The 55,549-nt window shown below is 37.1% G+C and carries 72 protein-coding genes and 2 pseudogenes (1 of these 74 cut by a window edge); 63 read left to right on the forward strand and 11 right to left on the reverse strand.

Annotation, left to right across the window (positions count from 1 at the left end):
* Window positions 1-126: 126 nt before the first annotated feature.
* The gene (locus tag ACFXN8_RS06195) at window positions 127-306 is read right to left on the reverse strand and encodes a hypothetical protein (RefSeq protein ID WP_386843648.1); all 180 of its coding nucleotides are present in this window, start codon (window positions 304-306) and stop codon (window positions 127-129) included.
* A 140-nt stretch (window positions 307-446) separates the two neighbouring features.
* On the opposite strand from ACFXN8_RS06195, the gene ACFXN8_RS06200 reads away from it, so the two are divergent.
* Window positions 447-938: a hypothetical protein gene (locus tag ACFXN8_RS06200; protein WP_386843650.1), complete on the forward strand. Its 492-nt coding sequence runs from the start codon at window positions 447-449 to the stop codon at window positions 936-938.
* A 416-nt stretch (window positions 939-1,354) separates the two neighbouring features.
* Here the strand turns inward: ACFXN8_RS06200 and ACFXN8_RS06205 are convergent, their stop codons facing one another.
* Window positions 1,355-2,224, reverse strand: coding sequence for a PhzF family phenazine biosynthesis protein (locus tag ACFXN8_RS06205; protein ID WP_386843652.1), 870 nt, complete (start codon window positions 2,222-2,224; stop codon window positions 1,355-1,357).
* Window positions 2,225-2,254: 30 nt separating this feature from the next.
* Entirely contained in the window at window positions 2,255-3,301 is a 1,047-nt protein-coding gene (locus ACFXN8_RS06210) for an ornithine cyclodeaminase family protein (RefSeq protein WP_386843654.1), read from the reverse strand.
* 140 nt (window positions 3,302-3,441) lie between these two features.
* Here ACFXN8_RS06210 and ACFXN8_RS06215 point away from each other — a divergent pair, with 140 nt between their 5' ends.
* From ACFXN8_RS06215 to ACFXN8_RS06225, 3 genes and pseudogenes are all read left to right on the forward strand, one after another.
* Complete coding sequence (locus tag ACFXN8_RS06215; protein WP_386843656.1) at window positions 3,442-4,944, forward strand: aminotransferase-like domain-containing protein; 1,503 nt, start codon at window positions 3,442-3,444, stop codon at window positions 4,942-4,944.
* A gap of 268 nt (window positions 4,945-5,212) precedes the next feature.
* Window positions 5,213-5,733 (forward strand): annotated as a pseudogene (locus ACFXN8_RS06220) (MBL fold metallo-hydrolase); the annotation flags it as partial.
* A 110-nt stretch (window positions 5,734-5,843) separates the two neighbouring features.
* On the forward strand, window positions 5,844-6,050 hold the full coding sequence (locus ACFXN8_RS06225) for a hypothetical protein (protein ID WP_386843658.1): 207 nt from the start codon (window positions 5,844-5,846) through the stop codon (window positions 6,048-6,050).
* A gap of 141 nt (window positions 6,051-6,191) precedes the next feature.
* Here the strand turns inward: ACFXN8_RS06225 and ACFXN8_RS06230 are convergent, their stop codons facing one another.
* The gene (locus tag ACFXN8_RS06230) at window positions 6,192-6,659 is read right to left on the reverse strand and encodes a GNAT family N-acetyltransferase (protein ID WP_386843660.1); all 468 of its coding nucleotides are present in this window, start codon (window positions 6,657-6,659) and stop codon (window positions 6,192-6,194) included.
* Between the two features lie 177 nt (window positions 6,660-6,836).
* On the opposite strand from ACFXN8_RS06230, the gene ACFXN8_RS06235 reads away from it, so the two are divergent.
* The 3 genes from ACFXN8_RS06235 (at window position 6,837) to ACFXN8_RS06245 (ending at window position 7,892) form a co-directional block, all read left to right on the forward strand.
* Entirely contained in the window at window positions 6,837-7,016 is a 180-nt protein-coding gene (locus ACFXN8_RS06235; RefSeq protein WP_376074470.1) for a hypothetical protein, read from the forward strand.
* Window positions 7,017-7,402: 386 nt separating this feature from the next.
* Window positions 7,403-7,780: a GNAT family N-acetyltransferase gene (locus ACFXN8_RS06240; RefSeq protein ID WP_386843662.1), complete on the forward strand. Its 378-nt coding sequence runs from the start codon at window positions 7,403-7,405 to the stop codon at window positions 7,778-7,780.
* Complete coding sequence (locus tag ACFXN8_RS06245; RefSeq protein ID WP_386843664.1) at window positions 7,770-7,892, forward strand: hypothetical protein; 123 nt, start codon at window positions 7,770-7,772, stop codon at window positions 7,890-7,892. The genes ACFXN8_RS06240 and ACFXN8_RS06245 overlap by 11 nt, the downstream gene beginning before the upstream one ends.
* Window positions 7,893-7,915: 23 nt before the next feature.
* On the opposite strand, the gene ACFXN8_RS06250 is transcribed toward ACFXN8_RS06245, so the two are convergent.
* On the reverse strand, window positions 7,916-8,536 hold the full coding sequence (locus ACFXN8_RS06250) for a LysE family translocator (protein WP_386843666.1): 621 nt from the start codon (window positions 8,534-8,536) through the stop codon (window positions 7,916-7,918).
* A gap of 409 nt (window positions 8,537-8,945) precedes the next feature.
* On the opposite strand from ACFXN8_RS06250, the gene fabZ reads away from it, so the two are divergent.
* The 10 genes from fabZ to ACFXN8_RS06300 all read left to right on the forward strand — a co-directional run bounded on the left by fabZ (window position 8,946) and on the right by ACFXN8_RS06300 (window position 17,979).
* Window positions 8,946-9,371, forward strand: a complete 426-nt coding sequence (gene fabZ / locus ACFXN8_RS06255) for a 3-hydroxyacyl-ACP dehydratase FabZ (protein ID WP_376074467.1) — start codon at window positions 8,946-8,948, stop codon at window positions 9,369-9,371.
* A gap of 437 nt (window positions 9,372-9,808) precedes the next feature.
* A complete protein-coding gene (locus ACFXN8_RS06260; RefSeq protein ID WP_386843669.1) occupies window positions 9,809-10,570 on the forward strand; it encodes a glycosyltransferase in 762 nt (253 codons plus the stop codon).
* Between the two features lie 466 nt (window positions 10,571-11,036).
* Entirely contained in the window at window positions 11,037-11,510 is a 474-nt protein-coding gene (locus tag ACFXN8_RS06265; protein ID WP_376074465.1) for a hydroxymyristoyl-ACP dehydratase, read from the forward strand.
* Window positions 11,511-11,521: 11 nt separating this feature from the next.
* Window positions 11,522-11,995: a DinB family protein gene (locus tag ACFXN8_RS06270; RefSeq protein ID WP_386843671.1), complete on the forward strand. Its 474-nt coding sequence runs from the start codon at window positions 11,522-11,524 to the stop codon at window positions 11,993-11,995.
* A gap of 176 nt (window positions 11,996-12,171) precedes the next feature.
* Window positions 12,172-12,912 (forward strand): polysaccharide deacetylase family protein, encoded by a 741-nt coding sequence (locus ACFXN8_RS06275; protein ID WP_376074463.1) that lies wholly within the window; start codon window positions 12,172-12,174, stop codon window positions 12,910-12,912.
* Between the two features lie 372 nt (window positions 12,913-13,284).
* Window positions 13,285-13,680 (forward strand): GNAT family N-acetyltransferase, encoded by a 396-nt coding sequence (locus tag ACFXN8_RS06280; RefSeq protein ID WP_386843674.1) that lies wholly within the window; start codon window positions 13,285-13,287, stop codon window positions 13,678-13,680.
* Window positions 13,677-14,051 carry a hypothetical protein gene (locus ACFXN8_RS06285; protein ID WP_386843676.1) on the forward strand — a complete coding sequence of 125 codons (375 nt, stop codon included), beginning with the start codon at window positions 13,677-13,679 and terminating at the stop codon, window positions 14,049-14,051. The genes ACFXN8_RS06280 and ACFXN8_RS06285 overlap by 4 nt, the downstream gene beginning before the upstream one ends.
* 379 nt (window positions 14,052-14,430) lie before the next feature.
* Entirely contained in the window at window positions 14,431-15,933 is a 1,503-nt protein-coding gene (locus ACFXN8_RS06290; RefSeq protein WP_386843678.1) for a lmo1851 family serine protease, read from the forward strand.
* A gap of 82 nt (window positions 15,934-16,015) precedes the next feature.
* Window positions 16,016-16,918 carry a CobW family GTP-binding protein gene (locus ACFXN8_RS06295; protein WP_386843897.1) on the forward strand — a complete coding sequence of 301 codons (903 nt, stop codon included), beginning with the start codon at window positions 16,016-16,018 and terminating at the stop codon, window positions 16,916-16,918.
* 350 nt (window positions 16,919-17,268) lie between these two features.
* Entirely contained in the window at window positions 17,269-17,979 is a 711-nt protein-coding gene (locus ACFXN8_RS06300; RefSeq protein ID WP_386843680.1) for a CAP domain-containing protein, read from the forward strand.
* A gap of 691 nt (window positions 17,980-18,670) precedes the next feature.
* Here the strand turns inward: ACFXN8_RS06300 and ACFXN8_RS06305 are convergent.
* From ACFXN8_RS06305 to ACFXN8_RS06315, 3 genes and pseudogenes are all read right to left on the reverse strand, one after another.
* A pseudogene (locus tag ACFXN8_RS06305) lies at window positions 18,671-19,201 on the reverse strand (MATE family efflux transporter); the annotation flags it as partial.
* A gap of 32 nt (window positions 19,202-19,233) precedes the next feature.
* Complete coding sequence (locus ACFXN8_RS06310) at window positions 19,234-21,090, reverse strand: recombinase family protein (protein ID WP_386843682.1); 1,857 nt, start codon at window positions 21,088-21,090, stop codon at window positions 19,234-19,236.
* 140 nt (window positions 21,091-21,230) lie between these two features.
* A complete protein-coding gene (locus tag ACFXN8_RS06315) occupies window positions 21,231-21,791 on the reverse strand; it encodes a helix-turn-helix domain-containing protein (RefSeq protein WP_386843684.1) in 561 nt (186 codons plus the stop codon).
* A 264-nt stretch (window positions 21,792-22,055) separates the two neighbouring features.
* Here ACFXN8_RS06315 and ACFXN8_RS06320 point away from each other — a divergent pair, with 264 nt between their 5' ends.
* From ACFXN8_RS06320 to ACFXN8_RS06415, 20 genes are all read left to right on the forward strand, one after another.
* The gene (locus tag ACFXN8_RS06320; RefSeq protein ID WP_386843686.1) at window positions 22,056-22,244 is read left to right on the forward strand and encodes a hypothetical protein; all 189 of its coding nucleotides are present in this window, start codon (window positions 22,056-22,058) and stop codon (window positions 22,242-22,244) included.
* Window positions 22,245-22,809: 565 nt separating this feature from the next.
* Window positions 22,810-23,073, forward strand: coding sequence for an AbrB/MazE/SpoVT family DNA-binding domain-containing protein (locus ACFXN8_RS06325; RefSeq protein WP_386843688.1), 264 nt, complete (start codon window positions 22,810-22,812; stop codon window positions 23,071-23,073).
* A 6-nt stretch (window positions 23,074-23,079) separates the two neighbouring features.
* Window positions 23,080-23,235: a DUF6906 family protein gene (locus ACFXN8_RS06330; RefSeq protein ID WP_386843690.1), complete on the forward strand. Its 156-nt coding sequence runs from the start codon at window positions 23,080-23,082 to the stop codon at window positions 23,233-23,235.
* Window positions 23,236-23,257: 22 nt separating this feature from the next.
* Window positions 23,258-23,671 (forward strand): hypothetical protein, encoded by a 414-nt coding sequence (locus ACFXN8_RS06335; protein WP_386843692.1) that lies wholly within the window; start codon window positions 23,258-23,260, stop codon window positions 23,669-23,671.
* 10 nt (window positions 23,672-23,681) lie between these two features.
* A complete protein-coding gene (locus ACFXN8_RS06340) occupies window positions 23,682-24,110 on the forward strand; it encodes a YqaI family protein (protein ID WP_386843694.1) in 429 nt (142 codons plus the stop codon).
* Between the two features lie 40 nt (window positions 24,111-24,150).
* Window positions 24,151-24,717, forward strand: a complete 567-nt coding sequence (locus ACFXN8_RS06345) for a hypothetical protein (RefSeq protein ID WP_386843696.1) — start codon at window positions 24,151-24,153, stop codon at window positions 24,715-24,717.
* Window positions 24,717-25,967, forward strand: a complete 1,251-nt coding sequence (locus ACFXN8_RS06350; RefSeq protein WP_386843698.1) for a DUF2800 domain-containing protein — start codon at window positions 24,717-24,719, stop codon at window positions 25,965-25,967. The genes ACFXN8_RS06345 and ACFXN8_RS06350 overlap by 1 nt, the downstream gene beginning before the upstream one ends.
* Window positions 25,968-26,026: 59 nt before the next feature.
* Window positions 26,027-26,272 carry a LexA family protein gene (locus ACFXN8_RS06355; protein ID WP_386843700.1) on the forward strand — a complete coding sequence of 82 codons (246 nt, stop codon included), beginning with the start codon at window positions 26,027-26,029 and terminating at the stop codon, window positions 26,270-26,272.
* 14 nt (window positions 26,273-26,286) lie between these two features.
* Window positions 26,287-26,517 carry a hypothetical protein gene (locus ACFXN8_RS06360; RefSeq protein ID WP_386843702.1) on the forward strand — a complete coding sequence of 77 codons (231 nt, stop codon included), beginning with the start codon at window positions 26,287-26,289 and terminating at the stop codon, window positions 26,515-26,517.
* A gap of 27 nt (window positions 26,518-26,544) precedes the next feature.
* Window positions 26,545-27,114: a DUF2815 family protein gene (locus ACFXN8_RS06365; RefSeq protein WP_386843704.1), complete on the forward strand. Its 570-nt coding sequence runs from the start codon at window positions 26,545-26,547 to the stop codon at window positions 27,112-27,114.
* Between the two features lie 6 nt (window positions 27,115-27,120).
* Complete coding sequence (locus tag ACFXN8_RS06370; RefSeq protein ID WP_386843706.1) at window positions 27,121-27,387, forward strand: hypothetical protein; 267 nt, start codon at window positions 27,121-27,123, stop codon at window positions 27,385-27,387.
* A 136-nt stretch (window positions 27,388-27,523) separates the two neighbouring features.
* On the forward strand, window positions 27,524-28,042 hold the full coding sequence (locus tag ACFXN8_RS06375) for a hypothetical protein (RefSeq protein ID WP_386843708.1): 519 nt from the start codon (window positions 27,524-27,526) through the stop codon (window positions 28,040-28,042).
* Complete coding sequence (locus tag ACFXN8_RS06380; RefSeq protein WP_386843710.1) at window positions 28,026-28,298, forward strand: hypothetical protein; 273 nt, start codon at window positions 28,026-28,028, stop codon at window positions 28,296-28,298. Before ACFXN8_RS06375 ends, ACFXN8_RS06380 begins: the two co-directional genes overlap by 17 nt.
* Before the next feature lie 33 nt (window positions 28,299-28,331).
* Window positions 28,332-28,688: a hypothetical protein gene (locus ACFXN8_RS06385; RefSeq protein WP_386843712.1), complete on the forward strand. Its 357-nt coding sequence runs from the start codon at window positions 28,332-28,334 to the stop codon at window positions 28,686-28,688.
* Window positions 28,681-28,926, forward strand: coding sequence for a hypothetical protein (locus ACFXN8_RS06390; protein WP_386843714.1), 246 nt, complete (start codon window positions 28,681-28,683; stop codon window positions 28,924-28,926). Before ACFXN8_RS06385 ends, ACFXN8_RS06390 begins: the two co-directional genes overlap by 8 nt.
* Window positions 28,910-29,113: a hypothetical protein gene (locus ACFXN8_RS06395; RefSeq protein ID WP_386843716.1), complete on the forward strand. Its 204-nt coding sequence runs from the start codon at window positions 28,910-28,912 to the stop codon at window positions 29,111-29,113. Before ACFXN8_RS06390 ends, ACFXN8_RS06395 begins: the two co-directional genes overlap by 17 nt.
* Window positions 29,114-29,120: 7 nt before the next feature.
* Window positions 29,121-31,124, forward strand: coding sequence for a DNA polymerase (locus ACFXN8_RS06400; RefSeq protein ID WP_386843899.1), 2,004 nt, complete (start codon window positions 29,121-29,123; stop codon window positions 31,122-31,124).
* Between the two features lie 11 nt (window positions 31,125-31,135).
* Window positions 31,136-31,390, forward strand: coding sequence for a hypothetical protein (locus ACFXN8_RS06405; RefSeq protein WP_386843718.1), 255 nt, complete (start codon window positions 31,136-31,138; stop codon window positions 31,388-31,390).
* The gene (locus tag ACFXN8_RS06410) at window positions 31,368-31,889 is read left to right on the forward strand and encodes a hypothetical protein (RefSeq protein WP_386843720.1); all 522 of its coding nucleotides are present in this window, start codon (window positions 31,368-31,370) and stop codon (window positions 31,887-31,889) included. Before ACFXN8_RS06405 ends, ACFXN8_RS06410 begins: the two co-directional genes overlap by 23 nt.
* The gene (locus ACFXN8_RS06415) at window positions 31,871-32,476 is read left to right on the forward strand and encodes a hypothetical protein (protein ID WP_386843722.1); all 606 of its coding nucleotides are present in this window, start codon (window positions 31,871-31,873) and stop codon (window positions 32,474-32,476) included. The genes ACFXN8_RS06410 and ACFXN8_RS06415 overlap by 19 nt, the downstream gene beginning before the upstream one ends.
* A 137-nt stretch (window positions 32,477-32,613) precedes the next feature.
* Here the strand turns inward: ACFXN8_RS06415 and ACFXN8_RS06420 are convergent, their stop codons facing one another.
* Window positions 32,614-32,955 (reverse strand): hypothetical protein, encoded by a 342-nt coding sequence (locus ACFXN8_RS06420; protein ID WP_386843724.1) that lies wholly within the window; start codon window positions 32,953-32,955, stop codon window positions 32,614-32,616.
* A gap of 110 nt (window positions 32,956-33,065) precedes the next feature.
* Between ACFXN8_RS06420 and ACFXN8_RS06425 the strand changes: the two genes are divergently transcribed.
* From ACFXN8_RS06425 to ACFXN8_RS06465, 9 genes are all read left to right on the forward strand, one after another.
* Window positions 33,066-33,242 carry a hypothetical protein gene (locus ACFXN8_RS06425; protein ID WP_386843726.1) on the forward strand — a complete coding sequence of 59 codons (177 nt, stop codon included), beginning with the start codon at window positions 33,066-33,068 and terminating at the stop codon, window positions 33,240-33,242.
* Window positions 33,243-33,457: 215 nt separating this feature from the next.
* Entirely contained in the window at window positions 33,458-33,715 is a 258-nt protein-coding gene (locus ACFXN8_RS06430) for a DUF3797 domain-containing protein (protein ID WP_386843728.1), read from the forward strand.
* Entirely contained in the window at window positions 33,712-34,317 is a 606-nt protein-coding gene (locus ACFXN8_RS06435) for a DUF5052 family protein (RefSeq protein ID WP_386843730.1), read from the forward strand. Before ACFXN8_RS06430 ends, ACFXN8_RS06435 begins: the two co-directional genes overlap by 4 nt.
* Before the next feature lie 15 nt (window positions 34,318-34,332).
* Complete coding sequence (locus tag ACFXN8_RS06440; RefSeq protein WP_386843732.1) at window positions 34,333-34,854, forward strand: transcriptional regulator; 522 nt, start codon at window positions 34,333-34,335, stop codon at window positions 34,852-34,854.
* A gap of 15 nt (window positions 34,855-34,869) precedes the next feature.
* Window positions 34,870-35,010 (forward strand): hypothetical protein, encoded by a 141-nt coding sequence (locus ACFXN8_RS06445; protein ID WP_386843736.1) that lies wholly within the window; start codon window positions 34,870-34,872, stop codon window positions 35,008-35,010.
* A 104-nt stretch (window positions 35,011-35,114) separates the two neighbouring features.
* A complete protein-coding gene (locus tag ACFXN8_RS06450) occupies window positions 35,115-35,399 on the forward strand; it encodes a hypothetical protein (protein WP_386843738.1) in 285 nt (94 codons plus the stop codon).
* On the forward strand, window positions 35,399-36,433 hold the full coding sequence (locus ACFXN8_RS06455) for a dUTP diphosphatase (RefSeq protein WP_386843740.1): 1,035 nt from the start codon (window positions 35,399-35,401) through the stop codon (window positions 36,431-36,433). Before ACFXN8_RS06450 ends, ACFXN8_RS06455 begins: the two co-directional genes overlap by 1 nt.
* 51 nt (window positions 36,434-36,484) lie before the next feature.
* On the forward strand, window positions 36,485-36,865 hold the full coding sequence (locus ACFXN8_RS06460) for a hypothetical protein (RefSeq protein ID WP_386843742.1): 381 nt from the start codon (window positions 36,485-36,487) through the stop codon (window positions 36,863-36,865).
* The gene (locus ACFXN8_RS06465) at window positions 36,850-37,230 is read left to right on the forward strand and encodes a hypothetical protein (RefSeq protein WP_386843744.1); all 381 of its coding nucleotides are present in this window, start codon (window positions 36,850-36,852) and stop codon (window positions 37,228-37,230) included. The genes ACFXN8_RS06460 and ACFXN8_RS06465 overlap by 16 nt, the downstream gene beginning before the upstream one ends.
* 269 nt (window positions 37,231-37,499) lie before the next feature.
* On the opposite strand, the gene ACFXN8_RS06470 is transcribed toward ACFXN8_RS06465, so the two are convergent.
* A complete protein-coding gene (locus ACFXN8_RS06470) occupies window positions 37,500-38,315 on the reverse strand; it encodes a DUF4393 domain-containing protein (protein ID WP_386843746.1) in 816 nt (271 codons plus the stop codon).
* 564 nt (window positions 38,316-38,879) lie between these two features.
* Complete coding sequence (locus ACFXN8_RS06475) at window positions 38,880-39,692, reverse strand: hypothetical protein (protein WP_386843748.1); 813 nt, start codon at window positions 39,690-39,692, stop codon at window positions 38,880-38,882.
* A 92-nt stretch (window positions 39,693-39,784) separates the two neighbouring features.
* Between ACFXN8_RS06475 and ACFXN8_RS06480 the strand changes: the two genes are divergently transcribed.
* The 17 genes from ACFXN8_RS06480 to ACFXN8_RS06560 form a co-directional block, all read left to right on the forward strand.
* Window positions 39,785-42,298 (forward strand): virulence-associated E family protein, encoded by a 2,514-nt coding sequence (locus ACFXN8_RS06480; RefSeq protein WP_386843750.1) that lies wholly within the window; start codon window positions 39,785-39,787, stop codon window positions 42,296-42,298.
* Window positions 42,299-42,654: 356 nt separating this feature from the next.
* Window positions 42,655-42,939, forward strand: a complete 285-nt coding sequence (locus tag ACFXN8_RS06485) for a PDDEXK family nuclease (RefSeq protein ID WP_386843752.1) — start codon at window positions 42,655-42,657, stop codon at window positions 42,937-42,939.
* On the forward strand, window positions 42,936-44,303 hold the full coding sequence (locus tag ACFXN8_RS06490; RefSeq protein WP_386843754.1) for a DEAD/DEAH box helicase: 1,368 nt from the start codon (window positions 42,936-42,938) through the stop codon (window positions 44,301-44,303). The genes ACFXN8_RS06485 and ACFXN8_RS06490 overlap by 4 nt, the downstream gene beginning before the upstream one ends.
* Window positions 44,296-44,754 carry a sigma factor-like helix-turn-helix DNA-binding protein gene (locus tag ACFXN8_RS06495; RefSeq protein ID WP_386843756.1) on the forward strand — a complete coding sequence of 153 codons (459 nt, stop codon included), beginning with the start codon at window positions 44,296-44,298 and terminating at the stop codon, window positions 44,752-44,754. The genes ACFXN8_RS06490 and ACFXN8_RS06495 overlap by 8 nt, the downstream gene beginning before the upstream one ends.
* Before the next feature lie 179 nt (window positions 44,755-44,933).
* Complete coding sequence (gene terS, locus ACFXN8_RS06500) at window positions 44,934-45,671, forward strand: phage terminase small subunit (RefSeq protein WP_386843758.1); 738 nt, start codon at window positions 44,934-44,936, stop codon at window positions 45,669-45,671.
* 214 nt (window positions 45,672-45,885) lie between these two features.
* A complete protein-coding gene (locus tag ACFXN8_RS06505; protein WP_386843760.1) occupies window positions 45,886-47,160 on the forward strand; it encodes a PBSX family phage terminase large subunit in 1,275 nt (424 codons plus the stop codon).
* Between the two features lie 12 nt (window positions 47,161-47,172).
* Entirely contained in the window at window positions 47,173-47,652 is a 480-nt protein-coding gene (locus ACFXN8_RS06510) for a phage portal protein (protein WP_386843762.1), read from the forward strand.
* Window positions 47,639-48,160, forward strand: a complete 522-nt coding sequence (locus tag ACFXN8_RS06515) for a phage major capsid protein (RefSeq protein WP_386843764.1) — start codon at window positions 47,639-47,641, stop codon at window positions 48,158-48,160. Before ACFXN8_RS06510 ends, ACFXN8_RS06515 begins: the two co-directional genes overlap by 14 nt.
* A gap of 13 nt (window positions 48,161-48,173) precedes the next feature.
* Complete coding sequence (locus ACFXN8_RS06520) at window positions 48,174-48,332, forward strand: DUF7302 family protein (RefSeq protein WP_386843766.1); 159 nt, start codon at window positions 48,174-48,176, stop codon at window positions 48,330-48,332.
* A gap of 8 nt (window positions 48,333-48,340) precedes the next feature.
* Window positions 48,341-48,667, forward strand: coding sequence for a head-tail connector protein (locus ACFXN8_RS06525; RefSeq protein ID WP_386843768.1), 327 nt, complete (start codon window positions 48,341-48,343; stop codon window positions 48,665-48,667).
* Window positions 48,654-48,977 carry a phage head closure protein gene (locus tag ACFXN8_RS06530; protein WP_386843770.1) on the forward strand — a complete coding sequence of 108 codons (324 nt, stop codon included), beginning with the start codon at window positions 48,654-48,656 and terminating at the stop codon, window positions 48,975-48,977. The genes ACFXN8_RS06525 and ACFXN8_RS06530 overlap by 14 nt, the downstream gene beginning before the upstream one ends.
* On the forward strand, window positions 48,977-49,393 hold the full coding sequence (locus ACFXN8_RS06535) for an HK97-gp10 family putative phage morphogenesis protein (RefSeq protein WP_386843772.1): 417 nt from the start codon (window positions 48,977-48,979) through the stop codon (window positions 49,391-49,393). Before ACFXN8_RS06530 ends, ACFXN8_RS06535 begins: the two co-directional genes overlap by 1 nt.
* A complete protein-coding gene (locus ACFXN8_RS06540; protein WP_386843774.1) occupies window positions 49,390-49,833 on the forward strand; it encodes a DUF3168 domain-containing protein in 444 nt (147 codons plus the stop codon). The genes ACFXN8_RS06535 and ACFXN8_RS06540 overlap by 4 nt, the downstream gene beginning before the upstream one ends.
* Before the next feature lie 43 nt (window positions 49,834-49,876).
* Window positions 49,877-50,647, forward strand: a complete 771-nt coding sequence (locus ACFXN8_RS06545) for a phage major tail protein, TP901-1 family (RefSeq protein ID WP_386843776.1) — start codon at window positions 49,877-49,879, stop codon at window positions 50,645-50,647.
* Between the two features lie 61 nt (window positions 50,648-50,708).
* The gene (locus tag ACFXN8_RS06550) at window positions 50,709-51,185 is read left to right on the forward strand and encodes a tail assembly chaperone (protein ID WP_386843778.1); all 477 of its coding nucleotides are present in this window, start codon (window positions 50,709-50,711) and stop codon (window positions 51,183-51,185) included.
* A gap of 35 nt (window positions 51,186-51,220) precedes the next feature.
* Window positions 51,221-51,532 (forward strand): hypothetical protein, encoded by a 312-nt coding sequence (locus ACFXN8_RS06555; RefSeq protein ID WP_386843780.1) that lies wholly within the window; start codon window positions 51,221-51,223, stop codon window positions 51,530-51,532.
* 5 nt (window positions 51,533-51,537) lie between these two features.
* On the forward strand, window positions 51,538-55,549 hold the 5' portion of the coding sequence (locus ACFXN8_RS06560) for a hypothetical protein (RefSeq protein ID WP_386843782.1). 566 nt of this gene lie beyond the right edge of the window; the window shows 4,012 of its 4,578 coding nt (coding positions 1-4,012); its start codon is at window positions 51,538-51,540; its stop codon lies off the right edge, out of view.

The raw sequence follows: 55,549 nt of genomic DNA on the forward strand, positions 1-55,549 counted from the left end.
ACCGCTCTAATTCGGTCATCTTATCTAGATGATTCTAAAAATAAATCAACATTTGCTTTTCTGCAACCTTTCTTAGTTCCACAATAAAGAACAGATAACCCTAATTAGTTATCTGTCTTCTTCAAATTATTTTTTAAACGGATCTTCTGATTCATATAGAAAACCTTTCTCAAGATTTTCTTTTGTTTCAGCATTAACGGTTTTCTCTTTTGCTTCTGCTTGTTCACTAGCCGGAGCTTCGTCATGTGAAGAACAGGCAGTTAGTAAGAACGCAGCCATTGCGCCCATAAATAAGAATTTTTTCATTGCTATAACCTCCGCTATTGTTTAGTTACGTTTAGAGTGCGCAATTACACTTAGAATATAACGGAAATGACAATGATAAATTTTGTTTTTGTAACAAAAAATGAAAAATAATCATTAAACAATAAAAAGGGGATATAAGTGTGAAAAGAATTTTAAGTTTTATCACAATTTGTGGATTGGTATTAGTAGGTTGCTCACATAAAGAATCAAACAGCAAAATTCAACAGGATGATAGTTCGATACTTGTTGGGGAAGTTTTAGCCAAGGAAAATAAGTGGAAAGAAAGCGAGTATTTCACATCAGAAAATTTAAGCTTGATTGGTCAACCACAATTATTAGGATTTACGCATAGTAAAGAAGGGAAATTATTTGCTAGTAAACCTGGAAAATACGGCTGGCACTTTTGGGGAGAAAGCGTAAAAACAGGAGAATTCCTTAGTGTAAAGGGTACTCACCAATTAACGCATAATGAAATTGAATTGGTTACAGATGCTAAGTTACTTGGACCGAACAGTGGGGCAGATATCCATGCTCCGACTAATATGACTTTCCCAAAAAGCGGTATGTGGAAGCTGGATGCCTATATTGCTGGGAAGTTATTCGGTAGTATTTATGTAAAAGTGGAGAATTAAATCTTCAACAATTGAAAAATACCAGGCAATCTTCGAAAAGAGCCTGGTATTCTTCTTATTTACTAATGACAATAGACAGTTTTACTAGATGAAGAAATAGAATTAGATACTTATATAACTAGAAGTGGTGATGAAGCAATTATTAGTCCATTTCTTGATCCTACACTTGATACACAATATCCCCCTACGGATGGACCAATTAAACAAAAACTAAAGGACATTGGAGATAATCCTAAAAAAAAGAATCAATTAGTTTACGAATTCAGTTTTATGCTTAAAAATATAATTGGCTATAATAATAGCCAACATATTACCAAGGATATTTAATTAAGAAAAAAACAGCCATACTAGATGTAACATAACACCTAATCCGGCTATCTTATTATGTCAATTTATTAGAAATTTATATTCTACAATTATATTTCAACCTCTGTTTCAGACAAATTCAATGCTTTTCCGCCCACCTTTACCTCAATAATTTCTTTCGCTTGAGTGGTTAACGCTATAACTATTTCTGAAGGTTTTTTCATAGAGTAACCTTGCTCAACAGATATATTAATAACATGTTCAGGTTTGATTTTACCATATTTATATAGATAACATGAAAGGGCACCATTGGATGTACCAGTTGCAGATTCTTCTGGAATTCCATATAAAGGTGCCAAATTTCTACAGTGAGCATTTGAACCCTTTAGTGATTCAAGGGTAAAAATATGATAACCAATGGTATTATATTTACTGCTGATATTTGTTACTTTTTCAAAATCTGGCTTTATAGAATTTAATATATCTAAGTTTCTAATCGGTACAAGTATATCCCTAAGGCCAGTAGATACAATTTGCACTGGTAGATCCCCCAACATTTCATCTATAGTAATATTTAAGGAATCTGCAATTTCCTCCTTGTCTATTAATTCATAATAGCTTGGAGCATTTTGATCCATCATAATTGATAGGTCTTCCATTACTTCTACATTTAAAATTCCAGCCTTTGTTTCTTGAGAATATTTTCCTGGTTTAATATATCCTTGGCTTGAAAGTGTATAGAACGCTGCTATCGTTGCATGGCCACAAAGATCAACCTCTTCATTAGGTGTAAAGAATCTAACCTTGAAGTCAGCAAGGTCTGACTTCATGACAAAAGCAGTCTCACTAAAACCGATGATACCTGCTATTTTTTTCATGTCCTCATCTGATAGATAATCAGCGCTAAGTACCACTCCGGCAGGGTTCCCTCCCTCAATGGATTTTGCAAATGAATTTAATGTATAAACTTTTAACTTCATAATATGATCCCTCCAAATTGTATATCGATTTTATATTTGCACGATTGTCCCAACATTCATTTCTTCTGCTTTTGATACAATATATTTTGAAACTGCAAGATCCTGCAATGCTATGCCAGTACTATCAAAAATCGTAATTTCTTCATCACTTGTACGTCCTTTCGCATTTCCAAGTATGAATTGTCCGATTTCAGTCAAATTGTTTTTGCCTAATATACCAGCCCTTATAGCACTTTGTGTTTCTCCGACTGTCGATGCTTGTGTAATATCATCTACATATACAGAAGCTACCTCAAAGATCTTTTCATCTATTTCCTGTTTTCCAGTCATGTCTGCCCCCACACAGCTGAAATGTATGCCTGGCTTAATCCACTCCTTAAAAATCAGTGGTTTTCGCGAAGGCGTTATCGTAATTACTGCATCGGTTTCTTCCAAAGCTTTCACTGGATTTTCTACAGCTACAAACTGAACTGACTCAATTCTTTGTTTCCAGCTCTTATTATAAGTATCGTTGATATCATTTATGATTTTATCTAGTTCCGTCTTTATTGAATACTGGAATTTTGATGCATTTTCATATTTTACGGGGTCATATATATATACCTTGTTGATTGTCTGAACTTGAGATAGAGTGGCTGCTATTTGAAAAATCGCCTGAACTCCTGTACCTACAATCATTAGTGTTTTTGAATCTTGTTTTGACAAGTGTTTCACGCCTATTGAACCTGCTGCTCCAGTACGCATTCCTGTCAAATAACTTGCATTGATCATTGCCTTAGGAAACCCATTCTTCAAATCAAATAACATAGTCAGCCCAGTTATAGCTGGAAGCCCTTGATTTTTATTATCACCAAACCATGAAACGAGTTTTAATCCAAACACATCTTCTTCATTAAGCATCCCTGATTTAATATCCATTTCTGCCCTACCCTCAAAAATCACCTCAGATACCATGGAGAATAGTCTCACCTGATTGTTGGCTTTAAGCGCATAGGCTTTTTCTACACATGCTACTGTATTCTTGATATCAAGAATGTTCTTAACATCATTATCACTTAGAATTCTTATTGGTACCATAGTTATCATTCTCCTTTAAAATTTTAATATCTGTTAATGTAATTGTATTTGAACAACAACAAAAAGTCTCCAACCATTCTTGGTTGTTATTTAACCAACCAAATGATATGGTAAAAGTACTATGATTTTGGAGGAATTTTATGTTGGATATCAACTGGAAACCTGATAGAAATAATCCTGATCGATTGAATATACAGATTGTTAACTTCATAAAAGATAAAATAGCAACTGGAGAATGGCCAGTTGGTTTCAAATTGCCAAGTCAGCGGACACTTTCTGAAATTTTCTGTGTAAACAGAAGTACCGTAGTATCTGCCCTTGAAGAGCTAGCAGCTGAAGGCCTTATTAGCGGTAATGCTGGTGGAGGTACAAAAGTAATAAACAATACATGGACATTAATGTCCATTAATCATTCATATAATTGGCTTCCCTATATATCTTCGGGATTACATCAAACAAATCAAAATATAATGCAGCAGATCAATCAGGCTGAATTCCAACCTGATATCATCCGAATGGGTTCCTGCGAACCTTCCCCTGAATTAATACCTAACAAAATGATTCAGGGCGTACTAAAAAAACTGTCTAAGTCTATGGCATCGCTGGGTTATGAAGAACCAAAAGGAAATATCCATCTAAGAAGAGAGGTATGCACATACCTTAAAACAATAGGAATAGAAGCTGATCCATCCTCAGTTTTGATTACCTCTGGTGTTTCGCAGGCACTGCAGCTTATTTCCCTTGGCCTTTTGCACACGAACTCAGTAGTATATGTTGAAAAGCCATCCTACCTATACTCTCTTAGAACCTTTCAATCGTTCGGAATGCAGCTTTCAGGAATTAAGCTGGATGAAGAAGGTATAGAAATAAAAGAATTGGTTGATCGACATAGGCGGAGAAAAGGAGCAATGCTTTTTACAATACCTACTTTTCAAAATCCTACCGGGAGTGTCATGTCACTTGAAAGAAGAAAAACGCTTGTTGATGCGTGTGATAGGGAACGTTTGCCTATTATCGAGGATGATGTATATAGGGAGCTTTGGTTTGATGAACAACCTCCACAGCCAATAAAGGCATTTGATAACAATGGACTTGTATTATATATTGGTGGAATATCGAAGAATTTAAGTCCTGGTCTCAGGATTGGATGGATTGTTGGATCAGAAAAAGTCATTGAAAGATTGGCAGATATAAAAATGCAAACTGATTATGGAACCAGCTCACTCTCCCAGAATGTAACCACAGAACTATTCTCTAGTGGTCTTTATTATCAGCATAACGATATAATGAGGAAAAATGTTAAGATCCGAAGAGATGTTGCTCTTGAAGCATTAAAGAAATATTTTACCGGCATCGGTACATGGAATATCCCTAGGGGCGGATATTTCATCTGGCTTAAGTTAAATGAAGGTATATCCATGTACCAGCTTTTTACTAAAGCCTTAAGTCGGAAAATACTTGTTCACCCTGGAGATTTGTATGAGTTTCACTCTAATCAATATTTAAGAATTTCTTATTCTTATGCATCCTTAAATGAAATTGACTATGGAATTAAAACTCTTTCAGAATTGGTAGCAGAACAAATTTTTAAAATTTCATTTAGAGATTTAAATATGGCAGATAATTATAAAAATGAGTATTGAATAACCACTGTATGAGATTCGAAAGCATCATCAACTCCTCTAGTTCCTGAAGTTTTGAATCATTAATCTATCTAATTTTCTAAAAAAACAATTGTCTTATAACTCAAATAACCTATGCGCAGAACCCGAACTTTAACACAAATATCCATAGTTCTGCGTATTTGTTCGGCCCCCTAAAGCAAACTTTCCCCAAAATAATTAGTCTGAGGGAACACAAAACCCACTTCAATTTTTACTCAAAAACCTCCTAAGCTTTAAAATGAGACTATTACTACCGAAAGATCTTAAAATGTTTGTTCAAAATGAAGAGGATGCTAATGAAGTAAAAAAAGTTGGCTTTTTCAATGTCGAAGTTTTACAAGAAGATACTTTTTTTGAAGGTATTCAACTAATCAAAACAAAAGGGGAGCATGGCAGGGGAGAAATTTTAAAATTAAATGGCCAAGCATGTGGTGTTGTCTTGAAACATCCAAGCGAAAAAAATTATATATCGCTGGAGATACTGTTTGGTATGAAGGAGTTCGAGAAGTGCTCGAAAAAAATCAACCAGAAATTATGATCGTTAATGGGGGAGACAATCAATTTTTAGAGGGAGGCTCTCTCATAATGGGGAAAGATGATATTTTTGAATTATCCAAAGCCGCTCGAAACGCAAAAATTATCGTGAGTCATATGGAAGCTATCAATCATTGGACATTATCAAGAGAGGAATTAAGAAACTTTATCAATGAAAGAGGAATTGCTGCACATGTATTCGTGCCGGAAGATGGAGAAGAATACACATTTTAACTTCTTTCAGCAAATGTTTTCGTAGCGAAAGTGAAACGTCAGCTACAAATGTTTTCGTAGCGAAAGTGAAACGTCAGCTACAGAAGTCTCCCTCCGCTATATGTGGTGAGATGAATGCAGATTTAAACTACTTTTCAGCGGGTTTCCAAACACCCGCTGAAATAGAGGAACTTAGTCTAAGAACCCATGTCCTGTGGCAATTTATCTGTGCGAAAGCGAAGCGTCAACAACACGGTTTTATCTGTGCGAAAGCGAAGCGTCAGCAACAACAACAACAACAACACTCGGATGTCACGGGATTTGAAAGGAGTTCTTAGGGGATGCTAGCCTAAAATCATCGCATCCATGCGATAACGGCTAACTGACCTGCATCGTGCAGGCTTAATTGATTAAACTGAGAATGTGATTTGGGTGTACAAACAGATAATCATTATTAGTTATCTGTTTTACTTGTTTATTTAGTTATTAATTTCTAAGCGCATAGTACGGCTCGTTTCTTTATATCCAAGTCTTTTATACAAGGTAAAAGCGCCATTATTTTCTGCTAAGACGCTTAACTCCAAATAATCTAGTTTACGTTCTGCTGCCCATTCTTTTGCCACTTGTAGTAAAAGTGAACCAATGCCCTTGCTTTGGTATTGTCCTCCAACAATTACATCCATTACATATGCATAACTATGCTGGACGATACAAGAATACGGAGGAGTAGCTAATTCTTGAATTAGTAAAAAGCCTGCAATCCTGTTATCTATTTCAGCAACTATAATATCTGATTTTTCTTCCAAAATTGTGTTTTTAAGAAACTCCACATCCTGTTTTGCAGGCGCTATGTAATTTGGTTGTAGTTTTGACATCTCTAAAAACAGTTCTGCATATAATATTTCTATTTGTGGGATCTCATTTATTGTTGCAATTTTTATATTCATGTTCTACCTCCATTTGGATTTTATTTTATTTTTATTCTACTATATTCTGAGATTTTTGGAAATAATCAGCGGATTGGATAAAAAACTCATATAGTTAACACAGTATAAACCGCATAGGATTTCCAATACTAAAGCTGTTTTTAAAAATAGTCAGTATGAGAAAGGAGGCGTTCTTCAGTGAGATTTTTAGCATGGGGAATTATTGGCGGAGCTGCAATTTTTAGTGTGCTGAAACGTTTTGGGATGATAAATTCAAACAATGCACAACAAATGACACCGTCCTCTCAGCAAGGCACGACACCAGTACAATTAGTTGCAAACAGTAATCCACTTACCGCAAATACACCAAAACAGTAAATAGAATAAGCAACATCAAGCCTATAGACTTTTGCTTTGCCAATGGTCTATAAGCTTGTACATAAAAAACTGGATAGAGGCAATAAGAAAATATTATATTATTCTTTACCAGGAGTGTTGATTAGGAAAAAATAGGTTTATTATTGAGCGATAAAAGGATTTTTTGTTGATATTTTGCTAATATAATCTCATTGTAACTGATTGTAGCGTAGGGCTCCTGTCGCTTTGCTTTCGTCGCAGAGCAAAGCTTACCGCGGGAAAGCGAGTAGCCGTAGCGGAACTTCGAATTAATTTAAATGTATAAAAATGGTTAATAAATACATCTGATTCTTTACTGAATTAGCAATTTTACATTAAAACATCTCGACACTCCATTTCACAAATATTTGGAAGGAGAAATTTTTGAAGATCATAGAGAGGATATTGAATGCTATATTGCTGAGTTTAATGGAGAAGAAGCAGGGATTGTTAGCTTCAGTCATGAGAAGTGGCATAATGTGTTAAGAATTAATGATATTCATATTGATCAATCTCGTCAACATAAAGGGATTGGTAGTAAACTCATGGCTTTGGTCAAAAAGCGAGCAGCAGAAATAGGAGTGAGGGCGATTGTATTAGAAACACAAACTTCTAATTTACCTGCTATACAATTTTACCGAAAGCATGGATTTCATCTTATTGGATGTGACCTAATAAGTTACTCCAATAAAGATATTGAAAAAAGGGAAGTAAGAGTTGAGATGGGACTTGTTCTTGAAACATAATTATCGAAAAAAAGGGTGTATACTGTGGCTAGCTGAAGATATGTTAAAAGATGAAGGAATAGAAGTTGCGAATGATTATTTTGATTTTGAAAAAGGGAGAGCACGTTTTTAATCGTGTTCTCCCTAAGAAACTATTTATTTACTTTGAGTTTGAAGCGCTAATTTAACGCCTAACCCTATATAAACGAAACCAACAGCCTTTTCAAGCCAACGCGAACCATTGTTTGTTGTTTTCGTAAAGATTTTTTCACCAATAAAGCTTGTAATAATCGCTAACAAAATAGTATACAAAGCGCTCATCACAACAAAAGTAATGCCTAAAATTAATAATTGTACAGTGATGGATTGGCCATTATGTTGAACAAACTGTGGTAAAAATGCTAAGAAAAATAATGCCGTTTTTGGATTTAAAATTTCCGCTAAAAAACCTTGTCGGAACGAAGTACTTGCTGGACTTTGTTCAACAGTAGGTTTTTCAATTTTTTGTGGCTTTGTTAGTAGCATTTGAATACCTAAATAAACAAGATAGGCAACACCAATATATTTCACTACTTCAAACGCAGTGGCAGATTTCATTAAAATTGCGGATAACCCTAAGACAGCTGCTGACGTATGGACTAAATCACCTAGCCCAATTCCTAGTGCCGTGAAAATACCGTTTTTTTTACCACCCTTGAGCGTTTGCGTAATGGTAATGATCACCGCAGGACCTGGAATTAAAAATAAAAGAAAAACTATTGCAATAAAAGATAACATGATTACCCATCCTATTCTAATAAACTAAACATTCAAGTAAGATAATAATAAAATTGACTAAATGAATGTAAAAAATATTATATGCTATCTTCTATGTACCTGTCGATAATGAAATACTGAAAAAAAGCGAAAACAATTATTTATAAAAATCAGAAAATATTTTGGCGATATTTTCATAATATTGTACATTATTGAAATATAGTCAAAGAGTTGTGGTGAATATAAAAAGATGGGATATATCTTTTGCCATTCATATTACTTTGCTCTCATTGCTTAATTACTGAAGATTTATGCTGTTTAAAAGTCACATCTAAAGGGATGTGACTTTTATTTTTTAAACACAAAAATAGTACCAACTACTAATATTTAATGTTAGAATTAGGTAATAAAAATATTGGAGGTTTTTTTGATGCTAGATATTCAACAAATACAAGAAGTTTTAAGACATCGTTATCCGTTTCTATTAGTGGATAGAGTATTAGAATTAGAAGAGGGGAAGAGAGCAGTAGCCATTAAAAATGTAACGATAAATGAAGAGTTTTTTAATGGACATTTTCCTAATTATCCAGTAATGCCGGGTGTATTAATTGTTGAAGCATTAGCCCAAGTAAGTGCCATTATTATGCTTACAAAAGAAGGGAATCAAGGAAGACTTGGATTACTGGCAGGTATTGATAATTGTCGCTTTAAAAAACAAGTGAAACCTGGTGATCAACTGCGTCTAGAAGTGGAAATTACACGTCTAAAAGGTGCCATTGGTAAAGGGCGGGGAGTCGCAACAGTTGACGGAGAAATAGCATGTGAGACGGAGCTTATTTTTGCATTCGGAAGCTAAGCCCATTCGATTTTAGAGTACTGCAATATACCATTGCAGTACTTTTGTTCTGTATTTAAAGGTATCTTGGAATATTTGTTGAATATACATAATTAATGGATTGTTTTGAGTGGAGGTGTTTATATGAACTATTCCTTAATTCTTTATATAGCACTTGTATCATGCAACTAACCATTCTTACAAACATTACATTATTAAATGGTGAATGGAATGGCATAACAATGTGGCTATGTACAAGTATATTTATTTTCTCAACAGCAGTTTTCATCTCAAGTAGATCAAATATCAGAAGTTCTAATAAAGATAATCCTAAATAAAATAAGACAAAAGAGTTGATCATCACAAAATCAGCTCTTTTTTTGCTCAATTTTCGAAATGTACATGTGTTTTGATTCATTTAGTTACTGTATGAGAACTTTATGAAGGGGAGATTTTATATGTCGGAAAACACACCATTTATTAAAGATGTTCCTGATGAAGATGTGAAATTTTCTGTTATCATACCTGCTCATAATGAAGAAAAATATATTGGTGGGTGTTTAGAGTCAATTGCAAAGTCTGCACAACCTTATAAAGATCAAGTAGAAGTTATCGTTGTGCTCAATCGTTGTACGGATAAAACGAAAGAAATTGCACAATCCTACAATTGCGTGACATTGGAAAATAACGATAAAAATTTACCTAAAATTCGAAATGCTGGAGCTGCGTTAGCAAAAGGCGAAATTCTGATTACAATTGATGCTGATACTCGAATGACAGAACACTTGCTATCAGAAGTTGAAAAGCACCTAGCATCAAATCAATACATCGGAGGAGGCGTGAACGGCAATTTTGAAAGAATGTCTTTAGGTATAGTAGTTTCTAGCATGCTACTAATTGTTCCTTTATTGTTCAAGTACGGTTTTATCTCTGTAGGGATCTTTTGGTGCTATAAAAAAGACTTTCAGGCAATAAAAGGTTTTAACGAATATATGCTAATGGAAGAAGATGCTGATTTTGCTAAGCGATTAAAAAAATGGGGCAAGAAGAACGGTAAAAAATACGGAACGATTAAAAATGGAATGATTACTTCGTGTAGACGTTTTGACCATTATGGAGACTGGTTGTTACTGAAACGTCCAGATATAATTTTTGCTTATCTCAAAGGTACGAATAAAAAGGCAGCTAATGAAGCCTACTATGATGATCAAGCAAGGTAATGTTCGAATAGCTCGTATTTCAGCTTGAGCATAATGGAGACCACTTCGCTGTAAAAAAAGTGGTTTTTTATGCGCAATTCTTTTGATTTTCTAGAATGTTTTTCGTAGATACTAAACTTACAATAAAATTTTGTCGAAAATAACATACAACCTTTCAGTCCCTTCATATAATTTAAGTAGCTGAAAGATTTGGGTGACTATGTTTAACTTATTTCAGCAGGTGTCTAAATACCCGCTGAAATAGAGGAGCTCAGTCTAAGAACGCTACGTCCTGTGGCAACGACTGAGTGACCAACATCACGTTGGCCCAAAGCCTCCGGAGGATGTCTCGGAATCGGAAAGGAATTCTTTGTGCAAAGCCGAATCCGGACGCAATTATGCCGAGGTCATAATTGATCTATAAACAAGTTTTCTATTCTAAATAAGGTCATTAAATCTGGCAAACCAGTATGAGAGGATGAGGGGGTTGAAGCATCCCGGCACAAATGTTTTTGAAAATAAAGAGGAACTATTCATACCTGAAAAAGCATTAGATAAAGATTTTTGTGATCGATTAGTGACGAAAATTCACAAAAATATACTAAATGAAAATATAGCAAACGATGTTTATATGTCATATTTCGTGATTTTTGATCAACAATATGAATTGAAAGAAATTCGATATTTACTAGATGTTTTGAAATTACAAGCAAATGAAATTATTAGATCAAAGCCGATGTTTATTACATTATGTGGTGTGCTATTATCGTTGATTACAATCATCGCCTCTGCTATTAATACAAAGCTGATGATTGGAATCTCATTTGTCCAAATAGTTGCTCTCGCAGTTTTAAGTTTTAATGTAGCTGTATTGTTTATTTCCTATAAAATAGAAAAAGAATATAAAAAAATATACGAAGTCATTAAATTAATTGACTATTACTTAAGTTTTTATAAGTAGGGGTGGGAACTATGCAAAATATTATTGATCAATTAAATTTATGGATAAATAAGGTGCCAGAAGAGTTTCATCAAATGTCTGAATCAGAGATTTCACAACGTTCAGTGCCTCAAAAGTGGTCGAAAAAAGAGGTATTAGGCCATTTATGCGACTCTGCCATTAATAATCTAGAAAGGTTCGTTAAAATACAATACGAGAAGGAACCCTTTGTACTAACTCCGTATGATCAAGTTCGGTGGGTAAAAATCCAAGGGTATCAAGAGTTACCAATTGATGAAATATTGAATTTATGGGTGAGCTTAAATAAAAAAATCCTAAATGTTATTAAAAATATCCCCAATGAAAAGCTAACCCTTCAATGTGATATCAGAAGTAATGAACTCAAGACCCTACAGTGGCTTATCCAAGACTATCTGGAACATATGGAACATCATTTGAAAAAACAGATTTTAATAAAGAATGAACAATTTTTGAATAGTAAGTAACATGAGTCGCTAATCAATTGGCGACAAAATGTATCTAACAATCCCTGGAAGGACAACCTCTAACTTCAATCTGTTTTCGCTTCAGAGAATACACGGCAACAAAAAATTAAAAAAGAGCATTTTTTTTAGCATTTCTCAAATAATAAGACTAAATATTTATTTGAGGAAGTGAAGACTTGAAAAAATTCTTGTTGTTATTACCTATTTGCCTATTAACTGTCTCCTTTTTTTATGTAAAAGTCGGCGCAGAAAAATATGAACATAAAGGGAGAAAGTATTATGAAGAAGCAGGACAAATTGTTTGGGAAATTAATACAGATGAAAAAATTATTGCCCTTACCTTTGATGATGGGCCGCATCGAAAGTACACATCTCAGATTTTAGATGTGTTAGCCAAATACAATGCGAAAGCAACTTTTTTTATTGTCGGTCAAAATGCAGAAAAAAATCCTGAGGTTGTAGCAAGAATGTATAAGGAAGGTCATGAACTAGCCAACCATACATTTACCCACCCCTTAAGAACGAATGTCCCGAACTTACTTAAGGAGATAAAGAAAACGAATGAAACCATTCATAACATCACAGGAGTTACTCCTACTTTATTCCGTCCTGTTGAAGGGCAGTATTCAGATGCAATGATTGAAGCGATTGCTAAAGAAGGATATAAAGTTGTTATGTGGTCATGGCATCTAGATACTTTAGACTGGAAAAGTCCAGGGACAAATAGAATTGTGAATACTGTATTAAAAGGTGTTAAAGAAGGTAATATCGTTCTTTTTCATGATGGAGGCGGAAATCGTCATCAAACTGTGAAAGCAATGGGAAAAATATTAGATGAACTTGAAAAGCAAGGATATCGATTTGTCACAGTTTCTGAATTACTCGACGTGCAGCGTAAAAAAGGCAAAATCAAATAAGTATCCGTACTGTTTAAACTTCAACTAAAATGTGTCACTTTATTATTCTTTTTATGTGCTGTAACTCAGAAATTAAATAATCAATTTGTTAAAAAATAATCAATTATTTTCCATGTGAAGATCAGGCTAATATATAAATAGCCTGATTTTTTTATTTTCTAATCATTTGGAGCTGTTTGTTTAAGTTTTAGTACTTTCAAAGGGATTTAAACATTACTCAAAAAAGGGTTCGATACAAAAAGAAAGATTACATTTGCTTAAAACATGTGCCATGATATAAGTTGAGTGGAGGCTGGGCGACTCTTTGGGAACTAGCTATGCTCAGGATCAAAAAAGGTGAAATGACACCGTAATCAATAGGGGGGATTGGCGTTGGGTAATGTTGAATTAATAGAATTTAATGATGAACTTTTAGAGGGAATTGGGAGCTACTGTCTTAGAAGCAAGAAGAAATCAAATGGATATTTAAATAAGAATAATTGGCTGAATAATAGATTTGAAGAAGGCTTGAAATATGTGCAAGTAATCGACAATAAAAAACAAGTCGGGTTTATTGAATATACAGAAGCAGAAAATTCCTCAAGAGTGGTTCATGCTGATGGTTATTTAGTCATTCATTGTTTATGGGTAAATGAAGTTGGAAAAGGATACGGTACTCTATTAATTAATAAATGTTTAGAAGATGCAAAAAAACTTGCAAAAAAGGTGTTGTTGTTATTACGAATTCAACAACGTCTTGGGCGCCAAGTAAAGAAATATTATTTTTGAAAAACGATTTTCAACTTATTGATACGGCACCATATGATTTTGAATTACTTGTCTACCCTTTGAGCAGCGGAGCCGAACAACCATATTTTCCGAATGATTGGGAGGATCGATTAAAAAATTTTAACAACCTGACGATTTTACGTTCATTCCAATGTCCATATGTCGAAATTGCAACAGAAAATATTATAGCCGGTGCCAATACATTGAATATACCAGTGGAACTTATTGATCTCAAAGATAGAGAAGCGTTGATGGAACTGGCGCCAACCCCGAACGGTATTTTTTCTGTCATTTATAAGGGACAGCTTCTTACTTTTCATAGGCTAACAATACATTCAGTGATAAAAAAATTAAGAGAACTTACGCAATAACAACAGCGCAAATGATATTATAAATGCATAAGAGTACAGGTAATTTCTAATATTCTATGAGGATTTTAGTTGACTGCTTCGAGGAAACGAGTAAAATAAAAAAGCAGTACCATTATATACCTATAACTTAGCAGATAACTGAGGTGTCTTTAAGAGTACTTCTGAGGCACCTTTTTTATAAAGTCTACAGTAATATCACATACATAAAAAAAGAGCTTATAAAATAGTGATTAGACATGCTGGATTTTATGAAGATTGTTGTAGGACAAGATTTGTCATGAAATTTTGACAGTCTTTTTCTTTTCGTCTTCCCTATAACCTGTTAAGATGGTAATAGTGTGACAACAAGTTAGTGTATATGAGAGTGGTGACAATCAAGATGGATGAACAGAAAAAAGATAGTGTAGAACAGCAGCCAGAACAAACACCCCCCGCTGAAATAAAACCAGCAGTACGATTTGTACAAATGAAACCGTTTAAATTTATCATGCTGATGTTCTTTACAATCCTTATTACTGCAGGCTTAACGATATTTGCGTTAACATTCGGTGAAAAGAAAGTAGTTGAAGTGAAAGTACCGAGTGGGCGTGCAGAATTTACAAAATTATACGAAGCCTATGATTTACTTAAAAACAAGTATTACAAAGATATCGACGATGTAAAAGTGGTCGACGGCGCTATTAACGGCATGTTCGACGCATTAGATGATCCGTATTCTGATTTTATGGCGAAGGACGAAGCAGAACAATTCCAGTCTGGATTGTCTTCTAGTTTCCAAGGAATTGGTGCGGAAATTCAAGAGCGTAACGGCGCTATTACAGTTGTGTCACCTATTAAAAATTCACCTGCTGAAAAGGCTGGGCTATTACCGCAAGATATTATCTTAACTGTTGATGGAAAAAGCATTCATGGGTTAAGTGCATCTGAAGCGGTAGCGCGTATTCGTGGTGAAAAAGGAACGCCTGTAAAATTAACCGTGAAACGAGGAACTAATGCTGAGCCTATTAATATGACGATTGTCCGTGACGAAATCCCGGTTGAAACGGTTTACGGTGAAATGCTTGAAGGGGATATTGCCCATATTCAAATAACGTCATTTAGTGAAAATACAGCAAAAGAATTTGAGAAGATTATTGCAGATTATGAAGGTAAAGCTAAAGGCATCGTTTTAGACTTACGTCAAAATCCTGGCGGCTACCTAGATGCGGCAGTAGAGATTTCAAATTTATTCGTTCCAGAAGGTAAAGCGATTGTACAAGTGCAAGAAAAAGACGAGGAGCCAAAAATTACAACAGCTGTTGCTGGTAAAAAATATAATGTTCCGGTGACAGTACTTGTCGATAGCGGCAGTGCTTCTGCTTCTGAAATATTAGCTGGTGCATTAAAAGAATCTGTTGGTGCTAAAATTGTTGGAGAAACATCGTTTGGTAAAGGCACAGTGCAAAGTGTCGCACCATTAAAAGATGGCTCTAACCTTAAATACACAACAGGTAAATGGTTAACACCAAATGGTAACTGGATTAACGAAAAAGGCATTGCTCCAGATGTTAAAGTGTCATACCCACCTTATGCATCATTACCGTACTTAGATCCAGCTATGGAAATGAAAATGGGCGTGCAATCTAATTCTGTAAAAGCAGCACAAGAGATGTTAGAAGTTCTAGGATATGAGCCTGGAAATGCAGACGGTATTTTTGAACAAAATACAGAACGTGCAGTGAAAAAACTGCAAGCTGCAAATGGTTTTGAAGAAACTGGTGTTTTAACTGGCGATACAACGTATGCTTTAATGGATGCATTACGTGCTAAAATAAAAGCAGATGATCCTCAATTGTTAAAAGCAAAAGAACTGCTAATTGATACACCAGCAAAAACTGAGTAAACTACAAACTAACAAAGTAGCTGTCGCAGTAGGCGTCTCTAATGGCCTCCTGCGACAGCTTTTTTTATAGGAGGTAAAAATGGTGAAGGACGTATATTTATTTAGTGGTTTTTTAGGTAGTGGAAAAACATCCATGCTAACGGATGTTATTCGACAACTAAAGGAAAAAAATTTAAAGCCCGCTGTCATTATGAATGAGCTTGGAAAACTACCATTTGACTCACAGGCTGTGGAAAAGGATATTCCGTTAAAGGAAATGCTAGAGGGCTGTATTTGCTGCTCCGGCGCCGAAAAAACAGAGGCGCAAATTCAATCTCTTCTATTAGATAGTGACTTTGATGTCCTCATTATTGAAACAACAGGTGCTGCACATCCTGTGGAAGCATTAGACGCTGTTTACTCACCGTTATTTGCAGAAAAGTTAAATGTTAAAGGGATAGTCACGGTTGCCGATTCAAAGCTGTGGCTGAACCGAGAAACATTAACTCCGCAAGTGCGCTCTTTATTTATGGAACAAATCCGTCACGCACATTTATTACTGGCCAATAAAACGGATTTGCTAACAGAAGCAGAGCAGGCACAGGTTGTTTATGAGCTACAAGGCTTTAATCCTCATGCCTTTATTTTGCAAACTACAAATGGGCGTGTGCCGTTACGATTATTAGAAGATTTAAAGGCAACTGTACAGGTGAATAAACAAGATATTGTGAAAGCGCCGATAGCATCGATGCATCTGGGCTCGCGATTAGTTGAATTTAAAGATGTTAGCTTTACACAAGAGCAATTTGAGGATTGGGTACGTACATTGCCTGAAACTGTGTATCGAATGAAAGGTTACGTGCCAATTGAAGGTGTAAAAAATCCTATGTTGTTTCAATATGCATATGGCATGGTCCAATGGCTTCCAGAGTACGTAAAAATGCCCGCAAAACTCGTGATCATTGGTGAAGATGTAAGTAGATTAAACGTCATTGGTATTGAGTAAACGCTTAGGCTTGTTAAAATAGAAAAATCCTAAAGCTGCTAAATTCTACTTGTCAGACGAAAGATTTGTTCGTATCGTCTTTCTCAAAGTAGAAATTTTGGCAGTTTTTTTGTGTGAGTGCGCGCAGAAATCTATTTGAATCTTGAAAATATTTAATAGCTTTTAAGAGATGTCAACCCTCTTTAAAACGTAAGTATTTCATAGGTTGGTGAAACCTGCTAATAATCAATGCCAATGACCCTCTATTTAACGCGAATCTATTTCTCGGATGGTGTTGCTAGAAGATGCTGGTAAGAAATTTATTAAAATCGTACTTTACGATTGTTTGCAGAGAAGGAGGAATTGCAAAAATGAAAAAAACACTAACTGCAATTTGTGCAACATTTTTATTAGCAGCTCCAATTCAAATGGCTTCCGCTGCAGAAAATACTACAGAGGGGAACACAACTACAGACTGTAATAAAGTTTATTCTTATAAATGGTCAAACCAGTGGTCAAATCATAAGTGGCATGTAAATCTACCACAAACACAAGCACCATCAAAAGAAGTACAAGTACCAGAAAATAATCAAACATCAAATAATAATACACAAGCAACAACAAATAACAATACACAAACAACTCAAAAAGATAATACAGCTACTAAACCAGCTCAATCTACACCATCAACAACTACTTCAGATGTGAATGCTTTTGAACAAGAAGTTGTAAAATTAACGAATGCTGAACGTACAAAAGCTGGTTTAGCACCATTTAAAACAGATGATAAATTGATGGCAGCTGCACGTGAAAAATCACAAGATATGCAATCTAAAAACTATTTTTCACATACTAGCCCAACATTCGGTTCACCATTTGATCGTATGAAAGCTTTAGGTATTACGTATAAGAGTGCAGGTGAAAATATTGCACAAGGTCAACGTACACCTCAAGAAGTAGTACAAGGTTGGATGAATTCACCAGGTCACCGTGCGAATATTTTAAATGAGAAATTTACGCATCTTGGTGTTGGCTATGTGAAATCAGGTAACTACTGGACTCAACAATTTATCCAAAAATAATTGTATAAATTGAATAGCTACATTGAATAATAGGGTGTCCACTAAGTCGTTAAAGGCTCAGTGGACATTTTTTTAATGCAAAAATGCGAACTAGAAATGTTTATAGTTTAAAATTCATGGTGTTAAAATGTGAAACAAAGGTACCATAATAAATAAAGGTTGGCTCTTTGGCAAAACGAGGGGTTGATTTCCGTTCCAGCTAGGTGCTTTCCTGGGGGCGTCCGATGAGCCGCTTCGCTTGCGCTGCAGGGTCTCGGGCCAACACGATGTTGGTCACGAAGGCGTTATCACAGGATGTGATGGTTTTAGCCTTCGTTCCTCTATCGCTAATCCCCAAGGAGTCGCCTAGCCTCCACTCCAATCAACTTAATCGCATAACATACGTTTTAACAAAATGTCATCCATAATTTTCAGTGATGGAACAAAATTTATTGGAAATTTCAGCCATCTCCATAACGTGGGGTGATTTCCGTTCCGATTGGGCGCTTTCCTGGGGGAGCTGGGGCAACAAGTGTTTTCTGTGCGAAAGCGTAGTGTTAACGTAGCGGCAGCAACAAGTGTTTTCTGTGCGAAAGCGTAGTGCAATGGATTGAAAGTTAGGAGAAAGAGGATTTTATAATACATAGAATAGGGAATATGGATGGCTCTCATAAGTTTTTTACTTCTATAATAAAAAAAGCAAACTAGAAATCTAGTTTGCTATTGTTGTTTTAGCGATATTTGTAGATTTTTTTTGAACGAGTAATAAACGTATTAATAAAGTAATCGCTCCTGTTGTCAGACCTGCGACTAGTCCAATCCAGTAGCCAAACGGTCCGAAGTCTGTATGAGTTGCCAGTACATATCCTACAGGCAAGCCGATCACCCAATAAGAAATGATGGCCATAATAAAGGTCACTGTAACATCCTTGTACCCTCTTAAAGCTCCTTGTACAGGCGCTTGGATAGCGTCAGATAGCTGGAAAATGGCTGCGAATATTAAAAAATGAACGGCGTATTCTAGCACTTTTCCATCAGTTGTATACATATTTGCAACGGGCTCACGAAGGATAAAAAGGATACAAGCTGAAATAAAGCTAAATAAAATCGCGGTCCCGACACACAAATAGCTATAAAGTCTAGCATCGTGCATACGGCCAGCACCTATTTCAAAACCTACTAATATCGTTACGCCCATCGAAATACTAAGCGGTACCATATATAACAAGCTCTTATAGTTTATAAAAGTGTATTAAATTCACATCAATGGGTGTGTTATCGTAGATTGTATTCCTTGATATACTTAAGCACAGTCTTTTCACTCATTGAAAGTTCATTAGCAATTTTTCGAGCTCCGAGATCAGGCTGTGTAGCCAAGATTTTACTAATCTCTTTAACAAGCATTTCCTTGCGTTCTAAGCTTCCTTTTCCAAGTTGAAGGTTTTTATATGGACCGAACGTATCTTCGTCTTTTCGAAGCGTGTGAGCCGTGTGAGGGGATAATTTAACTAACTCAGTGAAAGAAATAATTCGACATTGGCTGTTAATAAGTTTTTGAGTATGGTTATATCTCTCACGCTGCGCTTCAAGTTTTTCAGCTTCTTGTATCGCATTTGGAGGATCCAATTTAATTGGCACGTCCCATGGAATACCTTCTGGTCTGATCCGTAATCGTATTCTCAGGGTTTCTGTTGCATCTTCGTATACAGCTTTTTCAAACATGTTATCTAATAGTTCTTGAAAATCCTCCTCTTCGTAATATCCTAAGCTTTTTGCACCAAAAGCCATAGAACCATGTATTACTTCTGCGTAATTAACCATTGAATCAAAAGAGTATTGATTTTTTCTTATAAGATTAATTTTTTTAATATTCACCTCGTATAAGTCTTTTAGTTCAGTAGTTTCTTTTTCAATTTCCTGTTTATTTTTATCAAGCACTTCTTCAGACCATTTACCACTTAAGTACAGACCGAGTAGTTTGTCCAGTTTTTCATGGTTGTCCTTAATGTTCTGTTCAATCTTTTTTGTTTCAAACTCTAGTTGTTTTAGTTTTTCATCATCTTCAAATTCTAAATCGAAATAACTTTTTACAGATTCTTCACCCGTCAGATATTCCTCAGCAAAAGTTAGCAAGGGCTCCTTTATTCTGTCAGTATTAACGCTTGGCAAACTAGGGCAGGGGGTTACATACTCATTAGAATGACGTAAATAGTGTTTGTACTCACCATCTACGTAACTACCTTTTCGGATACTTAAGATGTTTCCGCAATCAGCGCAACGTATCTCGATAGATTTAAGAAAATGATGTTCTCCAGAGCCTATCTTTGTATGACGTTGATTTAACCTTTCTTGTATCCGATCAAAAGTTTCTTTTGACCGAAGAGGGGGATAAACATTATCCTCAATAATAGTCTCACCATTGGCAAAAGCTTTCCGTAATTGACCATGGTAGGCTGGGTTTCTTAATTTATTTCGAACCTGTACAGCAGTCCATTTTTTATTCTTAGCTGTTTTACTAATACTGTTCAAGTGGGTGGCTATTTTTTGTAAACCCATTTTTTCATCGAGATAGAGTCGGTCTATTAGGGGGATAACCCATTCACGATCAGGATTAATTGATAATGTCTTGGTTTGAGAATCATAGTCATATTCTTCAGGTTGTTTACCCCACACATTACCTTCACGTGTATATTGTCTTTTTCCTCGATTCATTTTTCCAAGTAACTCTCGTCTTGATCTCTGAGCTAACAAGTTTTTAAGATCAGAGAAAAATTCATCATCGGCATTTGATAAATCTGACATTCGTCCAGGTTCTGCAATCTTTACGTTATTTTCACGTAATACATCTTTTAAGTATTCCCATTTCAACGTATCTAAGCGAGAGAGGCGGTCCTGCTCAATACAAAGGACAACATCTACTTGTCCTTTTTCCACACAGTCTAAAAGAGCAGAGAGACCATCTTTATCGAGCTTAGTTCCACTATCAACATCTTTGAAAATGTCAAGTATTTCCCATCCTTGCTGGTTAGCATATCGAGTTAATTCTACTGTTTGGGCACTTAAACTGTATCGGTCTTCTTGTAATTTAGTAGATACGCGTATGTAAATAGCTACTCTTAATACTTTAGACACCTTCAAATCCTTTAGGGACAAGGTTTTCACTTCCTTTTATGGGATAAACTAATATTTTTGAGAATATGAATGAATTTCTACTTTACAAACATTTACTTATCATGGTAGCATAAGGATACAGAATAACAAGAACAAACGTTCTATTTTTTCTTCAGTTGACGAAGAGCGAGAATGAAGGCTTTAGCTTCTTCAATCTCATCTTGGGTTGCAAATTCTCCATCACCAAGGTCTATTGAATCTTTTGATTTATCAACAAAAATATTTGAGGGAACTTCTCTAATATCAGTAACTAACTCGTACTCCTTAGTAGAGTAATCGTTTTTATCTCTCGCATGAGCAATCATATTTCTCTCTGTTCGAAGAGATGCCGGAGCCTCGTCACCTAAGATAGTAACTGTTTCAAGAACTGTGGCTTCACGAAGTGATATTAAATGATTTATATTTTCGTCATAAACAGCTGCAAGCTTTTCTAAAGATTCCACAGTAGGGATTCTTAGAGCGCGTTCATAATAACTAATAACTTGTGACGTTAATTTAGAACGATTCGCTACTTCTGCTAGTGTTAACTTATGTTTCAGTCTCAAATGTTTTAAATGCATCCCAAGAATAGGACTCATCTGTTTTCTTACTTCTTTCACTATGTCAGTTTGCTTTTCTGTAACTACTAGATCTTCTGTAATGTTTTTATCTTTTTTATTCACAAAAAACACCTTCTTTAAATTATTTTAGGAAAAATAGAAATTATTTCTTGATTTTAAACCGCTGGTTATGTATTATGAGAATATGCTAGATTGAAAACACTCAACCGTAATGTAAAACAAATTGTTTTATAAACGGAAGGTAGTTGATGTCTGGTATAAAAGTTAGTAGATTTATAAACCTCTGGTTATCTAATCTATATTTAATCCATTTTTTAAAACCGGCGGTTACTAATTGTTTGAAAAGAAAGGAGGTTAAGAAACCCCATGCAAAATAAAGATTTGATTCGAATGTATGCTTATCTACCAGTGAAGCTTAGTCAACTCTCTAAAGAGAACCCTAATGCCGCAATCAATTTGTTACAAGACTGGGGAGAAGGAAGAAAGACTATTCGTAAACTCTGGAAAGAAATAAATGATTTACTTGATGCGCCAACATCTAGTGAATCAGCATAAACAATAGTCAATAAACAACAAAAATAATGACTATAAAATACTTTACTAATTGTTTACATTCTAACAGATTTTAGTACTCTTTTTCAAGTGGAATTATGTATTTCTTTATATAAAATTTAGGTTTTTTAGGATTTATTTCATTTTTATTCCATAATTAAACCGAAAGCAAGGTGTCCAAATGACAAAATATGCTCAATTCATGACAAAAGCATTAACTGCTCGAGAAATTAATTCCGTTACGCAACAAATGCAGACACTAAGACGACAAAAACGATATCAAGAAGCAGTTGCAATAATGTTGAGACAAACACGGACAGAGAAACATAGATTTCGAAATGATAATACCAAACTTGTAGGTAACTAAATAGAATGCGAGATTCTGTTCTCGCTTTGGTAACTTTAAAAGTGGTTGTTAGATATCTAAAAATAAACCATGTTTATGTATTTTGTTAAATAAATTTAGAGTTTTCAAAGCGATGCCAGACATCGCAGGGCTATCAATAGCTCGCAGGGGAATGGACTAGAAATACCTTGCTACTATTTAAAACTAAGGAGGAAACATTTCATGAAATCAACAGGTATGACAAGAAAAGTAGACGAGCTAGGACGTGTTACTTTGCCAAAAGAGATTAGAGATAATCTTGGAATTAAGGAAAGAGATCCACTAGAAATCTTCATTGAGGGAAGTAACATTACGCTTCGTAAATACGAACCAGTAAGCGAGAGCAAAATTCGCACACAAGTAGAGTTAGAGAAGCTTCTAAGTGAACTAACAACAGAAGAGCAAAAGCGTGTAGTTGAAGATGCTATCAAGCTTTTAAAAGGGTAATAGCTTATGAAAAACGGAAAACGTTTAACAGTTGCTCAACGTATGCATTTACAGTCATTGAACTTAAATAGCGAGAACTGGCTTATCTCAAAATGTACATCTGATGAGTGGGAGCTAATGCATCGCTATACAGGACAGCCCAAAGTAATACCTGCACCTTAAAACTGAATAGGAGGACAAGCTTATGAATGATATACAAATCAACATTCAAATTCAGCAATCTGAAGCTAATGGTTTATACCAGCAAATAGAAGATGTTAAACGTCAACGAGCAAATCTAAAAGATCAACAAGACAAGCTTGAAGGTAAACTGTTTGATCACATTCAAAAGCACGGCAAAGTACTAGCTTACAAGAATAACATGCCTTATGTACTGACTGTAGGTAATGTCACAAAGTCTGTTTTGAGTAAAAAGGAGCTTGCTGCAGAACTTGAAGTTCCTCAAAAAGATTTGAACACACAGGGTATTGCTGAACTCGTTGAAGAACAACGTCTCACTAGTGATATGATTCGTTCAGCTACCTATAGTGAATCGGATTTGAGGTTGAAAGCACGTAAAGCTAAAAAGTCTGATATTGAATTAATCTTTGGAAAGTAGGGATCAGATAATGGATAAATTCATTGAATTAACAGGAGCCATAAACGGAGAAAAAACTCGTATCAGAGTTTCAGCAATCACAAGAGTAGAATACATGCCATCAAAAGGTCAGACCGCAGTACACACAAACGACACTCAAAAATGTGTATCTGTAACTGATTCGGCAGAATTAATCATTGCAACAATAAATGCTGAAGTATTAAAGCCAGAGGAAAAGATGCAATACAACGCTTCAGCTGATATTAAGCCTAAACCACCAACAGATATGTTTGGGAAAGAGATTAAAGAGAGCGAGGCTTACTTCGTAGTGAATGATAAAGCTATCCACCTTGACTCAGTGGAAGATTACTTTATTGAAGTATTAGGAGCAACAGTCCATGAACGTAAAAAACCGCTAACTGCTGGAACAGTTAACGGCAATGACAAATCACATCAATGAATATCAGTGCTATTGTAGCACAAAAGGAGCGAAAACAAAAATGAAAATTGAAGTTACTCACGTTATTAAAGCAGATCCACAGGTTATTAGTTTAGTTAGTGCATTCCTTGGAGCATTAGGGGCTCCTTCAAATAATATATCAGTGGCGGATGCCGTTGATTTAACGCAAACAACAACATCGGCACATACAAATAAAGAGGCATCAACTACAGCTTCTAAGCGAACGTATCTCTTCCATGAAGAATCAGGCGCAGTACTTGTAGTAAATAAAGGCGAAGAGTTAACTAAACACCTTGAACAAGGCCTTGAAGAAATTTCAAAAGCTGAGTTCGACCGTATCCAAGCTGAAAAGCAAGCTCGTATTGATAAAGCAAAAGAACAAACAGCTAAAGAAACGACAGAACAAGTTGATAATAGTACAACAGAGGACCACGGTATCACAATTGAAATGGTTCGTGCCGAAGCTACTAAACTAACAGCTAAAGGGCGCCAAGCTGATTTCAAAGCAATCCTAACTTCCTTTGATGCTGAAAAACTATCGTCTGTACCTGAAGCTAAGTTTCCTGAACTATTAGCAGCTATTAAGGAAGCTGTAGGTGAAGAGTAATGACAGGACACAGTGAACGTGCCCATGCATTATTAAGCGCCTCTGGATCAAAACGTTGGCTGACATGTACACCTTCTGCAAGAGCAGAGGGGCTGTACATGCAAGAGCTAGCTAATCAAGGAATTACTGAGCCTGAAAGTGAGTTTGCAGAGGAAGGTACACAGGCTCATGAATATAGTGAAATTATTCTTGGCCGTGAACTTGGTAACATTACGAAAGCTCAAGCAACTAGACGTATCAACAAGTTTAAAAAGGAAAAGCAGTTTTATGGTCCAGAGATGGAAGATATGGTCGAAGTATACACGGATTTCGTGATGGAACGAGTCAATGCTGCTCGACTTGAAACACCTGATGCACTTGTGCTAATTGAACAACGATTAGACTTTAGTCAGTGGGTACCTGATGGGTTTGGTACTGGAGATGTTCTTATCGTACGAGACGGTGTGCTAGAGATCATCGACTTAAAGTACGGCAAGGGTGTTCCGGTAGATGCCTATGAAAACCCACAGATGAAGCTCTATGCATTAGGGGCAATCACAGCTCATGATGTTCTGTATGACATTCAAGAAGTACACATGACGATTGTACAACCAAGGCTAGACAGCATTTCCACTTTTGAAATGTCAGCAGAGGATTTATATAGATGGGCGAATGTAGAAGTGAAACCTAAAGCTGAAATGGCAGATATCGGTGATGGCGATTATGTACCAGGAGAACATTGTAGGTTCTGTAAAATCAAATCATCGTGTCGTGCTAGAGCTGATGAAGCACTAGAAACAGCCAAAGCTGAATTTGCTGATGATGGATCCATTGAACTGGACACACCTGAACCTGCAACACTCACTGATACTGAACTAGCTGAAATCCTATTCGTGGTCGATGATATTGAAAAATGGTGTAAGGACATTAAAGCCTTTGCATTAGATCAAGCACTTAACGGGACAAGTTATGAAGGATTCAAACTAGTCGAAGGTCGCAGCAATCGGGCCATTACTGATGAAGCAAAAGCAATTGAATTACTACTTGAAAAAGGTGGAGTTAAAGATGATGACTTATACGCTCCTCGAAAACTTGAAACTATCACAAACCTAGAAAAGAAAGTCGGCAAAAAAGCATTCGCTGAAATACTAGAAGGCGTAATCGTAAAACCGCCAGGTAAACCTGTACTGGTTACTGAAGATGATAAACGCCCGGCTACTCAATCAGCTGAATCTGCTACTAATGATTTTGCTGACGATTTACTTGATTAATTTATAAACCATTGGTTTAAATGTAGAACAGTCAGTTGATAAAAAGAGAGGTGACAAACATGTATACAACAGCAAAAGGCTTAGGTGATCGTAAAAAACTTATCATTCAATTCATTCACGATTTCAGACAACAAAATACGTATGCACCTACAGTACGAGAAATTGCAGATGGTGTTAACCTCTCTTCTATATCAACTGTACAAAGACATTTATTAGGCTTAGTTGAAAAAGGTTATATCGAAATGGAACAGCAAAAACCACGTACCATTCGATTAACTGAAAAAGCGTTAGAAGTGACAACTTGAGAGGTGGTGAACAAATGAAACGCTATCTTATTACAACTAAAGATGATAGTGGATTAATGGAAGATGATGAGACAAAAATAGCTGATTCAAAAAGCTCTGCTCTCGATTTACTTAGTTTGGTTACAAACAGCAATGATCAAAAACTAGTATCCGTAATTGAAGTTGATATATACACAGCAAGAGCTGTAAAGCTTGAGCCGTACTTGAATGAATATTTCAAATTAGCTTTACGTGAAAAACAATAATAAAAACCAACATTGGAGGAATTTAAAATGGCAAAACGTGAAGGTACTAAAGTAATTACAAACGAGGCTCGTATGAGCTATGCAAACGTATGGGAGCCCTCATCAATTGAAGGTAATGAACCAAAGTATTCAGTGGCAGTACTTATCCCAAAATCGGATACAGATACAATCAAAAAGATCAATGAAGCTGTTGAAGCTGCTAAGCAAGAAGGTAAAGCAAAATGGAACGGTAAAATTCCACCAACGCTTAAATTGCCATTACGTGACGGTGACGAGGAACGTCCAGATGATGAAACGTATGCAGGTCATTACTTCTTCAATGCTACATCAAAAAATAAGCCTGGTATCGTGAAAAAGGGTACAGGTGCTGTTGTTGAAATCACTGACGAGGACGAGTTCTACAGCGGTTGCTTCGGTAAAGTGTCCGTTAACTTTTACCCATACAATGCTAATGGCAACCGCGGTATTGCAGCTGGACTACAAAACTTATTCAAAACTCGTGACGGTGAACGTCTAGCTGGTGGTGCATCTGCTGAATCTGACTTCGCTGATGAAGTAGATAACGATTTCTCTGAAGACGAAAATCTACTGGACTAGTCAATAATGAAGATCGCTGTTGTTAATTTTCCTAGTAGTCTAAGTGCCACAGGTTTTGGAGAAAAAGAGTATCACTACAAAACTTATATTGAAACTCTTAACGAGAATAACTTAGTTGTTGTTGAGACAGCTACAGGATACACCGTTGCTAGATTCAAAAGATATGTTGAAAACACTCAAGTTAAAGATATGAAATATATTGTTCAACTGATTAGATTAAAACGCCACAAACAATTAAAAGAACAATGTGAGATAGATGCATTGCTTGATTAAAACTGCATAAGGAAGGTCTATTTTTAGGCCTTCCCTTCTTTATACCTAAAATGCCTATTTAATAGGAAGAAATACAAGATTTTAGGTGTAACGAAGGGAAGGAAGTACCTTTAAAACTATTAGGGAGCTGATCCAAATGAAGTTCTACAGAGTAAAGCCCGAAGGCAATTATTTCAAAGCGATTCTTGCTTCACGTGAAGCAGAAAAGAAATTATTAGAGATTACTCAAGCTGTTCGTAAGGAATTTGATTTACCTGAGTGTGAACATTATAGTTGCTCGCCTAATTATTACTATCATGATGTTGATGTACTTGAAGGCGATCAATTAAAAGCATTCACTCAAAAAGGAATGCCAAAGAAGAATAGCAAACTTGGGAAACAGATTAAAGCATTCTATGAAAAGCTTGTTGAAGAAGCGAACATAAAAAATATTGATACGGAAAGAATGGTTAATTTCACTTATGGCATTATGAGACGTCAAGGTGAAACCCTTGAACGCTTAAACGGGCTAGATACCATGTACATCAAATCTGATACTGATTTCAGATATGGGGCTGAGGATCACTTAGAAGAAATCACTGAAGCTGAATATGTAAAAGCTTACCTAACTGCTCTCGAAGCGAAAGAAGGTGCCAAGAATGAAACCAAAGTTTGAAGTCAATCAGCGTGTATGGGTTTCAGTCAGAAACACTGTAGAACAGTCCAAACCATACATTACTGAACACATCATAACTCGCTTAGAAAAAGGTGGCATCTATGCTAGACCAGTGAATCACTTACACGAACGTCGCTTTCATACCAATACGCTCACAAACAAGCACAAAAACAGTAAGTACGAGTTTAAGTTATGGGCTAGTGTAGAGGACTTCTGGAAAGCTGTAGAGGAGGGAATGTACGGTGGCAAAAGCTAAGAAATATCAGCCCTTAGAAGTTGGTCAGCGAGTTTGATTGAGCCAATTGAAATGTTTTTACGACAGAATGGGCGCTCAATCGCTGAACATGAAATCATTGAAGTAAATAAGACAAGTGCTTATGCTATGCGACTAGATTTAATCGAGGAGTATAAAGACAACTTACTGGAAAAAAGGTTCTTAGCAGAGCGTATCAATCAACGCACACATGAAGTGAAGTCTAATGGTTGGGGTACACATTACCGTTTATGGCTTACAAAAGAAGCATTTGAGGCTTCCGTACAGCGTCAGAAAGATACAAAGATAGCTCGGAAGAAAGCACATGAGCTAGTAAGTAAAATGTCACTAGAACAACTTCAGGAATTTTTAGGTGGTGACCTGAATGACTAAAAGTCCAGCAACAGGAATGTACGGAATATGGAATACAGAAACTAAAACTTTCATGTTCGGTATTCAAGAAAAGAATCGGTATAAAGTTCATACCGCAGTAAGTAACAAGGTTGGGACAAGAATATATTATCGCAAACCGCATTGGGTAGTTAAAGCGATTCGCGAAAATCATGCACCTATGTTCTTTAATGGTTTGAAGCGTAAAGAAAGAGGTATGGCCAATGAAAATAACTTATGAAATACATCATTTTAACCCAAGTAAAGGGCATATGCAGTATAGTTCTTTTCATTGTTATTCCGTCCAAGATGCTATAGAAAAATTCGAGGTAAAAGGATTCTCAAAAACTAATATCCGAAACATTAAAGTGATTGAAACTCAATTCATTCCTTTGAATGAACTAATAGAGCTTTTGAAGAAAGGATGAGGTACCAATCAAAACACTCAATATCGACATTGAAACATATTCAAGCTACGACCTAAAAAAAGTTGGTGTCTACAAGTACTGTGAAGCTCCTGACTTTGACATACTCATCTTTGCTTATTCAGTAGATGGGCAACCAACAAAAACAGTCGAGCTTGCAAACGGTGAATTTATTCCACCTGAAATAATTGAAGCTTTAGTAAATCCAAAAGTATTGAAAAAAGCATTTAACGCACAATTCGAACGTATCGCATTAAGTTCTTATCTTAAACGAAACTATGAACCTATTGAAATGTTTAAAAGCTTCACGGGCCTTGGCTTCTTAGATCCTAAGCAATGGCGCTGTACCATGGTTGATGCTATGAAAGCAGGGTTACCCGCAACGTTAAAAAATGCAGCGCTAGCACTTGAGTTAGATGAACAAAAAGACAGTGCAGGAACACTCTTGATTAATTTCTTCTCGAAACCACGTAAGCCGACTAAAAATGACAAGCGAACACGTAATATGCCTGAAGATGATTTAGAAAAGTGGAGTGCATTCGTTGATTATTGTCGACAGGATGTAGAAACAGAAAAAGCTGTCGGAGATGCAGTGGACAAGTATCTTAACCTTGGAAGTAAATCAGACCGTTTCGAGATGACTTTGTATCACTTAGACCAGGAGATTAATGACCGGGGTGTTCTACTAGATATGAAGGTGGTTGATGGGGCACTTGCAATCGATGAAGCATACAAAGCGATTTTGATGAAAACTGGACAGGAAATCACAGGTTTAGAGAATCCGAACAGTCCAAGCAAATTACAAGCGTGGTTTAAGGAGCAAGGATTAGAGCTTTCGAATCTTCAAAAAGAGACAGTGGTAAAGGCCATTGCTAAAACCCATGGCGATATTCGAACGATGCTTGAGATCAGACAGGAACTATCTAAAACAAGCACAGCTAAGTTTGTCACAATGAAAGCTGCTGTATGTGCAGACGGACGAGTAAGAGGCTTACTACAGTTCTATGGTGCAAGTCGTACTGGTAGATGGGCCGGACGTTTGGTACAGGTGCAAAACCTGCCGCAAAATAAAATATCCGATCTTCATATTGCTCGGGAAATAGTTGAAAATTCTGACTTAGAAACTCTTGAGCTGCTATATGACCAAGTACCATTTGTGCTATCACAGCTCATTCGAACAGCCTTTATTCCAGTCGAGAAAAAGACTTTTGCAGTAAGTGACTTCTCAGCTATTGAAGCTCGCGTTATTGCATGGCTTGCAGGTGAAAAATGGCGTTTAGAAGTGTTTAATACACATGGTAAGATTTACGAAGCCTCAGCAGCACAGATGTTTAAAGTGCCAATTGAAACGATTGATAAGGGTTCACCATTACGCCAAAAAGGTAAAGTTGCAGAACTAGCATTAGGGTACCAAGGTGGAGAAAATGCGCTTATCTCAATGGGTGCACTTGATATGGGTATCCCGCAATCAGAACTTAAACCGTTGGTTGATACGTGGCGTAAGGCAAACCCAAAGATTAAAAAGCTTTGGTGGGACATTGAAGCAGCTGCAATACGAGCTATCGAAAGCGCTGGTGATGTCATTTCATTTAATAAAGGTATGTATTTCTTCATGCACCATGGATCTCTAATAATGCAACTGCCAAGTGGTCGTAGACTTTGCTACTACAAAGCTAGATTACGAGATCATCAAAAGTTTGAAGGTAAACAGGAAATAGTCTTTTGGGGTGTTGATGGTACTACTAAAGCATGGTGTGAGCAATCCACATACGGTGGGAAACTTACCGAGAATGCGGTGCAGGCAATTGCTAGAGACTGCTTAGCAATGTCGATGTTACGTCTGGACAAAGAAGGATATCCAATTGTCATGCACATTCACGATGAGGCTGTAATGGAATCTGAGGTAGATACAATCGTAACCATTGAGGAAATCATGGGTCGACCTATCAGCTGGGCTGAGGGGCTACCTTTAGATGCTGACGGTTTTGAAACACCATTCTATAAAAAGGATTAGGAGGGTTTTATATGGCTATGGATGTACAAATCAGTAATAACTACAAGTTGACAGACTTGGTAAACGCATATAACCAAATCAGCTTTGATGCATCTGAAGAGGAAATGAGTGATGCAGTCTTGGGAGTAGAGATAGCAAATCTTGAATTTGCAATCGACATGGCAATTGATCAAGGAGAAAGATATATGTTCCTTGCTCTTTCAGGAAAACTGAAACTGCTATTAGCAAAGGCTGGTGAAGCGAATGAAGCTCAATGTGTGGATTAATGAAGAAGTGAAACGTATTGAAGCTGATATCACAAATCTTAAAATCAAAATTGAAGAGCATCAAACAGAGATAAAAAAGGCGCAACAGCAAAAACGTGAGATTGGACGTAAGGACGATGGTAATCGTGAACAACATGACAAAGTAGATTTGAAAATTAACATGGTTAAGGCCTGTATTAGTGTACTGAAATCTAAAATTAGTACTCGTAAATCGGAAATTACAGATTTCAAAAACCTTGGGAAAATGAAGCCTGTTCGCTTGAAAACTGGTGCAGTAGTTAACTCGAAAATCATCGATGAAATGCTAAAAAAATTATCGGGCAAGTCTTGGACAATCGAATATACACAGTACCAAGATGGTTTGCAAATTGCATATATCAATGCTCGTACAGGTTCAAAAGGTAGTTTTAAAGTTTACCTCATGGCAGTTATTTCAGACAGCATTGATCTCCCACTATTCGAGAAAGGAGATGTCAAAGAATGCTCGATACACTCATGAAACACGCTAAGCATTTTACAAATTTAGATCATCCAAGAGAAGCAAGTCGTGTCGTTCATATCGATGAAAATGGTCATCTATTTATGACCAATGCGATTACTGCAGTTCTTATTATAAATGTGAGTCCGGAGGAACCAAATCACACAATTACACTAGAAGGCAAAACATCTAAAGTGCCTGTATATGATTACAAAAGATTTTTTAACGATGAAATATCAGAAACTCTAGAGCTAGACGTGAAGGAAATGTTGCTCTTAACGCAAGCACTAGAAGCAGTGAAAAGGGTTGAAGGTGAATCACCTTTAGGGGCATTCAGATTTGAGACAGAAGGTGACCAATATAAAATATTCTATCGAGGTATTGAGTTTACTAGCACCTACCACCTGATGGATAAGAAGCCTAACCAAAGTGAAGTGAATATTCATTTTGATGTTTCATTACTAGCAAAGACATTCAAGCTGCTGAAAGATTTAGGTTTGCAAACTTGTAACATGCAATTTACAGGTAAGTTCCGGCCATGCTATTTCAGTTCTGTGGATGATTCAGTTCGAGTAGCTGTATTACCTTGTAGGACTTATAGGAAGTAAAAATGGTCAGGAAAGGAAGTTTAATAGAATGTCGCAATCGTTAATAATTAATTCTGGTGAATACGATTTTACCAGATTGTAGAACTAAACCATCTCTTGAAGCTTGTGCATTTTGTGTATCAAAAAAAAAGACAGGATTATTTATCCTGCTTAGTGCGTATAGCATTTTCTAACTGCTCAATTTTATTTTCTAAATTTGCTATTTTTAAATCATGTTTCAACATATGTTTGGCATCTTCAGAGAATAATGGCTTTAAAAATATATTGATTAAGGCGTTAATTACTTCAAGTATTGCAACAGCAAATGTAAATTCTAAAATATTTTTATCCAAAAAATTGTAAAAATCTAGGATGTATTCATTTGCATCCTTACCATCAGTTAGACTATCCATTTTTATATACAAAAATAACCATATAGCTAAGATTGAATAACCAGTGAATTTAAACAAATTCAATATCTTTTCAAAAAAATCATACATTTTTAATTCCCCCTTAAAATATCATACAGACATTTAGGTAATATTCCAATGTATATTTTGAAGAGTGTGTCAGAAAGATATTGTTCAGTTGAAGAAGGAGGAAAAATGATTTGTCGGAGGATGAAAAAGTATACAAGCAGGCTATGAAGCGAATGGATGAACTTGTTGAAGAAGTAATACAAACTTGTATTGACGTTGCTGATGAAAACCATTATGAAAGAGTATGGGTTTTGGAGCGTTTTAGAGCTAAGTTTAATAGTGCAAAACGTAAAGGAATGGAGCAGTAGAAACATGTTTAAAATGTCACTCCGAAAAAGGTTCGCTCAGTTAATATGCAAGCACAATTACTATCCTGTAGCAGTTACCGAAAATTATCAGGAAATAGAGAGTTTAGCCAAGAAACAAGTATCTATTTATGAATGTATAAAATGCGAGCATACAAAAATCATTAAATAGAGTTACTACACAATATGAGGATTAAGCGAATGAAAGGAAGATAAGAGTGGATGTAAGAGATTATTTAAGGATAGCCCCATTTATAAATGATTGCCCGAATTGTGGGTATGGCAATGTAGGTACGGTTGAAAGTACTGGTGAATTTCATGGGGCTTTGAACGTTGATGATAACCTATTTACTAGAAAATGTCGTTGCGGTTTTGAGGTAACAATCGATTCAAATAAAGGAACTACAAAGAAAAAGATCCAAACACAAATTGATACTGCATTAGAACAATTTAATAAACAAGGAGATTCAATATGAGAAATTTACTGAAAATATTAATCGTTGCAACCCTCGTTTTTGTGCTATCGGCATGTAACTTAATAGAGTTTGGGCTCGGTAACTTGAAAGAAGAATTAGTTGGTCGTGACATGTTAATTCAAACATACGATGAAGATAGTCAATTAATCGATCGTGTACAAGGGAAAAGCATTAGTGTTAATGCAGATGGCGAATTTGCCATTAAAGATTCTGAAGGTAAAACAGTTGAGAAGTCTTCAGTTCTCAACATTACAGTCGGTGGAAAACAAATGCTTCATGTTGGTAGTAGCTTGTTAAGTTACGAGACAGGGCTTCAAAACTTGTTTGATGAGTACAGTCAAAAAGTTGATATTACGAACTTTGACAGGTCGGTACCATTCTTAAATCGGTTAGTAAATGACCTTCAAAATCTTACATCAGGTAAAAGTAAAATTGTTTTAATACGAAGTCAATCAGGACAACCACTTGCTACATTTGCTGGTAATGATGTGAGTTACTTCTCAACAGATATTGATAAATCTACAGCCTTGCTTATTGACGGCAAATTTCTTTTAATCTATCGATGTGATTACTCAATTTATGATACAGAGTTACTTCAATAGAAAGAAGGTGGAGACATGGAAGTTACTTTTTTAAAACCATTTTATACAAATATAGTAGGTAACAACTTACGAATAGTTTTTGCTTATCAATATCTTTCAATTAATAAAGGCGGTAAAGTATTTCATTTTATTCCTATGGAAGATAAGGAAATTATTATTGATATTCGAACTCGACAGGTTACTAATTTGAAAGATGTTTTTGTTTTCCAAGAAGAGCACAACTTCATACGATTGCCGTTATATCAATTTTTATTAATCTCAAATGTCAATGACCTTCTAAGTGAAATTATCGACAGCGCAGAACGGAAACAGACCAATAACCATAAAGTGGCTGAAGCCTTGAAGCCATTAGTGAAAATCATTCGCAAAGTTGATATTGAACGTCAGTACCGCCACATGTTAGCACTGGAACAAGATTACGAGCTTGCTAGTTTGTCTCAAGCATTAAAAGACAACGATAATACTGAAATCATTCGTAGTAAAAATCGCCTAAAAGAGATACACCATGACCTTGAATCGATGGCAGAATACAGCTAGAAAGTTGGTGATTGTATGAATCGCGAGGAGGCTAGAGTCAAACGGAAAGAACTAGGATTACAAGAACGTAGATTGGCTGAAAAACATTGTGCCGATTGCACTGTAAAAGGACAAGATGTAACAGCTTGTGAAGGATTCCTGTTTTCAACAAAATAACTGGTATCGGAAAGAAGTACATCGCTGTTACTCGGAAGTATCGGAGAGTCAACAAAATTAAAGGTATTGATAATTCCTTAATAGCTCCAATTGAACCAAGGGTTATGACTGCAACTGCGCTTGCTTGGGATGAGTGGAAACAGGTTGCAAAAGAACATGGCATAAGCCGAGAGACTTTTAGTGCACGTGTGAAAAACGGTATGTGTCCTAAAGATGCAGCAACTCGTTCTACACGAAAGAGACGCTTTACAGATGAACAAATCGCTATTGCATTGAAAAATGGGATACCTTACGGAACTATTATTACTCGAATAAAAAGAGGCTGGTCATTAGAAGATTCCATAACCGTACCAGTGAATCAGAAATCAAGCAAGAGAGGATCCTGCTAATGAATCTAGAAGAGTTATTTAAACAAAGGCTATCCTTATTGGCTGAGATTAATAGGCTAACAGATTTAAAGTGTACGGATGATTCAGCATACCGTGCAATCGGTATAAAACTAGAAGGAAACATTATTGCTATAAGAGCATTACGCGTTCCTTCCGAATCTCAAAAGCCAAAGCCAAAAGTACAGCCAGTAAAAACGAAAATACATGAAAGTAAAGGTGAAAAAATGAATAAGCAATTAACGGTGGAAACGTATCAGGAAATGAAAGCACAAGGGTTAACAGACAGTGCAATTCGTAAGCAATTAGGAATTGATAACAATAAGTTCTATAAGTTTAAGCAAAATAACGGACTTATTCGTGCATACGTTAATCCTAATAAAGAAAAAGCTGCTCCAGCATTACGAGAAAAAGAGGTTAACGCTCCAAAGGTTGATAAGGATCGTGTTTCTATTCTTGAAAAGGAAGTAAGTGATTTTAAAGCACAGCTGAAAGATGCATTGTCTTTCATTGAATCATTAAAAACTGAAAATGCTACACTAAATGAGCAAGTTTGGGGTGGCCTACTGCGAATGCTATATGCTAAACAGGCCGAGCTTGAAAACTTTATCGCTGACAAGCATGGTATTGATATACATGATTACTTGAATGAACAACAGCTTGCTATCTTAGTGGAACTAGCCGAATCAGCTAATGAGTGGCAAGGCTTTAAGTACTGGAAGCTTAAAAAGGATGTTGATCGTGAAAAGTTACTTGAAGAAACTGTCGATGTACTTCACCTAATTTTAGCCCGTGGAATTGTTCTAGGTTGGCAAGTTGCAACAGTTAAAGCCTACAAGACAACATCTATAACAATGCAGTATAAATCACTAATGCAGAAGATTGCAACTGATGAAGAATCTCAGAAAACGTACGCTTTAGCATTCAACATGTACATTGGATTAGTAGAGATGCTAGGCTTCACATGGCAAGAAGTTGAGACAGCTTATGCTAAGAAACATCAAGAGAACATTGATAGACAAAACAATGATTACTAGTTTAACTGTGGTTGTTTTGTAAACCGTTGGTTGATAAAAGGGGTTGAGGTCATGTACCAAAAAGAATATAACAACCTGTTACTAGATGTGAAAAGGCTTCGAGAAAAGCTTGTACAAATGGATGCTGAATTACAACATTACCGTACCCGTACTTACAAAGGTTGCGGTAATGAAGGCATCGAAGCTTATGAGGAGTTTAAGAGACGCGAAAAGCTACGTGCTGAGGTTCGTAATGAGCTTAAGCATAAGAACGTTCGCATCTCAGAGCTTCAAAGGTTGATGAGGCAAGAACGTCAAAGAGAGAATGAAAGACGTTCCAATCTGTTTCTACAACGCTTTAAAGACAATGCAAAATCGGTGATTAGTGACGATCAGTATGAGCTAATTTTGAAAATGACAATGGACGGTGAGACACAATGTTTAAAAAGTTAAAAGCATGGTTGGAAAACAAGGTCCCAACTAAAAAATCAGCTACAACAGTAGCAGAACAGTACGCTTCTGATTACTACCGGGAACTTATACAATCTCAAACTCATTTGATTGTACAACTTGAAGCAAAACTTGCTGCTTATGAAGCTCAAAAGTCGAATAGTGTTTTGGCAGATATTCAGCAGCTGTTTGTAACTCAAACGAATAAAGGTATTCGCAAGTATGGTGAGACAGTTCGAGCTGAAAACCTTACACCAGTTGAATGGTGCCAACATGCACTAGAGGAACACGCTGATAGCATGGTGTACTTGATGGCTTTGAAAAAGTCTTTAGAGGAGAGTGAAGCTAATGGACTTGAAACAAGCTGAAGCAGTAATCGAACGTCACGAAAACGGTGATATGGTGTATGAGCAAGAGTCATTGATGCATTGGAAGTGGTCAAAGATCACTTTGTGAAACAGTCTTCGTACTGAAGAGCTGAAGCCCTATCTGCTCGTACGGCTTTGAAATATTCACAGATGTATAGCCGTACGAGTTTACAGGATTTGGAGAATCAAACGATATATTTAAAGTTAGTAAAGTAGGGGGGAAGTGAATATATTCACTTGTTTACAAAAAATGAAACTTCCTAGAATAATTATAAACAGCATTTACCAAATTGTGTTCCGAAACTGGTTACGTTCCAAATTGACTCTTTTATTGCAGCTCTATATGGTAGTTTTCCATTAAAAATCCTTTCAGAATTATCTTCTTCCCAATATTTTTCAAGTTCTGATAGTATAGGATGATTATATAGACTGTCGTATCTCTCCTTATTCGTATAAGATACTCCGTGTGTAATATTTATAAGTCCAAGTCGTACTAAATTATCAATTGATGCAGAATAGGTCATTAAGTTTTCGAAATTTAAATCTGGAAATGGGAAGAAATTTTCTACAATAGTTTGCCCGCCATTTTTATGTTGGGCTCTCAGACGTCCAACAGCCATTTTTGGGTCTGTTCCATAACTTTGATCATTGTAAAGATAAACAAAATTAGATGCATCAAATGAAGATAGCTGTTTAATAATTTCAACAAATGCTGGAACTGTACTGTTTGCAAAATCCTTGTTAACAGAAGCAGCAATTAGTTTAGCAAACATCTTTCTAATATTTTCTTCTTCAATGTAATACTTTGAAGATTCTAGTGCAGGTCCAACAATAGCTAATTTTGGTTCTACTACATTTTCACTATCAATTTTAGATACTTCAATTGCGATTTCATTTTTAAAGATCTCGATATTTTGCTCTGCTTTTGCTCTTTTCTTTGCTAGTGGAGAAAATACAATATAAAAAAGATCCTCTAGTCCCTTACCAATCTGTTGTGCAGGGGGTAAAAGTACAGCTTTAGTAACATCTGCTGGAACTTTAATTGATTCTGAAATATTTTTTAAAAAGTTATTTTCTTCTGACATAAAAACACCTCGCTATTTTTAGTAATATTATAGCGGATTTTGGTAAAAGAGGGAATCGAGTTAATTAAATAGATAGATAATTAAATTGGGAGGGTGTGAATGAACACACAAGAATTTAAGCAATATTTGAATGGAGTTTGGGATTTCAATTAACAGTGACTGGTGTAACGATGTAAGTTGAAGATGAGGGAAAAACACCACATCAAGTTTTTGAATTGATGACAACTACTAAACACAAATACGTTTCATGCAATAGCGGAAATCCACAGGGAGGTTGCAGAGGTGTTAAGGCAAATAAAAAAACTGAACGGTCTAAAGACCGAACAGTAGGCACAGTAGTATAAAAACTACCGCTGGGGACAACTTTATCGAGTAGGATGAACCATCCACTCGTGTTAGGTTAATCTCCATGGGTTTCACCCTTTAAAGAGGGTAGGATTTAAGCCGAAGCTCAACCCCCTTAAATCTAATACCAATTTAATTATATATTACTTTGTTGGAAAATCAATGATATTTTTACAGAAAGGTAATACTCGTAAATTTGGTATTCTTGGCGGTTGAAATTTACTGTTTTAAATCAGCCGTTGTATTAGAAACAAAACTACTGAATGTTTTTCTTTTTGATTCTCTTTCTAATTGGTAAAGTTTTTCATCAAGTATCAATTCAATACCAAGTTTAACATCAGGGAATAAACCTAAACACTCGCTTTCAGTTAATTCATGAATGCCTTTACTCATTATTCCGTAAACAGCTCGGTTATGGACAAGATCGTCGGGAAGTTTATTTTTTAGAAGTTTTATTTTCTCATCCATTTTTGAGCGTTGGTATAGTTCGTCATCCCAGTCGTTTTCTTGTTGTGATTTTTTATGCATATCCTCAATAAGATTTTCAAATATACGTCTTAGGTAAACAAATGATCCAGCACCTATACCGTGGGAATGTAGACCAATCGCCTTAGAAAAATCTCTATAATCTCTCTTAAGTAATTTTTCGTATTTTTGGATACCTGGTATTTCAATATCCGCCATTGATGGGTATTGACCTACCTTAGTGATATTACTATTCTGTATTTTGAAATGATAAGAGTATTTATGTTGTGGATCTCTTTGACAACTAAAATGTATTTCATTAGGTAACTCAAATCTATTTAGCATTTCCAAATTTGTTCCATGATCGGGGGATACGCCGCTAGCAAACATATTTGAGAATAGCCTGAAAGTAGATTCTTTTTTACAACCAATACAGTAACAGTCGAAATAATAATTACGATTCGAACTGAGGAGATTCTGAACAATTTCACTATTTGTTTCTATTGAGATTGTTTCATATAAAGATAGTCTTAAAAATAAATCTTTAAAAGGATATTGTGTATTCAATAAATGCACACCTCTGTTATTGTTTTAGAACATTGTATCAAAATATGTAACATTATGTAATAACTTATATATTTAAGAAAGGATTGAATCACATGCAGCAGTCAGCAGATAAACCCAAAAAGATTGCAATACAGCATGATGGCATGCTGACGATTGCAACAGCAACATCGCGTAAGTCAACAGCGTGGAAAAACACAGACATGTCGTACAGTGATTTCCTGAAAAAGCTGTCTACGACTGTACGTACAAAAGAATCGCTTGCAGAGTATATGAAGCTCTCAAAGGACGAGCAGGGCTCTATTAAAGATGTAGGAGGCTTTGTAGGAGGTAGCTTAAAAGGTGGTCGACGCAAGGCTGATAGCGTGGCTTGGCGACAACTGATTACCTTAGATGCCGACTTCATCCAGGGCGACTTCTGGGACGGGGTTACGACGTTTTTTGATAACGCATGTGCGATTTATAGTACACACAAGCACACGTCTAAAAAGCCACGTATACGCTTAATTATTCCCTTGTCTCGACCTGTTTCAGCAGAAGAGTATGTAGCCGTTGCGAAGAAACTTGCGGATATGTTCGGCATCGATTATTTCGATGATACAACCTATCAACCTCACCGTTTAATGTATTGGCCGTCTACAGCTAGTGACGGGGATTACGTATTTGATTTCCAGGACGCACAATGGTTAGACCCGGCTGAGATATTAAAAATGTACAACGATTGGCGTGATCCATCTGAATGGCCGGAGTCAAGTCGTCAACGTGAAAGCCGTAAGAAGATGGCTGGCAAACAAGGCAATCCACTTGAGAAGCCAGGTATGGTCGGAGCGTTTTGTCGCACGTACTCCATTACTGAAGCTATAGAGACATTCTTATCAGATGTATACTCCGATTCTGGAGAAGGTCGCTATACGTTTAACGGTGGCTCTACGACAGGTGGTCTAGTACTCTATGATGATGTGTTCGCTTATTCTCATCATGGTACGGATCCTGTGAGTGAACAACTTGTAAACTCTTATGATTTAGTACGGTTGCATCTATTTAATGATTTAGATGAGGATGCAAAAGAAGGTACGCCAGTCAATCGTTTACCTTCAGCTAAGGCAATGAACGATAAAGTTCGAACACTTGATAAAGTGAAAATGATGCTTGCAGATGAACGCATTAAAAGTGCCGCTGAGGACTTTGACGTTGAGGGTGAAGTAGAAGTAGAAGTCGACAGCGAAGAAAAGCCTCAGGATGACGGGCTGTGGAAGGCGAAATTCGATATTAATAAAGCTGGTGAGCTTGAAGTCACAGCCAAAAACCTCAAGCTGATTCTTGAAAATGATCCACATTTAAAAGGATGCTTTGTCTTCAACGAGTTTAGTAGACAACCTGAAGTTCTAAGGGACTTGCCTTGGAGGAAGAAAGAAAAAGGTGCTGGCTGGTCGAACGGTGATGATGAGGACCTACGCAACTATTTGGATATGGTGTGGTCTATTACAGGCAACTCTAAGATTGCGGATGCAATAGGTGGCGTTCAACGTGCAAATACGTTTCATCCTGTGCGAGATTATTTAGGAACCTTAGAGTGGGACGGAGTAAAACGTGTTGATACATTGTTGATTGACTTTTTGGGTGCTGCTGATACGGAGTATGTACGTACTGTTACACGAATGACATTGGTTGCAGCAGTTGCACGCATCTTTGAACCAGGTTGCAAATATGACTTTATGTTGACACTTGTCGGTCCTCAGGGGCTTGGTAAATCAATGCTGTTTAACATGCTTGGCGGTAAATGGTTCAGTGATAGCTTGACTTCAATCCATGGCAAAGAGGCCTATGAAAGTTTGCATGGTGTATGGATTATGGAGATGGGCGAGCTTGCTGCAACAAAGAAAAGTGAAGTCGAAACGATTAAACAATTCTTATCTAAACAAGTGGATAGATATAGGGTTGCATACGGTAAACGACCTGAAGAGTTTCCGCGCCAATGCATCTTTATTGGTACCACAAATGAGCATGAGTTTTTACGTGATCGTACTGGTAACCGTCGATTTTTACCTGTTGAAGTGCAACCATCTAGTAAACGTAAATGGAAAGAGCTTGATAGCGATAAAGGTCGACAAGAAATCAATCAACTTTGGGCAGAGGCAGTGCAACTGTTTAAAAGTGGTTCACCTTTATACTTGGAAGAGGCGATGGCGGCCGAGGCACTTACTATGCAGTTAGCCCATACAGTAGAGTCGACGTATGCAGGACAGATTCTTAGCTTTTTAGAGAAACCTATTTCAGCAGATTGGTATAAAAAGTCGATTAACGACCGCAAATTAGCCATGCGAGAAAACGAATTTTCTGATGATTTTTCAGAGGAGGAAGAGGAGCTTTTAGAAAAGAATGAAGCACTTGAAACACAAAAATCTAATACAAGATTACGTGAAAAAGTGAGTGCATTAGAAATTTGGTGTGAGTGCTTAGGGAAGGATAGAGGGTCATTTCCGATGCATGAATCTCGGGAAATAAATTCAATCTTGGCTACTTTACCAGGTTGGAAACCTCACAAATCTACCCTGAAATTTGGTGCAGAATACGGTACACAGCGAGCATTTGTACGTGTTGATAAGTAACAGTATTACCAAAATACAGGGTAAACAAAGTCTAAAATTAACGACAACAAAGTCGAAAAACGGCAACAAAGTATAACGCACTAGTGTATTAAAGTGGGTAAACAAAGACAACAAGGGTAAACAGACTTTGTTGCCGGTTCTTGTTAGCCCAAACCCTTGCGGTTACTGCTTTTATATATAAAGGTAAACAAAGTAAACAATTAATATCTATTGAGATGTATTTTATATATTAGGTATACAGTATAGGTAATATATGTAAATAGCATATACCTAATACGCCTAAATCAATACTACTCTATACGCGTGTGTAATATTGTTGCCCTTGTTTACTTTCAACTTGGAGGTAAAAATCAGACATGAGAGAATCGCAAATTGAAAATTATTTGAAACGTGAGATAGAAAAATTAGGAGGGCTTTGTTATAAGTTTGTGAGCCCGGGAAATAAAGGCGTACCTGATCGGCTAATCATCCTTCCGAACGGACAAGTTATTTTTGCAGAGTTGAAAAATGAAACAGGTAAGCTTTCACCGATTCAAGTGAAAACGATAGAAACACTAAAAGGATTAAAGTGTAGAGTTTTTTGCTTGAATTCTAAACCGTCGGTTGATAAACTTATAGTTGAATTGAGGGATGAACTATGACAGAGTTTGTACCGCACGCATACCAGAAGGTTGCGATCGAAAAGATTATTGAAAACCCAGCCTATGCATTATTACTTGATATGGGCTTAGGTAAAACCGTGTCAACACTTACAGCTGTTGATGAATTAAAACATGATTACTTTGATGTTGAGAAGGTGTTAGTGATTGCACCTAAACGTGTAGCAGAAGATACCTGGTCACGTGAGGTTGCAAAGTGGGAACACCTTAGACATTTAAAAATAAGCAAGGTTCTTGGTACTGAACAACAAAGACGAAAAGCCCTTCAAAAGCAGGCCGACATTTACGTCATCAATCGTGAAAATGTTGAATGGCTAGTATCCTACTACGAAAACGGCAAGACTTGGCCATTCGATATGATTGTCATCGATGAGCTATCTAGTTTTAAAAATCCAAGCTCTAAGCGATTCAAGGCCCTAAGAAAAGTGCGTACACGTACAAAACGAGTTGTAGGTTTAACTGGAACACCAGCACCAAATAGTCTAATTGATTTGTGGTCACAGGTTTACTTGATTGATATGGGTGAGCGACTTGAAAAGACGTTTACGAAATACAAAAGTAAGTATTTCAAACAGGATCCATATCGTGTATACCACATTGAGTTGCAAGAAGGTTCAGAGCAACAAATCTACAGCAAGATTGATGACATTTGTTTATCTATGAAAGCAAAGGATTACTTGAAAGACCTTCCTGCAGCTGTCATGAACGTTGTTGAATTAGAGCTGTCACCAAAAGAGCGAGAGTTGTACGACAAACTTGAAAAGGATTCGTTACTGGAATTCTCGGATGGTGATATTTTAGCGACAACTGCAGCTGTCTTGAGTAATAAGCTATTACAGCTTTCCAGTGGTGCAGCTTACAACGATAAAGACGGTGTGCAGATTATCCATAGTGTGAAATTGGATGCCTTAGAGGAAATTGTAGAGGGCTCACAAGGTAAGCCAATCTTGGTGTTTTATAATTACAAACACGACGTTGAACGAATCAAGAAAAAGTTCAAGCAAGCTAGGGAACTGGATGATTCAAACACAATTGAGAGGTGGAACAATTGTGAAATCGAAATCCTTCTAGCACATCCTGCATCAGCTGGACACGGTCTAAACATGCAAGATGGTGGTCACACAATTGTGTGGTACGGAATTAACTGGAGTTTAGAACTTTACATGCAAGCTAATGCAAGGCTTCACAGACAAGGACAAAAAGAAACCGTTGTTATCCATCACCTAGTGTTAAAAGACAGCATAGACGAACGTGTAATGAGTGTTTTACAAGGCAAAGAACAACAGCAAGAAGCATTGATGGAAGCTGTCAAAGCACGTATGAGCGAGGTGCTTGGCATTGATTGATTTAATCACGGAGTACAAGCGAGGCAAAAAGGCACTTGAGCGTATGAAACCAAATATAACGGATCCGAACGAGTTGAAGATTGTAAACGAAATGATTGCAGATATGGATTATGCCATTGACTGGATGAGATCCGGAGAACGGCCAAACTTTACAGGACGAGGTATCAAGCAAAAAAATGCTTATGCAAGACGTTCATTAATCAACATGGACTTATTCCCGAGTCTTGAAGTTGAGCCATCAAAAGAAATCAACAATGAACGCAAAAAGGCAGTCATGCAGATTCTTATGATGTTGACTGAGAGACAGATGAACTGCTTTTTGTTACACACGGCACATCTTAGAAGTATGCAGGAGATAGCAGATGAGCTTGGTATCAAGAAGCGTACAGTCCAGGAACATATTGAAACGGCACGACTTAAGATAACAGAATTGACTAAAGAAGTAATTTAGCGAATGTTTGTACCCGTACGAATCACGTACAAAGTAGCCTTATTAGTGAAGGGGTATAGTATCGACAAAATGATGAGAGCCCTAATCCAAGCCATTCACGCATTAAGCGTGGGTGGTTTTTTCATTAATGCAAATACATAAAAAATCCTAAACAGGAACGGAAGTGAGTTGTTTATGCCATGACAAATTGGGACGTTATACGAAAAGAATGGGAAACTTCAAGAATCACATTAATTGAGCTAGCAGAAAAGCATGGTGTTAAAGAAGGCACACTAAAAAGCCGAAAGAGCCGAGAAGGGTGGAAGAAGGTTGCAACTAAAAAAGATGCATCCGAAAAGAAAAAGATGCAACCACCCAAAAAAGATGCTACATCTAAAGGTCCGAGAAAGCGAAGTGGCAACCCGAACCCGAAGAATCAATTCTCCAGTCGGAACAATCCTAAACTAGATCACGGGCTTTTTGCGAAGTATCTTCCAGACGAAACGCAGGAAATCATTGAGGCTATGAATGCAAAGTCTGCTGCTGACTTAATGTGGGATCAAATCACAATACAGTACGCTGCAATCTTACGAGCTCAGAAAATCATGCATGTCGAATCAAAAGACGAAATGATTAAAGAGCTGAAACGAGAGAAGCTGCAAGGTGGTAAAAATCCATCTCAAGAAACAGAATACGAGTTCCAGTTTGCATGGGATCGACAGGCACAACTTCTCACAGCTCAGTCGAGAGCTATTAGTGAGTTGCGTACTTCTATTAACCATTTTATTAAGTTAGCTGATGAGGCTGACGAACGTCGCTTGAAATTAGAACAGATGCAGCTGTCCATCGACAAAACGAAAGTAGAAATCGATAAGCTTGGTTCAGATGAAGAAAACGGACCGATTGAAATTAAAATTGTCGGCAAAAAACGCGAGTGATTTTATGCAAGAAATATTGGGAAATAAATCTGAGCAGTTAGTTTAAAGCCCGATAAATCAACGATGTATAAAATCTTGCATAATCAATAAAAAGAGATGTTGGAGGAGCGTTGATATAGCAATGTTTCTGAAATATCCAACTTCCGAAAAGTACTATTATGTAAACCCAAAACGAATAGCCTATTCATGAAATGTATGAGGAGTTGAAGAGGAAATGACACTTTCAGTCGAGAAAGAAGTAAATCCGCATTTCGAAGATTTCCTTTTCGACTGGCGTTGTAAAACTCAACTCCTTGTCGGTGGATACGGTTCTTCGAAATCCTATCATGTGGCCTTAAAAATACTCTTGAAATTACTTGAAGAAAAACGTACAGCTCTAGTCGTTCGTGAAGTTTACGACACGCACAGAGACAGTACGTTTTCTTTGTTTACAGAAATAATCGAAGACCTAGGGCTTTCTGGAAAGGTGAAGACAAGTTCATCACCTATGACAGTGAAGTTTCCTAATGGCTCAAAAATTATCTTTCGAGGTATGGATAAGCCAGAAAAGCTGAAGTCCATCAACAACATTTCGCTCATTTGGTTAGAGGAATGTAGTGAGATTAAGTATGCAGGGTTCAAAGAGTTGCTAGGACGTTTGCGTCACCCAACACTAGACCTGTTTATTATTCTCTCTACCAATCCAGTTTCAAAAGGTAACTGGGTGTACAAGCATTTTTTTAAGAATGAGATGGAAGAATATTTCGTCTTGGATGATGAAGAACTTTACAAGCAGCGAACTATCATAGTGAACAACACGTATTATCATCACTCTACTGCTGATGATAATTTGTTTTTACCAGTGAGCTACATTGAGCAGCTGGATGAGATGGCTTCATATGATCCAGATCTTCACAGGATTGCACGTAAGGGGCGTTTTGGAGTCAATGGGGTATTAGTGCTACCGCAGTTTGAAACAAAGCCTCATGACCATGTAATGAATGAGATAGCTATGATTAGAAAGCCAATTCGAAAGAACGGCATGGACTTTGGTTTTGTTGATTCCTATAATGCTGTATTGCGAATGGTAGTTGACCATGAGAAGAAGTGGCTGTACATCTACTGGGAGTATTACAAACGGGGTATGACCGATGATAAAACAGCAGATGAACTTGAGAAGGAAGGGCTCAAGAAAGTAATTATCAAGGCTGATAATGCTGAGCCGAAAACAATTGCTTACTTCAAGCAACGTGGCTTCCGAATGTATTCTTGTAAGAAACTGACTCGAGTAGAAAACACAAAAAAGATGAAACGTTTCAAGCGAATCATTTGTTCTGAAGCATGCGTGAATACAATTCGAGAGTTGAAGGAGCTTACTTTCAAGAAAGACCCGAAAACAGACGAAATCATTGAAGATGAATTTATCATTGACCCTCATACATTCTCTGCAATGTGGTACGGGCTTGATGACTATGAAGTGGCAAGTGTGAAGGGTGTCAATTCAAAATAAGGAGGCGTAAGCATGAACGAATACATCACCTACATCGATGAAAAAGGCGTTACGCCTCTGTTGCTCGATAAGATAGTAGAAGAAACAAAGACCGAAAGAAACAAACGGTTGCTCAATTACAACCGTTACAAAGCTGAATTATCAGCCGTACCGATTTTAACGCGGAAACCGACCGATTACGACCAAGGAAATGCACAGGTGCAGCGCGTTGATGATAAGGTGAACAACACATTAAACAATGCATTTGATGCTGATATTGTAGACACAAAGACGGGCTACCTGTTTGGTAATCCAATTTCATACATTGTAGACAAACAAGCTCAAGGCCTAGCTAAGTTATCAGAGGCCATTGAGCTTTTTAATTTGCGTAATTCTGTTGAAGACCTGGACAGCGAATCAGGAAAGAAAACAGCTATCTGTGGTTACTCAGCGCGCTTACTATACATCGATACTGATGGAAATGAACGAGCAATGGTAATTGAATGTAGCTGACCAGTTCATTGCATCTCACTATGTACATGCAACTAACACAATTGGTACTGATGCGGCACCGATTGCAGTGACAAAAGAAAATGCTTATGAATACCTAGTAGACCTTTCTACAAAGCTGGATGAATCCAATATTCCAACAGAAGGGCGTTTCGCTGTTCTTCCACCATGGTTTGAAGGTTTGCTATTAAAAGATGATCGCTTTGTAGGTTCTGGTGCATTACCAGCTGACGATCGTTTAATTAATGGGGTGGTAGGCCGTGCTGCAGGTTTCTTGCTTTTGAAATCTAACAATGCACCTACTGTTGAAGCGGGTTCAGGTGTTGAAGCAAACTCAAAAATTATTGCTGGTCATAACATGGCATGGACTTATGCAGAGCAAGCAGCACAAGTGGAAGGTTACCGTATGGAGAAGCGTTTTGCAGATGCTGTAAAAGGACTCCATTTATACGGTGCCAAAGTAACTCGACCAGAAGCGTTAGCAGTATTATCAGCTAAACGTCCAGAATAAGGAGGGATTCTAAGTGTTTGTTAAAAACTTAAAAACAGATATTACATGGGCGGTCACTGAGGAACACGGTGCCCGTCTTTTGCGTACAGAGGATTTTGAAGAAGTGGAAGCACCAAAGCCTAAACGTGCTCCTGCTAAGAAATCTGAACCTGACAATGAAACAGAAAAGTAGGTGGTCTTATGTGGCAACCCACTCAAGAAGAAATAGATCAGCTTAAACGGTTAAATGGTGTTACAGGAGCTAAGCATGATGAGTTTTATCGTGCGATAGCTCCTATTTTATTTGATGTAGCGAAAGATCATTGTAATGGTAAGTGGGAGCCCTCTGATATGCCTCAAGGTGTCCGTTTGTTCATTGCTAAAGCCATTCAGTTTAATACACAATCAACAGGGCTGAAAGGGCGCACAATGGGGACAGTTTCATATTCTTATGACACAGAGTTTCCTAAAGCCATCTGGACATATTTAAGGCCTTACAAGAAGGTGAGATTCCATGCCTTACGATGAATTTCCACACGAAGTTGAAGTAGTTCAAAAGAAGAAAGTACCGGACGGTGATGGGGGCTTTGAAACAAAGTGGTCTCCTGTTGAAACAATCGAGGCGTTTGTTGATACACCAACATCGAAAGAACGGTATTACGCACAGCAATTGGACAATCCGTTAGAGCGCTACATGTACTACGAATATCGAACTGACCTTACATCTAGTATGCGGCTACGGTATGAAGGTGAGATATATTCCTTTGCTGGACGTCCGGAAGACCAAGGTGGACAACATGAAATTATGCGTGTTGCCTTAAAGTTGGTGACTGAGTAATGGCTAAAATTACATTCAGTGGACGTCAGCTATTAAAAGCGGCGAAACAATTTGAAAAGGGTTTGCTTGATGATGTTTCGGACGTAGTTTACGAGACAGCTAGACTTATTCAAACACAAGCAAAAGCACTGGCTCCTGTTGATGATGGTAGTTTACGAGACTCCATCGAAATGAAGATGATTGGTAAATACAACGCTGTTGTTACGGTAGGTGTGCATTATGCAATATACGTTGAGTACGGAACTGGTATATATGCTGAAAAAGGTGGTGGCCGTAAAACACCATGGACTTACTACAGCACTAAACTTGGTCGTTATATAAAAACAGATGGTATGAAAGCACAACCATTCTGGGGACCAGCTGTAGATGCAGGGCAAGAATATTTTAAAAATGAAATGAGGCGATTGGGCTTATGACAAATTATTATGCCTTGCCTTACTTTGACTTGCAAAAAGTTATTTATCAGAAACTGATAGCTAATGAAGCATTAACAACCATTACTCGTAAAGATGATGAGGATTTAGGTGTATACGATGCAGTAGACGAGAACACACCTTATCCTTACGTAACAATCTCAGAGCCTTATTCGAGTCCTGCAGATACCAAAACAAGCAATATAGAAACGATCACATTTACAATTCATGCTTGGTGGAAGGATAATGATGATTATAGTGGTAAGCGTAAGGTTTATGAAATGTTATCAGCTTGTCAAAGTACTCTTATGGCTCGAAATTACTTGATTCCAAACGCAAGAGTATTAAGTGTCACAAGACGTGAATCTCGCGTCATAGACGATAATAGCCCCGGTGTAAAGCATGGCATTTTAACAATTCAATACAAAGTTCAAAACATCTAACAGTCCTTATGGGGCTGTTTTTATTTTAGGAGGAAAAATACACATGCAAAACGGTAAAGATACAGTCTTGCTAGTACAGTCAGCAGACGCAACACTTGGCTCAGATGGTTTCTTAATCGGAAACCTTACTGAAAATAGCTACTCACTGGAGAGTGAATTAGTAGATGAACAGACGAAATTCGGGCGTATCCTAGCGTACGGTCAATCAAGTGAATCATTTGAAATTACTGCTTACGGTGATAAAAAGGATCCGGGGCAAAAAGCAATCTTAGATGCAATCCGAAATGAAAAGCAACTAAAAGTATGGGAAGTTGATTTAACAGTAAATGAAGATGATACTCATGACGCAAATTTTGCGTACACATTAGTTGAATCGGTGGAAAAATCTTCACCAGGTGACGGATTCCAAGAGTTATCTGCAACATTACAAGTCATTGGTAAATCACAACAAGGTAAATTACCTAAACTTCCACAGGAAGTAATTGATTTCGCAACTTATGGATTTGAAGCACCTGGTGAGAAAACAGGCGAATTTGGTAAAGAACAAACAGATGGGGTTGTGGTAGATAGTGTTTCTGCGTCACCTCAAACAACTTCGGTAATAGTTGGAAGTACGCGTCAATTAACTGTGACTGTTCTTCCTACAAATGCAGCTAATAAAAACGTTACATTTAAATCAAGTGATGAGGCAATTGCTACTGTCACATCTACAGGGCTTATTACAGGTGTAGGTGAAGGTTCAGCAACAGTAACAATCACATCAGCAAGTGGCGGTAAGACAGCAACAGTTTCGGTAACAGTTACAGCTTCATAATCAAAGCACTCTCACGGGTGCTTTTTCTTATACTTATAAAACATTAGGAGGGCTATATAGTATGGCTACATTAACGATTGCAGGGAAACAACAAGAGGCGAAATTCGGTTTTGCGTTTAAAAATTTAGCAGATAAAAACTACGGTCAAAAAGACAAGGAAGGTAATGATGTAGGTGGCTTCGGTGCTATCTATACAGGTTTATTGCAATTTGACTTAGATGCGTTAAAAGCTTTTTGGGATTGCGGATTAGCTCACTTAGGTTCTAAAGGACGCCCGAAAATCGCTGAAATCGAGGAAGGTTTAGAAGCACGAATCAATGAAGACGAAGGCACAGAAGAACTATTCAAAGAGGCGTTTCGTGAAATTGATTCTTCGGGTTTTTTCAAAAGAGATGCGAAGTCGTTTTGGAAGAACTTAGAGATGTTCAAAGATTCGGGCAAAACAGACGAGGAGAAAGAAGAGAACGCGAAGGGCACTCAAATTATGTTAGAAGGGAAGGCGGAGCTATTGGGCGAGGAAATAGAGTCGACGGGCTAGAATGGCTAGAAGTTTTAACAGATGCAGCACAAAACATGGGTATCTATGATGTGGATCTAATCATGTCATGGACACCAAACGAGTACAAAGCTTTCAAAAAAGGTGCCATGTTACAGGTCATTGATAACTACGACAACATGGCACGTATGGCCGCATTTAACCGAATCGCAACCAACAAGAAAAAGTTAAACATCGAGAAGGATTTGTTTGATGCAAAAAGTGCTCGTAAACGAATCGTTGATGGTGATAACACATGGAAAGAGTCGAAGAAGATTGATACAACTCGTCATACAAAAGCACAAGAGGCGATGAAAAAATGGGCAGAAAATTTAAGTAAGAAAGGATGAGGACGATGAACGGAAACTTTACGGCAAAGATCGGTGCTCGTATCACTGAATTTATGGCAAAGATGAAACAGGTTCAAAGCACAATCAAAAGCGCAGCCAATGATGTACGAGTAGACATTGGTGCCGATGTTGCACAGTTCAAGCGTAAAACAGCCGAAGTTAAAGCAAAAATGCTTGCACTTGCTCGAGAGAAAGTTGTCATAAAAATTGAGGCTCGTATTGAGGATTTCCAAAGAAAAATTCAACGGATTGCAGTAAATATCCGTGCATTTGGCGAGCTGATGCAACACACCGTAATGGGTACAATGATGACCGTATTCCCAGCGTTGTCACCTTTACTAGCAAATCTTGCTGTTGCTATTGCGAATTTAGGTCCAATGATTGGCGTTGTCGCTGGCTCTACATTTGCATTAGCTGGGGCCTTTGTTAGCGCTGGAGCAGCTGCTACGGCTTTTGCTGCTGTAGCGATCCCGACAATCAAAAAATTATTTGACGAGGAAGCAAAATTAAATGCAGTTCAGCAACAGGCTAAGAATTCATTCGATGCTGTAAAGAACACATATAAATCGCTTGTGAAAGAGACAGAAAAACCAGTCTTACAAGCATTTACGAGTGGTATGCAAGCAACTGATGCCATACTCAATAAGTTGCGACCGTTATTTGTATCAAGTGCACAAGCTGTTGCTAATTTAATGGCACAACTTAATACCGCCATAGGCACACCACCTATACAGCAGTTTTTAGATTACCTAAATACTTCTGGTGCACCAATGCTTGAATCAATCGTGCGATCTGTTGGGAACGTATTTAAAGGGTTGTTATCAATGCTTACAGCCTTTGCGCCTCTTTCTGCCTCTACTGCAAAAGGCTTCGAGGAAATGACAGCAAGATTTGCTGAATGGGCAAACGGGTTAAGTGGTAGTGCGAAATTCCAAGCGTTCATGGATTATGTGAACACTAATATGCCTAAAATCCGTGCTATTTTCAGAGATGCGACAGCAGGGGTAATTTATTTCTTCAGTGCGTTTGCAGGATCATCTTCAGGTATGATGGACGGGCTTGTAGCCATGATGGGCAGATTCAAAGAGTGGTCAGCTACTCTTAGCCAAAACCAAGGATTCCAACAATTTTTAAGTTATGTGCAACAGACAGCACCTAGTGTTTTACAGCTAATTGGTAACCTAACTACTTCCCTTGTTAACTTAGGTATTGGTATGGCTCCTCTTGGTGCTACCATTATCGACATTGCAAATAAGGTATTAGAATTTGTAAATTCAGCGATGGAAGGAAACCGAGTGATTGGTGTCTTGATAGCTGGATTTATTTCCTTTGGTGGTGCTCTGCTTGCTATAGTACCCAACCTTATAGCCTTTAGTACGCTATTCAAGGGTATTGGTGGGGGATTAGTCGGAATTTTAGGGAAATCTTTTAAAACTGTTACACCATTATTCACTAACTTTAGTGCAACTGTAGCAAGAGTCGCGTCAGCTTCTTTACCAGCATTAGGTGCAGCGTTTGGTTTTATAACAAGTCCTGTAGGTCTAGTTATTGCAGCCATAGCTGGTCTTGTAGCGATATTTGTAGGTCTATATCAAACAAATGAGACTTTTAGAGCCCAGGTTTTAACTGTATGGGAAGCCATTAAAACTGCAATATCCACAGCTGTAACAGCTGTTAGTGAGTTGGTTACGTCAGTATGGACACAAATCACGGCATTCTGGAATGAAAACCAAGCAAGTATAATGGCAACCGCATCAGCTGTTTGGAATGTTATTGGCACTGTTGTTACAACAGTAATGACAGCAATAGGAGCAATCATGCAGGTTGTATGGCCAGTAGTAAAAGCTTTAATTGTTTCAACGTGGATAGCTATCCAAAACGTTATCCAGGGCGCAACTAACATAATACTCGGCATCATAAATACTTTCAGCTCTTTATTCAGCGGTGACTGGCAAGGTGTTTGGGACGGTATTAAACAGATCTTAAGTGGAGCAGTGCAAGCTGTATGGGGCATAATCAACCTCTACTTTGTAGGGAAATTACTTGGCCCATTAAAAGCATTTGGAAGCACCGCTAAAACACTTATGCAAACTGTTTGGACTGCAATCAAAGGTATTTTTACAAATACTCTTAATGTAATTAAAACAGTTGTAACAACCATTTTTAATGCTATAAAAACAACAATCTCAACTGTGTTAAATGTAATCAAGTCCGTTGTCACAACAGTCTGGAACGTGATTAAAACAGTTATAACGACAGTCTTGAATGTAATTAAGTCCGTTGTTACCACGATTTGGAATGCTATTAAAACTGTCATTACTTCAGTCCTAAACAATATCAGAAGCGTTGTATCAACTGTTTGGAACGCAATAAAAAGTGTCGTTACTACTGTGTTAAACGGTATTAAAACAGTCGTTACTACAGTCTGGAATGGCATAAAAACTGTTGTAACTACAGTCGTTAATGGCATCAAGACAGTTATAACGACAGTCTGGGAAGCTATAAAAACAACTGTCGAAACGTTAATGAATGGTGTTAGAACGGCTATTGAGACAGGATGGAATGCTGCTAAAACATTCTTAGAAAATATTAAGCTAATTCAGATTGGTAAAGACATCATAAACGGTTTAATTAACGGCATTGGATCAATGATGGGTGCGGTTGGTGATAAAGTAGCAGAAATCGCAAACAGCATCCCTGCTGGCATAAAAAAACTACTTGGAATTCACTCACCGTCACGAGTTATGATCGCCATTGCTAAATGGATTCCTATTGGTGTAGCAAAAGGGATTGAAGCAACGACAAACGTAGTAAAAAAAGCTACTGGTCTAATGTCCGCTAAGGCAGTTCCTGATTTCGGTAAATCTATTATAACAACCAAAACAGCAATGGATAACATCAATTATATTGTTAAAAACGCATCGTCAAATACAGGTGCAGATGTTATTGCCATCCAAAAGGACTATGCTAAAAAACGTGCTGAAGTTGATCGTAAGGCTGAACAACAGATTGCTGTTATTAAAGCTTCCGCATCTAAAAAGACTCAAACGAATACGAAAGCTCAACAAGAACGTATTAACAACATTATGAAAGATGCAGCAGCGAGTCGTGAAAAGTTAGCGAAGCAAGAAGCTGATGCACTCGCAAAAGCTAGAAGTAAATCACAAAAAGAAACGTTGGAAGCACTAGAACAGTTTGTTGAAAATAAAGAATCACTCGAGTTATGGTCTACTGAACAACAGGCCGGGTACTGGAAGTACGCAACAACGCTGTTTAAGGAAAATACTACAGAGCGTATTAAAGCACAAAATAATTACAATAAAGCAATGGCTGAACTAGCCAAAGAGCAATTCGAAAAAGAGAAAAGCTTTATTGAACGTAAGAAGAACTTTAACCAGCTTTCACTTACCCAAGAACTAGCCGCATACAAAAAGTATATACAGCAATATGCCAAGGGTAGTGAAGAACGTATTTACTACGAAGAAAAAATTGCCCAAACGAAAAAAGAAATTCATGATAAGTTAATCTCTCTTAATGAAGAGTATACAACTAAGATTCAAGAAGCTAACCAAAAGCTTATCGATGGATCTAAGGCGCTTACCAAAGAATATGAGGATGCGGTTAATTCGCGGAAACAGTCTTTGTATAGTGTTGTGGGACTCTTTGATGAAATCGAAGAGAAAGCAGCTGTATCTGGTCAAAAGTTGATTGATAACTTGAGAGGGCAGAACGCGGCATTCCAAGAGTGGGCAGCTAATCTACAGGCTTTAGGTGCTAAAGGTATCGACCAAGGTTTATTAGCCGAACTTCAAGCATTGGGACCTAATGCCTCTGCTGAGATCGCGGCTTTAAATACTTTAAGTGAGTCTCAATTAAATGAATACGTAGCATTGTGGCAAGAAAAATCTAACTTAGCCCGTTCACAAGCAGAGTTAGAGTTAACTGAAATGAAGGAAACAACAGCTAAAAAGATTGAAGAATTAACAGCTGAAACGGCCACTCAGTTAGATACCTATA

The organism is Lysinibacillus sp. NPDC059133 (assembly GCF_042755925.1).
In the GTDB taxonomy this organism is placed as follows: Bacteria; Bacillota; Bacilli; order Bacillales_A; family Planococcaceae; genus Lysinibacillus.

Coding starts and splice junctions, on each gene's coding strand:
- ACFXN8_RS06195 (WP_386843648.1), bottom strand. CDS start 306: ATGAAAAAATTCTTATTTATGGGCGCAATGGCTGCGTTCTTACTAACT.
- ACFXN8_RS06205 (WP_386843652.1), bottom strand. CDS start 2,224: ATGAAGTTAAAAGTTTATACATTAAATTCATTTGCAAAATCCATTGAG.
- ACFXN8_RS06210 (WP_386843654.1), bottom strand. CDS start 3,301: ATGGTACCAATAAGAATTCTAAGTGATAATGATGTTAAGAACATTCTT.
- ACFXN8_RS06215 (WP_386843656.1), top strand. CDS start 3,442: ATGTTGGATATCAACTGGAAACCTGATAGAAATAATCCTGATCGATTG.
- ACFXN8_RS06225 (WP_386843658.1), top strand. CDS start 5,844: ATGAATGCAGATTTAAACTACTTTTCAGCGGGTTTCCAAACACCCGCT.
- ACFXN8_RS06230 (WP_386843660.1), bottom strand. CDS start 6,659: ATGAATATAAAAATTGCAACAATAAATGAGATCCCACAAATAGAAATA.
- ACFXN8_RS06250 (WP_386843666.1), bottom strand. CDS start 8,536: ATGTTATCTTTTATTGCAATAGTTTTTCTTTTATTTTTAATTCCAGGT.
- fabZ (WP_376074467.1), top strand. CDS start 8,946: ATGCTAGATATTCAACAAATACAAGAAGTTTTAAGACATCGTTATCCG.
- ACFXN8_RS06260 (WP_386843669.1), top strand. CDS start 9,809: ATGTCGGAAAACACACCATTTATTAAAGATGTTCCTGATGAAGATGTG.
- ACFXN8_RS06270 (WP_386843671.1), top strand. CDS start 11,522: ATGCAAAATATTATTGATCAATTAAATTTATGGATAAATAAGGTGCCA.
- ACFXN8_RS06290 (WP_386843678.1), top strand. CDS start 14,431: ATGGATGAACAGAAAAAAGATAGTGTAGAACAGCAGCCAGAACAAACA.
- ACFXN8_RS06300 (WP_386843680.1), top strand. CDS start 17,269: ATGAAAAAAACACTAACTGCAATTTGTGCAACATTTTTATTAGCAGCT.
- ACFXN8_RS06320 (WP_386843686.1), top strand. CDS start 22,056: ATGCAAAATAAAGATTTGATTCGAATGTATGCTTATCTACCAGTGAAG.
- ACFXN8_RS06325 (WP_386843688.1), top strand. CDS start 22,810: ATGAAATCAACAGGTATGACAAGAAAAGTAGACGAGCTAGGACGTGTT.
- ACFXN8_RS06330 (WP_386843690.1), top strand. CDS start 23,080: ATGAAAAACGGAAAACGTTTAACAGTTGCTCAACGTATGCATTTACAG.
- ACFXN8_RS06335 (WP_386843692.1), top strand. CDS start 23,258: ATGAATGATATACAAATCAACATTCAAATTCAGCAATCTGAAGCTAAT.
- ACFXN8_RS06340 (WP_386843694.1), top strand. CDS start 23,682: ATGGATAAATTCATTGAATTAACAGGAGCCATAAACGGAGAAAAAACT.
- ACFXN8_RS06345 (WP_386843696.1), top strand. CDS start 24,151: ATGAAAATTGAAGTTACTCACGTTATTAAAGCAGATCCACAGGTTATT.
- ACFXN8_RS06350 (WP_386843698.1), top strand. CDS start 24,717: ATGACAGGACACAGTGAACGTGCCCATGCATTATTAAGCGCCTCTGGA.
- ACFXN8_RS06355 (WP_386843700.1), top strand. CDS start 26,027: ATGTATACAACAGCAAAAGGCTTAGGTGATCGTAAAAAACTTATCATT.
- ACFXN8_RS06360 (WP_386843702.1), top strand. CDS start 26,287: ATGAAACGCTATCTTATTACAACTAAAGATGATAGTGGATTAATGGAA.
- ACFXN8_RS06365 (WP_386843704.1), top strand. CDS start 26,545: ATGGCAAAACGTGAAGGTACTAAAGTAATTACAAACGAGGCTCGTATG.
- ACFXN8_RS06370 (WP_386843706.1), top strand. CDS start 27,121: ATGAAGATCGCTGTTGTTAATTTTCCTAGTAGTCTAAGTGCCACAGGT.
- ACFXN8_RS06375 (WP_386843708.1), top strand. CDS start 27,524: ATGAAGTTCTACAGAGTAAAGCCCGAAGGCAATTATTTCAAAGCGATT.
- ACFXN8_RS06380 (WP_386843710.1), top strand. CDS start 28,026: ATGAAACCAAAGTTTGAAGTCAATCAGCGTGTATGGGTTTCAGTCAGA.
- ACFXN8_RS06390 (WP_386843714.1), top strand. CDS start 28,681: ATGACTAAAAGTCCAGCAACAGGAATGTACGGAATATGGAATACAGAA.
- ACFXN8_RS06395 (WP_386843716.1), top strand. CDS start 28,910: ATGAAAATAACTTATGAAATACATCATTTTAACCCAAGTAAAGGGCAT.
- ACFXN8_RS06405 (WP_386843718.1), top strand. CDS start 31,136: ATGGCTATGGATGTACAAATCAGTAATAACTACAAGTTGACAGACTTG.
- ACFXN8_RS06410 (WP_386843720.1), top strand. CDS start 31,368: ATGAAGCTCAATGTGTGGATTAATGAAGAAGTGAAACGTATTGAAGCT.
- ACFXN8_RS06415 (WP_386843722.1), top strand. CDS start 31,871: ATGCTCGATACACTCATGAAACACGCTAAGCATTTTACAAATTTAGAT.
- ACFXN8_RS06420 (WP_386843724.1), bottom strand. CDS start 32,955: ATGTATGATTTTTTTGAAAAGATATTGAATTTGTTTAAATTCACTGGT.
- ACFXN8_RS06435 (WP_386843730.1), top strand. CDS start 33,712: ATGAGAAATTTACTGAAAATATTAATCGTTGCAACCCTCGTTTTTGTG.
- ACFXN8_RS06440 (WP_386843732.1), top strand. CDS start 34,333: ATGGAAGTTACTTTTTTAAAACCATTTTATACAAATATAGTAGGTAAC.
- ACFXN8_RS06445 (WP_386843736.1), top strand. CDS start 34,870: ATGAATCGCGAGGAGGCTAGAGTCAAACGGAAAGAACTAGGATTACAA.
- ACFXN8_RS06450 (WP_386843738.1), top strand. CDS start 35,115: ATGACTGCAACTGCGCTTGCTTGGGATGAGTGGAAACAGGTTGCAAAA.
- ACFXN8_RS06455 (WP_386843740.1), top strand. CDS start 35,399: ATGAATCTAGAAGAGTTATTTAAACAAAGGCTATCCTTATTGGCTGAG.
- ACFXN8_RS06460 (WP_386843742.1), top strand. CDS start 36,485: ATGTACCAAAAAGAATATAACAACCTGTTACTAGATGTGAAAAGGCTT.
- ACFXN8_RS06465 (WP_386843744.1), top strand. CDS start 36,850: ATGTTTAAAAAGTTAAAAGCATGGTTGGAAAACAAGGTCCCAACTAAA.
- ACFXN8_RS06470 (WP_386843746.1), bottom strand. CDS start 38,315: ATGTCAGAAGAAAATAACTTTTTAAAAAATATTTCAGAATCAATTAAA.
- ACFXN8_RS06480 (WP_386843750.1), top strand. CDS start 39,785: ATGCAGCAGTCAGCAGATAAACCCAAAAAGATTGCAATACAGCATGAT.
- ACFXN8_RS06485 (WP_386843752.1), top strand. CDS start 42,655: ATGAGAGAATCGCAAATTGAAAATTATTTGAAACGTGAGATAGAAAAA.
- ACFXN8_RS06490 (WP_386843754.1), top strand. CDS start 42,936: ATGACAGAGTTTGTACCGCACGCATACCAGAAGGTTGCGATCGAAAAG.
- terS (WP_386843758.1), top strand. CDS start 44,934: ATGACAAATTGGGACGTTATACGAAAAGAATGGGAAACTTCAAGAATC.
- ACFXN8_RS06505 (WP_386843760.1), top strand. CDS start 45,886: ATGACACTTTCAGTCGAGAAAGAAGTAAATCCGCATTTCGAAGATTTC.
- ACFXN8_RS06510 (WP_386843762.1), top strand. CDS start 47,173: ATGAACGAATACATCACCTACATCGATGAAAAAGGCGTTACGCCTCTG.
- ACFXN8_RS06525 (WP_386843768.1), top strand. CDS start 48,341: ATGTGGCAACCCACTCAAGAAGAAATAGATCAGCTTAAACGGTTAAAT.
- ACFXN8_RS06530 (WP_386843770.1), top strand. CDS start 48,654: ATGCCTTACGATGAATTTCCACACGAAGTTGAAGTAGTTCAAAAGAAG.
- ACFXN8_RS06535 (WP_386843772.1), top strand. CDS start 48,977: ATGGCTAAAATTACATTCAGTGGACGTCAGCTATTAAAAGCGGCGAAA.
- ACFXN8_RS06540 (WP_386843774.1), top strand. CDS start 49,390: ATGACAAATTATTATGCCTTGCCTTACTTTGACTTGCAAAAAGTTATT.
- ACFXN8_RS06545 (WP_386843776.1), top strand. CDS start 49,877: ATGCAAAACGGTAAAGATACAGTCTTGCTAGTACAGTCAGCAGACGCA.
- ACFXN8_RS06550 (WP_386843778.1), top strand. CDS start 50,709: ATGGCTACATTAACGATTGCAGGGAAACAACAAGAGGCGAAATTCGGT.
- ACFXN8_RS06555 (WP_386843780.1), top strand. CDS start 51,221: ATGGGTATCTATGATGTGGATCTAATCATGTCATGGACACCAAACGAG.